Annotated in this window: 40 protein-coding genes and 2 riboswitches; of the genes, 26 read left to right on the top strand and 14 right to left on the bottom strand. The window is 66.8% G+C overall.

Going from position 1 to position 44652, the window contains the following annotated elements; all coding sequences use genetic code 11:
• From ACT3S6_RS13440 to ACT3S6_RS13400, 9 genes are all read left to right on the top strand, one after another.
• Positions 1 to 162, top strand: a 162-nt coding sequence (locus ACT3S6_RS13440; protein WP_444555371.1) for a lipase family protein, incomplete at its 5' end; no start/stop codon positions are given.
• Between the two features lie 93 nt (positions 163 to 255).
• Positions 256 to 1278 (top strand): class II fructose-bisphosphate aldolase, encoded by a 1023-nt coding sequence (gene fbaA / locus ACT3S6_RS13435; protein WP_444555369.1) that lies wholly within the window; start codon positions 256 to 258, stop codon positions 1276 to 1278.
• 1 nt (position 1279) lies between these two features.
• Positions 1280 to 1705 (top strand): DUF3151 domain-containing protein, encoded by a 426-nt coding sequence (locus ACT3S6_RS13430; protein ID WP_444555368.1) that lies wholly within the window; start codon positions 1280 to 1282, stop codon positions 1703 to 1705.
• Positions 1706 to 1792: 87 nt separating this feature from the next.
• A complete protein-coding gene (locus ACT3S6_RS13425) occupies positions 1793 to 2182 on the top strand; it encodes a DUF6507 family protein (RefSeq protein ID WP_443381935.1) in 390 nt (129 codons plus the stop codon).
• A complete protein-coding gene (locus ACT3S6_RS13420; RefSeq protein WP_443381937.1) occupies positions 2182 to 3594 on the top strand; it encodes a hypothetical protein in 1413 nt (470 codons plus the stop codon). The genes ACT3S6_RS13425 and ACT3S6_RS13420 overlap by 1 nt, the downstream gene beginning before the upstream one ends.
• Positions 3595 to 3619: 25 nt before the next feature.
• Complete coding sequence (locus tag ACT3S6_RS13415; protein ID WP_443381939.1) at positions 3620 to 4039, top strand: hypothetical protein; 420 nt, start codon at positions 3620 to 3622, stop codon at positions 4037 to 4039.
• Positions 4036 to 5418, top strand: coding sequence for a hypothetical protein (locus ACT3S6_RS13410; protein ID WP_444555367.1), 1383 nt, complete (start codon positions 4036 to 4038; stop codon positions 5416 to 5418). The genes ACT3S6_RS13415 and ACT3S6_RS13410 overlap by 4 nt, the downstream gene beginning before the upstream one ends.
• Before the next feature lie 63 nt (positions 5419 to 5481).
• The gene (locus ACT3S6_RS13405) at positions 5482 to 6108 is read left to right on the top strand and encodes a thymidine kinase (RefSeq protein WP_444555366.1); all 627 of its coding nucleotides are present in this window, start codon (positions 5482 to 5484) and stop codon (positions 6106 to 6108) included.
• An 84-nt stretch (positions 6109 to 6192) separates the two neighbouring features.
• Complete coding sequence (locus ACT3S6_RS13400) at positions 6193 to 6639, top strand: SRPBCC family protein (RefSeq protein ID WP_444555365.1); 447 nt, start codon at positions 6193 to 6195, stop codon at positions 6637 to 6639.
• Positions 6640 to 6671: 32 nt separating this feature from the next.
• Here ACT3S6_RS13400 and ACT3S6_RS13395 read toward each other — a convergent pair whose 3' ends face one another.
• The 3 genes from ACT3S6_RS13395 to ACT3S6_RS13385 form a co-directional block, all read right to left on the bottom strand.
• The gene (locus ACT3S6_RS13395) at positions 6672 to 7553 is read right to left on the bottom strand and encodes a hypothetical protein (protein ID WP_443381947.1); all 882 of its coding nucleotides are present in this window, start codon (positions 7551 to 7553) and stop codon (positions 6672 to 6674) included.
• Between the two features lie 144 nt (positions 7554 to 7697).
• Entirely contained in the window at positions 7698 to 8564 is an 867-nt protein-coding gene (locus ACT3S6_RS13390) for a hypothetical protein (RefSeq protein WP_444555364.1), read from the bottom strand.
• Positions 8565 to 8666: 102 nt separating this feature from the next.
• Positions 8667 to 9269 carry a TetR family transcriptional regulator gene (locus tag ACT3S6_RS13385; protein ID WP_444555363.1) on the bottom strand — a complete coding sequence of 201 codons (603 nt, stop codon included), beginning with the start codon at positions 9267 to 9269 and terminating at the stop codon, positions 8667 to 8669.
• 118 nt (positions 9270 to 9387) lie between these two features.
• On the opposite strand from ACT3S6_RS13385, the gene bioB reads away from it, so the two are divergent.
• The 6 genes from bioB (at position 9388) to ACT3S6_RS13355 (ending at position 16353) form a co-directional block, all read left to right on the top strand.
• A complete protein-coding gene (bioB, locus tag ACT3S6_RS13380; protein WP_443382116.1) occupies positions 9388 to 10506 on the top strand; it encodes a biotin synthase BioB in 1119 nt (372 codons plus the stop codon).
• Positions 10503 to 11879, top strand: coding sequence for an adenosylmethionine--8-amino-7-oxononanoate transaminase (gene bioA, locus ACT3S6_RS13375; RefSeq protein WP_444555362.1), 1377 nt, complete (start codon positions 10503 to 10505; stop codon positions 11877 to 11879). Before bioB ends, bioA begins: the two co-directional genes overlap by 4 nt.
• Entirely contained in the window at positions 11876 to 13072 is a 1197-nt protein-coding gene (locus ACT3S6_RS13370; RefSeq protein WP_444555361.1) for an aminotransferase class I/II-fold pyridoxal phosphate-dependent enzyme, read from the top strand. The genes bioA and ACT3S6_RS13370 overlap by 4 nt, the downstream gene beginning before the upstream one ends.
• Positions 13069 to 14163 carry a cytochrome P450 gene (locus ACT3S6_RS13365; protein ID WP_443381957.1) on the top strand — a complete coding sequence of 365 codons (1095 nt, stop codon included), beginning with the start codon at positions 13069 to 13071 and terminating at the stop codon, positions 14161 to 14163. The genes ACT3S6_RS13370 and ACT3S6_RS13365 overlap by 4 nt, the downstream gene beginning before the upstream one ends.
• Positions 14160 to 14867: a dethiobiotin synthase gene (bioD, locus tag ACT3S6_RS13360; protein ID WP_444555360.1), complete on the top strand. Its 708-nt coding sequence runs from the start codon at positions 14160 to 14162 to the stop codon at positions 14865 to 14867. The genes ACT3S6_RS13365 and bioD overlap by 4 nt, the downstream gene beginning before the upstream one ends.
• Before the next feature lie 190 nt (positions 14868 to 15057).
• On the top strand, positions 15058 to 16353 hold the full coding sequence (locus ACT3S6_RS13355) for an adenylosuccinate synthase (RefSeq protein ID WP_443381961.1): 1296 nt from the start codon (positions 15058 to 15060) through the stop codon (positions 16351 to 16353).
• On the opposite strand, the gene ACT3S6_RS13350 is transcribed toward ACT3S6_RS13355, so the two are convergent.
• Entirely contained in the window at positions 16350 to 17933 is a 1584-nt protein-coding gene (locus ACT3S6_RS13350) for an FAD-dependent monooxygenase (RefSeq protein ID WP_444555359.1), read from the bottom strand. The two genes, ACT3S6_RS13355 and ACT3S6_RS13350, sit on opposite strands and share 4 nt — an antisense overlap.
• A 9-nt stretch (positions 17934 to 17942) precedes the next feature.
• Entirely contained in the window at positions 17943 to 19553 is a 1611-nt protein-coding gene (locus ACT3S6_RS13345; protein WP_443381965.1) for a DHA2 family efflux MFS transporter permease subunit, read from the bottom strand.
• A gap of 93 nt (positions 19554 to 19646) precedes the next feature.
• On the opposite strand from ACT3S6_RS13345, the gene ACT3S6_RS13340 reads away from it, so the two are divergent.
• Entirely contained in the window at positions 19647 to 20444 is a 798-nt protein-coding gene (locus ACT3S6_RS13340; protein WP_443381967.1) for a carbon-nitrogen hydrolase family protein, read from the top strand.
• 55 nt (positions 20445 to 20499) lie between these two features.
• Here ACT3S6_RS13340 and ACT3S6_RS13335 read toward each other — a convergent pair whose 3' ends face one another.
• Together ACT3S6_RS13335 and ACT3S6_RS13330 are read right to left on the bottom strand one after the other, a co-directional pair.
• A complete protein-coding gene (locus tag ACT3S6_RS13335; RefSeq protein ID WP_443381969.1) occupies positions 20500 to 21000 on the bottom strand; it encodes a CoA-binding protein in 501 nt (166 codons plus the stop codon).
• Complete coding sequence (locus tag ACT3S6_RS13330; protein WP_443381971.1) at positions 20997 to 22352, bottom strand: O-acetylhomoserine aminocarboxypropyltransferase/cysteine synthase family protein; 1356 nt, start codon at positions 22350 to 22352, stop codon at positions 20997 to 20999. The genes ACT3S6_RS13335 and ACT3S6_RS13330 overlap by 4 nt, the downstream gene beginning before the upstream one ends.
• A 155-nt stretch (positions 22353 to 22507) precedes the next feature.
• On the opposite strand from ACT3S6_RS13330, the gene ACT3S6_RS13325 reads away from it, so the two are divergent.
• Both ACT3S6_RS13325 and ACT3S6_RS13320 read left to right on the top strand, forming a co-directional pair.
• Complete coding sequence (locus tag ACT3S6_RS13325; protein ID WP_443381974.1) at positions 22508 to 23074, top strand: histidine phosphatase family protein; 567 nt, start codon at positions 22508 to 22510, stop codon at positions 23072 to 23074.
• A 39-nt stretch (positions 23075 to 23113) separates the two neighbouring features.
• Positions 23114 to 24616: an alanine/glycine:cation symporter family protein gene (locus ACT3S6_RS13320; protein WP_444555358.1), complete on the top strand. Its 1503-nt coding sequence runs from the start codon at positions 23114 to 23116 to the stop codon at positions 24614 to 24616.
• Here ACT3S6_RS13320 and acs read toward each other — a convergent pair whose 3' ends face one another.
• The 3 genes from acs to ACT3S6_RS13305 form a co-directional block, all read right to left on the bottom strand.
• Entirely contained in the window at positions 24617 to 26617 is a 2001-nt protein-coding gene (acs, locus tag ACT3S6_RS13315; protein ID WP_444555357.1) for an acetate--CoA ligase, read from the bottom strand. It abuts the gene before it with no gap.
• 91 nt (positions 26618 to 26708) lie between these two features.
• On the bottom strand, positions 26709 to 28403 hold the full coding sequence (locus tag ACT3S6_RS13310) for a sodium:solute symporter family protein (protein WP_444555356.1): 1695 nt from the start codon (positions 28401 to 28403) through the stop codon (positions 26709 to 26711).
• Entirely contained in the window at positions 28340 to 28945 is a 606-nt protein-coding gene (locus ACT3S6_RS13305; protein ID WP_444555355.1) for an OsmC family protein, read from the bottom strand. Before ACT3S6_RS13305 ends, ACT3S6_RS13310 begins: the two co-directional genes overlap by 64 nt.
• Before the next feature lie 380 nt (positions 28946 to 29325).
• A riboswitch (SAM riboswitch) is annotated at positions 29326 to 29424 on the top strand.
• 8 nt (positions 29425 to 29432) lie between these two features.
• On the opposite strand from ACT3S6_RS13305, the gene ACT3S6_RS13300 reads away from it, so the two are divergent.
• From ACT3S6_RS13300 to ACT3S6_RS13275, 6 genes are all read left to right on the top strand, one after another.
• Positions 29433 to 30698, top strand: coding sequence for an acyl-CoA dehydrogenase family protein (locus tag ACT3S6_RS13300; RefSeq protein ID WP_444555354.1), 1266 nt, complete (start codon positions 29433 to 29435; stop codon positions 30696 to 30698).
• Positions 30695 to 32104, top strand: coding sequence for an LLM class flavin-dependent oxidoreductase (locus ACT3S6_RS13295; protein ID WP_444555353.1), 1410 nt, complete (start codon positions 30695 to 30697; stop codon positions 32102 to 32104). Before ACT3S6_RS13300 ends, ACT3S6_RS13295 begins: the two co-directional genes overlap by 4 nt.
• A gap of 15 nt (positions 32105 to 32119) precedes the next feature.
• Positions 32120 to 32209, top strand: a riboswitch (SAM riboswitch).
• 9 nt (positions 32210 to 32218) lie between these two features.
• The gene (locus tag ACT3S6_RS13290; protein WP_444555352.1) at positions 32219 to 33568 is read left to right on the top strand and encodes an MFS transporter; all 1350 of its coding nucleotides are present in this window, start codon (positions 32219 to 32221) and stop codon (positions 33566 to 33568) included.
• Between the two features lie 8 nt (positions 33569 to 33576).
• Entirely contained in the window at positions 33577 to 34842 is a 1266-nt protein-coding gene (locus ACT3S6_RS13285; protein ID WP_444555351.1) for an acyl-CoA dehydrogenase family protein, read from the top strand.
• Entirely contained in the window at positions 34839 to 36251 is a 1413-nt protein-coding gene (locus ACT3S6_RS13280; protein WP_444555350.1) for an LLM class flavin-dependent oxidoreductase, read from the top strand. Before ACT3S6_RS13285 ends, ACT3S6_RS13280 begins: the two co-directional genes overlap by 4 nt.
• A 395-nt stretch (positions 36252 to 36646) precedes the next feature.
• Positions 36647 to 37072, top strand: coding sequence for a CoA-binding protein (locus tag ACT3S6_RS13275; protein ID WP_444555370.1), 426 nt, complete (start codon positions 36647 to 36649; stop codon positions 37070 to 37072).
• Here ACT3S6_RS13275 and ACT3S6_RS13270 read toward each other — a convergent pair.
• Positions 37069 to 37887 (bottom strand): DUF1206 domain-containing protein, encoded by an 819-nt coding sequence (locus ACT3S6_RS13270; protein ID WP_444555349.1) that lies wholly within the window; start codon positions 37885 to 37887, stop codon positions 37069 to 37071. The two genes, ACT3S6_RS13275 and ACT3S6_RS13270, sit on opposite strands and share 4 nt — an antisense overlap.
• 9 nt (positions 37888 to 37896) lie before the next feature.
• Positions 37897 to 39129 carry an MFS transporter gene (locus ACT3S6_RS13265; RefSeq protein WP_444555348.1) on the bottom strand — a complete coding sequence of 411 codons (1233 nt, stop codon included), beginning with the start codon at positions 39127 to 39129 and terminating at the stop codon, positions 37897 to 37899.
• Between the two features lie 113 nt (positions 39130 to 39242).
• Here ACT3S6_RS13265 and ACT3S6_RS13260 point away from each other — a divergent pair, with 113 nt between their 5' ends.
• Complete coding sequence (locus ACT3S6_RS13260; RefSeq protein ID WP_444555347.1) at positions 39243 to 40727, top strand: mannitol dehydrogenase family protein; 1485 nt, start codon at positions 39243 to 39245, stop codon at positions 40725 to 40727.
• A gap of 35 nt (positions 40728 to 40762) precedes the next feature.
• Here the strand turns inward: ACT3S6_RS13260 and ACT3S6_RS13255 are convergent, their stop codons facing one another.
• Positions 40763 to 42166, bottom strand: a complete 1404-nt coding sequence (locus tag ACT3S6_RS13255) for an FGGY family carbohydrate kinase (RefSeq protein ID WP_444555346.1) — start codon at positions 42164 to 42166, stop codon at positions 40763 to 40765.
• Positions 42163 to 43125: a sugar-binding transcriptional regulator gene (locus tag ACT3S6_RS13250; protein WP_444555345.1), complete on the bottom strand. Its 963-nt coding sequence runs from the start codon at positions 43123 to 43125 to the stop codon at positions 42163 to 42165. The genes ACT3S6_RS13255 and ACT3S6_RS13250 overlap by 4 nt, the downstream gene beginning before the upstream one ends.
• Positions 43126 to 43283: 158 nt before the next feature.
• On the opposite strand from ACT3S6_RS13250, the gene ACT3S6_RS13245 reads away from it, so the two are divergent.
• Positions 43284 to 44651 carry an ABC transporter substrate-binding protein gene (locus tag ACT3S6_RS13245; RefSeq protein WP_444555344.1) on the top strand — a complete coding sequence of 456 codons (1368 nt, stop codon included), beginning with the start codon at positions 43284 to 43286 and terminating at the stop codon, positions 44649 to 44651.
• Position 44652: the final 1 nt, after the last annotated feature.

Below are 44652 nucleotides of genomic sequence, written 5' to 3'. Positions count from 1 at the left end.
CTAGCGAAGCGTTGGTGCGCCCAGGGGGTCAACGTCTCCTGGGATGCGACGGCCGGCCCGGCACATATCGGTGGCTATATTGCCGCCGTGCCGCGTGCCCTGCACTTCCTGAAGAGCCGATTCGACGGAAAGCGCCAGCTGTCCAGCTGCTGGCGTCTCTGAGCCCGTCACACGCTGGTGTGGCTTTGATCGCATGTCGGTAGGATGGACCTAGCCAACGATGTCTACTCCCAGCCCAACTCATAAGGAGTCAGCATGCCCCTTGCAACCCCGGACAAATACAACGCCATGATCGACGCGGCGAAAGCCGGTTCCTACGCTTTCCCCGCCGTCAACGTGACGTCCTCGCAGACGCTGAATGCCGCCATCCGCGGATTCGCTGAAGCCGAGTCCGACGGGATCATCCAGGTCTCGACCGGTGGCGCCGCCTACTGGTCGGGATCCTCGATCAAGGACATGGTGGTGGGCTCCCTGGGCTTCGCCGCCTTCGCCAAGGAAGTGGCCAAAAGCTACGGCGTGAACATCGCCCTGCACACGGACCACTGCCCGGCAGACAAGCTCGACGGATTCGTGCTGCCGCTGCTGGCCGCTTCCGAGGCGGAGGTCAAGGCCGGCCGTGACCCGATCTTCAACTCGCATATGTGGGACGGCTCGGCCGAAACACTGGAGGAGAACCTCCGCATCGCCAAGGAACTACTGCCGCGCTCCGCCGCTGCCAAGCAGATCCTCGAGGTCGAGATCGGCACCGTCGGTGGTGAAGAGGACGGCGTGGAGAACGCGATCAACGAAAAGCTCTACACCACGGTCGAGGACGCGCTGGCCACCGTCGAGGCGCTGGGTACCGGCGAACACGGCCGTTACATCACCGCGCTGACCTTCGGCAACGTCCACGGGGTCTACAAGCCCGGTGGAGTGAAGCTGCGTCCGGAGATCCTCAAGGACATCCAGGCCGAGATCGGCACCAAGCTCGGCCAGGGCAAGCCCTTCGACCTGGTCTTCCACGGTGGTTCGGGATCCTCCGAGCAGGAGATCTCCGACGCGGTCTCCTATGGCGTCATCAAGATGAACATCGACACCGATACCCAGTACGCCTTCACCCGCCCGGTCGCCGGGCACATGCTCTCCAACTACGACGGCGTCCTGAAGATCGACGGCGAAGTCGGAAACAAGAAGGTCTACGACCCCCGCGTGTGGGGTGCGGCCGCGGAGACCTCCATGGCCGAACGCATCGTTGAGGCGGCCCGCCAGCTCGGTTCCGCCGGAAAGAGCCTGAAATAATATGAGCGAAGCACTCGGACGCAACCTCCTGGCCATCCCGGAGACCCGCCTGGCCCCGGACGAGGACGTCAACGCGCGTCTCGAAGCCGGCGACGAAGCCGTGGACCTGGCGGCCAGGTTCCCCGCGTCATCATTGCCATGGGCGATGCTCGCCGACGAGGCCTACGACGACGGCCGCACCGTCGAGTCCTATGCCTACGCGCGGGTGGGCTACCACCGAGGACTCGACGCGCTGCGCCAGGCCGGTTGGCGTGGTCAGGGTCCCGTGCCGTACTCGCACGAACCCAACCGCGGCTTCCTGCGCTCGCTGTATGCCCTCCAGCGGGCCGCGGCAGCGATCGGCGAAGCCGAGGAAGTCGACCGGATCGGAACGTTCCTCAACGACTCCGACCCGACCGCGGCAGAGCGTATCTCCGCCGGTAAGTAACACCTGGTGGCGCTCGGCGCGCCCGCAGAGTAAAGCCGCGATGGGGAGTTCTCCCCATCGCGGCTTCATTCTGCCTGTCATAGGCTGATGGACAGTGGAAATGACTACATGAACGGGGAGGCCGAGTCAGTGGCAGGAGATGGGTGGAAAGTCAGCGTCGTGACGGCGAACTCCATTGTGGACAAGGCCCAGGGAGAGGTGGACGACTTCGAAGGCCAGGAAACGAAGCTGAACACGGCATTCAACGAAGCGGCGACGGCCTGTGACCACTTGGAAATCGGGGAGGCACTCGATGGGCTCCTCGGAGAATTTCTAGGCAAGCTGCTGGAATCCGGCAAGAACGCGGGATATTCCATCTGCGGAAACACCAAGGCATCGATCGGGGCCTACGCCGATGCCCACTGGGAGATGGCTGCGGACGCGGAGGCCGAGATCTACTCGATCCCGGCTCCCCCGAAGACCAAGGCCAGTGCCTGATGAGCGTTGTCATTTCCCCGCTTCCTGACAGGCTTCCCGATACCGCTGCGATCGATTCCAAGGCCAAGGCCGTGCGCAAGGTCGGAACGGACTGCGGGGATATCCGTGACGATGTCCAAAGCCACTGGTCTGGTTTGGGAGCGGTCTTCGAATCCCCGCATCAAGACAAGGTCTACGCGGCGGTGACAACGGTGTTGTCCCCACCAATCGATGCCGTGGGCACCGTCACCGACGACACCGCCAAGGCGCTGGAGGACTTCTCGTCCAGGATCGCTGGTCTCAAAGCACGATATGACGCAGTCGTATCGCGTGCGGCGAGTCACAACGAGATGAGGGAAGAGGCCCGCCCTGACGATTATTTCGACACCACTGGTGATATTCAGCTGGAAGTCAATGCCGTTGCCGAGCTATATGACGATGCGGTCTCGACCTGCGCTTCCAAGATCGCCGAGCTCAACCCGCTATTCGGGGATGGCCTCAAGAATGCGAACAAGGCAGCCGGATACGGAGGGGATGCTGTAACCGCGCTCACAGTGCTCGGCCTCACTGCTTCGTCCTTCGAGTACAGGGACGGAAAGCTGTTCTTTGTCTACAACTCAGACAGGAATGAGCATAAGAAGGGGTTCCAGCCGAAGCGGTACGGCATTACGGAGAAGAGGCTGCAGAAACTCGGAGTTCCGAAGTCTTACGCGGAGCGCATCGCCGACGGAGGCGGTAGGAAAAACCCGAGCTACGTCCCCAAGCATGCCCGTCTCGCCGGGAATCACTACATCCCGAAACATGCAGCCAACCCGATGGCCCTCGCCGTCGGCGGAGGGCCACTGGCTGCGAAGTACCCATGGAACGTGAAGCCCATCAGGGACGGGGCGCATGTGCGGGTGACCAAGCAATTGACTCGAGGCCCCGGACGCCATGAACGTAACCCCAACACGCGCACCGGGCCCGTCAAGCTGCCCAAGGCGCTGGAAAAGGTCAATAAGTTCACCCAGGGCCCCGGAGGGAAGCTACTTACCGTAGCCGGCGCCGGAATGACCTTTGTCGGGGCCTACGGCGAAGGCTATAACGATAGTGTGCTTCGCAACCCGGAGATGACCCACGCTGAGCATCAAAAGGAAGCTCGAAAAGATGCTGCGGTCGTCACTGCCGCAGAAGAAACCGGGGCAATCGTTGGTACTGCGGTCGGACGTGGCGTCGGGGCGGCAGTGGGCCAGGCGCTCATCCCCATTCCAGGGGTGGGTGCAGCCGTCGGAGGTTTCGTCGGTGGACTGGCCGGTGGCTGGGTCGGCGGCCAAGTAGGCAATGCCATAGGATCGACGATCAACGACCTCCGCCACGGTGACATTGGATCCATCGGCGAAGCAGCGAAGGAAACCGGGAAAAAGATCCTCAAATCACTCAACCCATTCGGCTAGCTTAGGGAGCGATACGGTTCACAGCATGGAAGATTTTCTACTTTCCGTTTTGATTTTCGGCCTTCCCGGGCTGGCATTGCTCACGGCCTGGGGGTTGGCTTGGAGCGGACGGTGGCGGACCTGGGCGGTTAAGCAGCCCGGTCCCTTCATCTTTACGCAGAGAAACTACGATCCGATGTATCTGGGCGTGGGCGGGGTGGCGGTGCTGTGCATCTGGCCGGCGGTCTTCGCCAGTTTGGCTCGTGCGGAGTACGCCGAAACCTTGTGGACGGTGCTCCTGGTGATTTTCGTCCCCATCGTGTTCGGGATGCGCTGGTGGTGGCCGGCCGCCGTGACGCCGCGTTGGCATAAGGAGTGGGTCGCTCGCGGCGGCACGGAAGAAACGCCTCTCTGGGGGCCGGGAGAGCAGGTGCCCGCGAGGGCAGCAAGAAAAGGATGGGCATGACGCAGGCACACACCACGGATCGGTATGAGGGATACCAAGGCATCCTGGCCTTCGAGCTCCCGGCCCCATGGACCGGCCAGCAGCTACGTCCCGAAGTAGAGCTCTTCGGCAGCATGCCGGCGGTGCAGGGCGAATTCACGCCCAACGTCGTCGTGACAGTGAACCCGTACTCGGGCACGGTGCAGGACTTCGGACGGCTGGCCGTCTCCGGGATCGTCGCCGATCTGACGGAGGGTCGGATCGTGGATGTCTCCGAATGGGACTTCCGCCCGGGGGCTTCCACCGAAGAGGCGCTGGGTCATTCCGGCCGGATCATCGAATACACGCATCGTGCACCGGTGGGGCGCACGGTCAGCGGTGTCGACTACCTCGTCATCCAACAGGGATGGGCCATCCAGATCAGCACCACCACAGCCCTGCAGACTCGGCACCTTTTCGCGGAGGAATTCGAGGCGATCGCCCGGTCGGTATCGGTGCTGCAGCCAGCAGCCGACACCGAAGAAAAACCGGCCGGGGAGGAATCATCGAGTGGATCCCCGGAAGCATCCGTGGATGAAGTCGCCAGTCGTGCCCGGGGTGAGGTGCTGGAAGACTATTCGTTCTACCAGGCAGCCGGGTCGTGGATCGGCGAAGGCACCTGGCTGACCGGTGCCGCCATCGCGCGCATGGGGGAGTTGGAGGACTCGGTGCTGGGACGCTTGGGCCTAGGAGCCAAGGATCCGGTACTGGCCGAATTGCAGGAACTCGGAGTCCTGGAAGGCGGCCGACTCAGCGAGATCGGCGACGTGATGGCCGCGATGCTGAACGGGGCGACGACCCGGATGCGGCTGACCGGCAGGTTCCTGGACGGGGAAACGATGCTGCAGGCCTTCGTCGTGGGGGATCTGGCCCTGGTGGCCGCCGAGCAGGGGTACGGCCCCCGGGTACTGAACCAGTCCTGGCACCCCGACGACGAGACGATGTTCAACGTCCAGCTCATCCCGTTGAGCGAACTGTCCTCCTGCGCGTCGCGCTGGGTCGGGGCAGGACCTGCATGGAATGTCCACGTCGAGCCCTTGTTGTTGCAGAACGGGCAGCTGGACGAACGTTTCGCCGGCGAAACGCCGCTGCCCAGCGGGGCGAACGAGGCCATGGAACAGGTCTGGAACCACCCGTGGTTCATCTGGGAAATCCAAGCGGAAGGCGATACGACATCCATCGATCCGATCACCTACGTCAATGTGGGTCCCCGAGGGAACTACCGCATCGGCCTGTTCGAGCACCCGGAGACCGGAAGGGATCATCCGGGGTTGTGGGCGACGGACAGCTCCTACATCCTCTGGCAGTTGGAGGATGTGTTGCAGGCCGTGGTCTTCGGTCGCGACGTCCAACTGGGCTGATGCCTCCCCGGTGGCCACACAACGCATAGACTCGGTGCGCACGCCGCAACGAAAAGGAACCCATTGGCCAAGCTTTATTTCCGCTACGGAGCCATGAACTCCGGCAAGTCCACGGGGTTGCTGCAGGTGGCCTTCAACTACGAGGAGCGTGGACAACGCGTTCTGTTGGCCAAGCCGGATGTCGACACCAAAGGCGATGACCAGATCGTCTCCCGGCTCGGCGTCAGCCGTACCGTCGACTTCCTCATCCCGCCCGGGGAATCCGCCGTCGACCTGTTCAACGCCCACGCCTCGGGAGACGATCCGGATGCCCTGCTGGAGCACGTGGACCAGCAGCCGGTGGCCTGCCTGCTCATCGATGAGGCCCAGTTCCTCTCCGCCGATCAGGTCGACGACCTCTTCCGCATCGCCGTGCGGCAGAACGTCCCGGTCCTGGCCTTCGGCATCCGCACCGACTTCAAGACCCGGATGTTCCCCGGATCGCTGCGGCTCATGGAACTGGCGCACACCCTCGAAGAGCTCAAAACGATCTGCCGGTGCGGGCGGAAGGCCATCTTCAACACCCGGAGGATCGGTGACACGGTGGTCTTCGACGGCGACCAGGTCGCCATCGACGGGCAGGACGTCTGGTACGAATCGCTGTGCGGGGCCTGCTACCTCGAGGCCTCGGAAGGCCGGTTGGGGAGCTGATCCGGTCCGCACTTCGGACATCAGGGCGATGACCGCGTGCAGCGAAGTCTTCACTTCCGCCGCCACGCAGGGCATGCTGCAGTCATGGGCACCGCAGCGAAGGATGACGAGACCACCGCCTACCAGGCCAGCGAACACATCAGCCTGCCCGTCCAACGCGTCTGGGCCCTGCTGACCGACTTCACCGCGGCACCCCTGTGGCTCACCGGGGTGACGGAGATGCATGCGGATGCCCCGCTGGGCCCCGGCGTGGAGCTGGAGGTCCGGATGGGGGACAACGCGCGCACCTATGTCCTGACCGATTTCTCCCCGGAGCGGGAGCTGGTGATCTCCACCGGTGACGGTGATGTGCACACCATCTACGGTTATCAGTTGTCCCCGGACGCCGGTGGCACGCTGCTGACACTCACGGTGCAGGTGGTGATCAGCCCCCGGGTGCCCGGAGACGGTTGGGATATCCGCCGGGCCGTGGCGGATGCCGAATCAAGCCAGCTCCCTGCCTTCAAGGGGTATGCCGAACTCGCCCCCTGAGGTTCGTGGTCCCCGGGGCGGGATCGGCGGGGCTACTGGCCGGTGTTGTCCTTGAAGTTCTTCTCGTAGATCTCGTCCATCTGTGGAGCCCAGTCGGATTCGGTCTCGGATAGGTGGGTGGCCATCTCGACGGCGAGATCCGGTTCGGTGAGGACCGTGGGATCCGTGAAGCGGTCCTCTTCGCCCTCCGCGGCATGGATGAGGACGGCGGAGGTCGTCGCACCGTCCGCGGAGCAGTGCCAGGCGGCCTGCAGGTCAACGGCCGCGATGCTAGGACCGGGAATCTTGCTTTCCTTCACGCCGTGCTTATTGACCGTGGAGACGCCGTTCTCGTCCGTCTCGACGGTGTCGGCGCACTGGCCGTGCTTCAGATACCCGGACTCGTTCAGGGTCTTGAACTCCTCGTCGTTGGCGAGGTAATACCTGCGGATCTGGACCTCCGCGGCGGCCTGGAGCAGGTCCTCATCGTCGGGGTCGGTGGCGGTGAAGCCGCAACCCACATGCGTGTACAGACCACTCATGGATAGCCCGCCGATTTCCGGAATTGCAGTGGCCACGGCGTCGAGGGTCTTCTGGTCCAACAGACCATCCACGCAGGGAGCGGGGTCCACCGAGTTGCGCTTCGCCGCTTGCTTCGAAGCTGCCTTCCGGGCCTGTTCCTTCCAGGCCTCGTCGGCGGCTCCTTCGGTGATCATCCCGGTGTCCTGGCTCTCCGATGCCTGGGCTTGGGCACTTTCGGAGGTACCACCGGGGCTCGAGGACGCGCTGGGATCCCCGGCGCCGTCGGCATTGCTGCAGGCCGTCAGGGACAGGAATCCCACGGCCGTGACGGCCATCAGCCGCGGAAGGACGGTGGTGCGTTTCCGTCCCGGTACTACTGCGGTGGGGCGGCTGCACTCCGATGTGCTGAACATGCTGTTCCTTTCGACTGCTGGGACCGAACCCGAAAAAACAAGTTGATTCATCGAAACTACGGAATTCGGAACGACGGGCCAATGGGTCCTGCGCCTTCGTTATGTGTTCAACGCTTCGGGATCAAGCCGCCGAAGGAGGGCGGGCTACTGGCCCATGTTGTCCTTGAAGTGCTTCTCGTAGGTCTCGTCCATCCGTGGAGCCCAGTCGGAGTCCGATAGATGGGTGGCCATCTCGAGGGCCAGCTCCGGTTCGGTGAGGACCGTGGGATCCGAGAAGCCGTCCTGTTCGTCGTCCGCGGCATGGATGAGGACGGCGGAGCTCGTCGCCCCGTCCTCGGAACACTGCCAGGCGGCCTGCAGCTCCACGGCGGCGGAGGCCCCGGGGATGTTGCTTTCCTTCACGCCGTGCTTATTGACGGTGGCGACACCGTTTTCGTCCGTTTCGACGTCGTCCGCGCACTGGCCGTGCTTGAGGAAACCGGACTCGTCCAGCGTCTTGTACTCCTCGTCGTTGCCGGGGTAGTACCTGCGGACCTGGACCATGGCCGACGCCTGGTGGGCGTCCGCGTCCAGATTGGTGGCGGTGAAAGTGCAGCCGGCGTGGGTGTAGAGGCCGCTGAGGTACATCCCCCCGACTTCCGGCAGGGCGGTGGCCACGGCATCCAGGGCCTTCTGATCCAGCAGCTCGTCGACACAGCGGGTGGCGTCGATCTCGCTGCCTTCCGCGCCCGCCGAGCGGGCCTGTTCCTTCCAGGCTTCGTCGGCGGCTCCTTCGGTGATCACCCCCGGGTCCTGGATTGCTGAGGCCGGTGCCTCGGAACTGTCCGAAGCACCGCCGGGGCTCGACGAGGCGCTGGCCTCCCCGGCGCCGTTGGCATTGCTGCAGGCCGTCAGGGACAGGAGTCCGACGGCGGCAACGGCCAGCAAACGGGGGCCGGCCGAGGTGCGCGACGGGCCGGAAGCCACTGCGGCGCCGGAGCGGTGACGGCTGGTCTGCGAAATATTGAACATGCTGTTCCCCTTCGGAAGTACTGAGACCGAACCCGGAAGACCGGGTTCCTCCATCGAAGGTACGGAACCGGCAGTGGGCCCACAATGCACCCGGCGGCTTCGTTATGCGTTCGACGCTTCGCGGACCGGGAGGGCTCCGTCGAGGATGACGCCCAAACCCCAGGCGAAGGCGTCGGCCCCCAATTGCGGGCCGCCGGGGACCGAGGGGTCGGTGGCCGCGAGGGCCGCGAGTTTGGCGTGTTCCTGACCGGCCGCGACGGAACCCAGGATGTGGTTGAGGATCAGATGCTGCGCCCAGGCCGAATGGGCCGGATCGATGCCGGAGGTCTCGAGCAGATCACGCAGCCCGGTCAGCGGTAGCAGGGCCGCCGGCTGCATGGATTGCGCCAGTTGCACCACTTCGGCGCTGTCGGGCACCGGCAGCAGGGCGGAGCGGATGGCCGTGGCCACCTCGATGATCGCCGCGCGGGACGCGGCCGGTCCGCCGGGGGAGGAGGTGGCGGCCAGGGGCGGGAGCGTGATTCCGCCCAGCAGGCGGGCTGCGACGTCGACGAGCAGGTCCTGTTTATTCTTCACGTGCCAGTACAAGGCGCCGACCTGGACCTCGAGCTCGCGGGCGAGGCGACGCATCGACAGATCGGCCAGACCAAACTCGGTGAGGATGCCGACGGCGGAGCCCACCACCTGATCCCGAGTCAACGCCATGCCCGTAGTCTACGGTGCCCGGGGAGTGGCTGAACGCCGTTCAATTTATTGTACGCTGGATCGACGACACCGCTGAACGGTGTTCAATCATGATTCATGAGGGAGACGCAACGTGGCAATGCCAGCAGGAACACCAGAGGCCAGGGTCGCGGAGTCGACCGATGAGCAGACCGTAGCCAATACAACTCCGAGCAGTTGGCGTGGGGTCGTCGAGAAGGTGGCCGCCGGTCACGGACTCGACGCCGAGGGTGCAGCGGCCATCCTGGCCACCCCCGATGAGGAGACCCTCGCCCTCGTCGGCGCCGCAGGGGAGCTGCGACGTCGTCATTTTTCGAACACGGTGAAGGTCAACTACCTGGTGAACCTGAAATCGGGTCTCTGCCCCGAAGACTGCACCTACTGTTCCCAACGGCTGGGTTCGGCCGCCCAGATCCTGAAGTACACCTGGATCGACGCCGATGAAGCGGTCAGGCAGGCCGAGCTGGGCATCCAAGGCGGCGCCAGCCGCGTCTGCATGGTGGCCAGTGGCAAGGGGCCGGCCAACCGCGACGTCGACCGGGTCGCAGGGATGGTCGGCCAGCTCCGGGAACGCAACCCCGAGGTGGAGGTTTGCGCCTGCCTGGGGATCCTGAAATCCGGTCAGGCCGAAAAACTGCGCGAGGCCGGGGTCGACGCCTACAACCACAACCTGAACACCGCCGAATCCAAATACGAGGACATCTGCACCACCCACGAGTTCTCCGACCGGGTCGCCACGGTCCAGGCCGCCAAGACGGCGGGTTTGTCCCCCTGCTCGGGACTCATCGTCGGGATGGGCGAAACCGACGAGCAGCTCGTCGAGGCCGTCTTCGCCTTGCGGGATCTGGACGCCGACTCCATCCCGGTGAACTTCCTCATGCCCTTCGACGGCACGCCATTGGAAGGGACGTGGGAACTGACCCCGCTCAAATGCCTGCGCATCCTGGCCCTGGTCCGACTCGCGGCCCCGGCCTCCGAAGTCCGGATGGCCGCGGGACGCGAAATGCATCTGCGCTCCCTGCAGCCGTTCGCGCTGCAGGTCGCCAACTCGCTCTTCCTGGGCGACTACCTCACCAGTGAAGGCCAGGAGGCCGAGGCGGATCTGGCCATGATCTCCGATGCGGGCTTCGAGGTCCTGGGCGCCAGTAGGGAAAACGTCGGGGCGAACCCAACCATCCGCCGTCGTGGTGCCGGGACGGAAGTGGCCCCCAACGCATGAGTGCGCCCCACACCAGCACTGCCACACCCAGGTTGCTCGACCGGGACGCGGGCCTGCTCTGGCACCCCTATGCGAGCCTGGACGCCGGGGCGCTGTACTCCGTCACCTCCGCCGCCGGCAGCCAGCTGGAACTCGCCGGCCCCGGCGGCAGCCACCGGGTCATCGACGGGATGTCCTCCTGGTGGTCGGCGGTCCACGGCTATAACCATCCGACCCTGAACGCCGCGGCCCACGCCCAGATCGAGGTCTACAGCCATGTCATGTTCGGTGGGCTCACCCATGCCCCGGCGGTGGAGTTGGCCGAACGCCTGCGGGCTGCCGCCCCACCCGGGCTCGAGCACGTCTTCCTGGCCGATTCCGGATCGGTCAGCATCGAGGTGGCGTTGAAGACCGCCGTGCAATACCAGGGGGCCCGGCACCACACCGGCCGCCACCGGTTCCTGGCCCTGCGGGGCGGCTACCACGGTGACACCCTCGGGGCGATGGGTGTCTGCGATCCGGTGGACGGGATGCATTCGGCCTTCCCCGGTCTGGTGGCGGATCACATCTTCGCCTCCCGTCCACCTCCGGCCCGTTTCGAGCCCGACGCGGGGACCCCGGAGGGCGGGACCTGGACCTATGACACCGAAGCACTCGATGCCTGGGAGGGTCAGGTCCGGCGGCTGGTGGCCGAGTCCTCCGACACCCTGGCGGGGATCGTGGTGGAACCGGTGCTCCAGGGGGCCGGGGGCATGTATGTCTACCCGCCGCAGGTCCTGCGGATCCTGCGGGAGATCGCCGACGCGGAGGATCTGGTGTTCATCCTCGACGAGATCGCCACCGGCTTCGGGCGCACCGGAAGGTACTTCGCCTGCGAATGGGCCGGCGTCGTCCCGGATCTGATGTGCGTGGGCAAGGCCTTGACCGGCGGCTACGTGACCCTGGCGGCACTGCTGGTCGGGCAGAAGGTGGCCCGCGCCATCGCCGCCTCCGATACCGACGCGATCCTGCATGGACCGACCTTCATGGGCAACCCGCTGGCCTGCCGCATCGCCGCCGCCTCGATGGACCTGCTCGCCACCCCGGACGCCGCCGGGGTGCCCGCCTGGAAGACCGCGGTCACTGCCCTGCAAGCCGGCCTGCTCACCGGACTGCAACCGGCGATGGAACTTGCTTGCGTCAGCGACGTCAGGGTGCTGGGAGGCATCGGCGTCATCGCACTGGATCGGCCCGTCGACATCACCGCGCTCACCCATGCCGCCGTCCGGGCCGGCGCCTGGGTCCGCCCCTTCAGGAACCTCGTCTACCTCATGCCGCCCTACGTAGCCGAGGCGGAGGAGATCTCCCGGCTCTGCTCAGCGGTGACCGGGGCGATCGCCGAGGTCCACGCATGAGCGCCTGGCAGCACTGGCTCCTAGAACGTGCCCGGGTCCGAGAGGTGCGTGGACTGGCCCGCGCCACCGACGAAGCCACCGGACTCTACGATCTGGCCTCCAACGACTACCTGGGCCTGGCCCGCGACCCCCGGTTGGCCGAGGCGGCGCACCGGGCGACCCTGCGCCACGGGACCGGTTCCTCCGCCAGCCGGGTGGTCACCGGGACACATCCGGTGCATCGGGAACTCGAAGACGGGCTCTGCCGGCTGACCGGCAGGGACGAGGCACTGGTCTTCTCCAGCGGCTACCTGGCCAATCTGGGGATCCTCGGCGCGCTCGGCGGGCCTGGAACACTGCTGGTGCTCGATGAGCAGGCCCATGCCAGTCTCATCGACGGGGCCCGGCTGGCCCGCAGCCCGCTGGCCTGGACCTCCCATCATTCCGTGAAGGAAACCATCGACCTGCTGGCCAGCCGCAGCCAACCGCGGGCCGTGGTCGTCGTGGAATCCGTATATTCGGTCTCCGGGGACGCCGCCCCGCTGGACGAACTCGCTGCCGCCTGCCGCCGGTACGACGCCCTGCTGCTGGTCGACGAGGCCCATTCACTCGGGGTGGGCACCGCCGGTGGGGCGGTGCGGGCCGCTTCGCTGGCCGCGGACCCCTCGGTGGTGGTCACCGCGACGCTGTCCAAGGCGCTCGGCGCCCAAGGTGGGGCCGTGCTGTTCGGCGGGGAACCGGCAGGAATGCTGCGCACCCACCTGGCCAGTACCGCCAGGAGCTTCATCTTCGATACCGCCCTGGCGCCCGGCAGCGCGGCGGCGGCCGGCGAAGCCGTGCGGATCCTGGAGGAAGACCCCGCTCTGGCCGGGCTGGTGCCGGAGCGCGTGGCGCTGATGACCGGCACGCTGGGCCGGTTGTTCCCTGCCGGTTCGAGTCCGGGGCAGAGGAACCAGGCCGAGGTCGAGGTCATCGAATCCGGGGCCGGGGCCGTGGTCTCCCTCCGGGTGGGATCGGCCGAAACGGCCACCATGATCGCCGCTGAACTGCGTGGGGCCGGGATCGCCGTCGGATGCTTCAGACCGCCCAGCGTCCCGGACGGCATCTCCCGCATCCGGTTGACGGCCCGGGCCACCCAGCACCCCGAGGAGCTGGTGGAGGTTTTGGCCACGGTGGCCAGAACGGTGTCACGCCATGCCCGGGTGACGGCATGAAAGCCGCCGACTACTTCACCGTCAGCGACCCGCAGCAGGTACGCGAGGTCCTTCAGCGCACCACGGAATTCCTCCCTACCAACGCCCTGACCGCCGTCGAACCCTTGGGCCCGGAGGCGCTGCGTGTCCTGGCCCGGGTCGGCTTCGCCCTGCCGCCGGTACTGGCCTCGGCCGTGGGGGAGGAACACCTGCGCGTCAGGAGACTGGTCGCCCGCTTCTTCAGCCCGGCCAAGGTCGCAGCCGTCGCCGACCGGGTCAGCTCGCTGGCCCGCGAACAGGCAGCAGGAGCCCGGCCCGCACTGGAACAGGGATCCACGCTGGACCTGGGCGAACGCGTGGGCGGGATCCCCGCGCAGATCATGTGGGAACTGATCGGGGTGCCCGGACCGGAGCAGGAGACCTTGCAACGGTGGAGCCGTGACTCGCTGGAACTGTTCTGGGGGTGGCCCGGGCCGGACCGCCAGGTCGAACTCGCCCACGGGGCCGCCGACTTCCATGCCTGGCTCAGGGAATCGGTCACCGCCAGCAGGGGCAGTACGAACCTGTTCGGGGTCCTGCACGAGGCAGGGCTGGGAGTACGGCAGATCTGTTCGCTGGGCTACTTCCTGGTCATCGCCGGACAGGAGACGACGGCGTTGCTGATCAACACCGTCCTCCACCGCACCCTGGCCGATCCCGTGGCCTGGGCCGAATGCGGCGGACCCGACGGGCTGACGGCCAGCAAGCGGCGGGTCCGTCAGGTGCTGGCCACCGAGTCCTCGGTCCCCACCTGGCGACGTACAACGGTGCCGGGGGCCACGCTGTCCGGCCGCCAACTGCCCGCAGGGGCCGAAATCCTGTTGGAACTGACCGGTCACCACGCCCCGGACGCGGTGGCCGAGGACGGGGCCGGCTATGGGCTGGCCTTCGGCCACGGATTGCACCGCTGCCTGGGCGCCCGCCTGACGGAACTCGAAGCAGGACTGGTGCTCCACGAGGTGGCCCGCACCCTACCGGACGCGGTGCCTTCCGGCCCGGAACCCGAGTGGCTGCGGCTGCTCTCCTTTCAGGCGCCCCGGGCGGTCCGGGCGCAGATCGATGGAGGAACATGAAGATCGTGATGGTCACCGGAACCGATACCGGTGTGGGCAAGACGGTGGCCACTGCGGCGCTGGCCGCCCGCTGGCAGCACGAAGGGCTGCGCGTCGGTGTGTATAAGGCGGTGCAGACCGGCATCCCCGCCACGGGAAGCGGACCGGAACCGGCGGATGTCTCCGAGGTGAACCGGCTGGCCGGGGAGGACGTCGTCGTGAAGGAAGGGATCCGGCTGCCGCTGCCCCTGGCTCCGGTGCCCGCGGCCCGGGACGCCGGGGTCGCGCTGCCACCGCTGAGCGAACATGTGGCCACCATCCGGGCCCTGGCCTCGAACGTGGACCTCGTCCTGGTCGAGGGCTCCGGGGGTCTGTTGGTCGAACTCACCGCCGCCGGACAGACCCTGGCCGAACTGTGCACCGCCGTGGACGGAGGCCTGGTGCTGGTGGCCCGCCCCGACCTGGGCACCCTGAACCACGCCCTGCTCACCCTCGAAGCCGCCCGGGCCCGCGGCCTGCAACTGACTGGGCTGTTGTTGGGAAGCTGGCCCGAAGACCCCGAAATCCTCCATGCCACCAACGAGGAGTATCTGCGCCACCGGTGCGCCACCACCTCGACCCCCTGGCTCGGGCGCATCCCCGAGCAGGCCGGGTCGTGGTCGGGGGCACGGTTCCGTGCGGGAGCGCTGCGCTGGCTCTCCCCGGTGGCCGCCGACGCTTCATGACTGGTCCAATGCGTGGAAAAAGTCGCATGTTGGCGGGCACTTGGGTAACCTTGATGCGTAAGAGCCCCTTTCACTCTTACGCTCCAGCCCGGTTTCGGGGCGGGGTGCGGAGGTCAGGGGCGTTCTTGTGTCCGGCACCGCCGGAACCCGGCGCAAGCCGGCCGCTGACCCACGCAAGGGGGAGGATCCCATGCCAGCAATCGTGATCGTCGGAGCCCAATGGGGTGACGAGGGAAAAGGCAAGGCCACTGACCTGCTCGGAGGCCGTGTCGACTACGTGGTCAAGCCCAACGGCGGCAACAACGCCGGGCACACCGTCGTCGTCGGTGGCGAGAAGTACGAGCTGAAGCTCCTTCCCGCGGGCATCCTGTCCCAGAACGCGACCCCCATCATCGGCAACGGCTGCGTGGTGAACCTCGAAGCGCTGTTCGAGGAGATCGACGGCCTCGAAGCCCGCGGCGCCGACACCTCGAAGCTGCGCATCTCGGCCAACGCCCACCTGGTGGCCCCCTACCACCAGACCATGGACAAGGTCACCGAACGCTTCCTGGGCAAGCGGGCCATCGGCACCACCGGCCGGGGCATCGGCCCGGCCTACATGGACAAGGTCGGCCGGCTGGGCATCCGCGTCCAGGACGTCTTCGACGAATCCATCCTGCGCCAAAAGGTCGAGGGGGCGCTGCGGCAGAAGAACGAACTGCTCGTGAAGGTCTACAACCGCCGCTCCGCGGAGGTCGACGAGATCGTCGAGTACTTCCTGGGCTTCGTGGAGCGGCTGCGCCCGCTGGTCGTGGATTCCACCTTCGTGCTCAACGAGGCGCTCGACGCCGGCAAGGTGGTGCTCATGGAAGGCGGGCAGGCCACGTTCCTGGACGTGGACCACGGCACCTACCCGTTCGTGACCTCCTCGAACCCGACGGCCGGCGGCGCCTCCGTCGGCTCGGGCATCGGGCCGACCCGGATCACCCGCTCGGTCGGGATCATCAAGGCCTACACCACCCGTGTCGGGGCCGGCCCGTTCCCCACCGAGCTCTTCGACGAGATGGGCGAGTACCTGCAAAAGACTGGCGGTGAGTTCGGTGTGAACACCGGACGGGCCCGCCGTTGCGGCTGGTACGACGCCGTTCTGGCCCGCCACGCCTCGCGGGTCAATGGCTTCACCGACTACTTCGTGACCAAACTCGACGTGCTCTCGAACATCGAGAGGATCCCGGTGTGCGTGGCCTACGACGTCGACGGCGTCCGCCACGATGAGATGCCGATGACGCAGACCGACTTCCACCACGCGAAGCCGATCTTCGAATACTTCGACGGCTGGACCGAGGACATCACCAAGGCCAGGACCATGGAGGATCTGCCGGAGAACGCGCGGAACTACATCCTGTCGCTGGAGAAGATCTCGGGAACCCGGATCTCGGCCATCGGGGTCGGCCCGGACCGCGAGCAGACGATCGTGCGTCACGACCTGATCGACGACTCGCTCTAGGCCTCGCGGCGGTGCGCCCCGACCCGATGCCGCACGGCCACGAACCCGTCGGGGCGCACCACCACCACGGTCCCGTCGGGTAGCCCACGCCGCGGCGATGCCCCGAAGAGGTGCAACTCGACGCCATGCTGTTGGGCCGTGATGGCTCCCCGGCCTGCGGCCCGCGCCCCGTAGGCGTGGACCTGCCACCGGGCCGAGGCCAGCGGGGCGTGGTTGTCCTCGCCCGGGTTCGTCGCCCCGATCCAGGGCAGCCGGCGGCCCACCACCGGATCCCGGCGCCGGATCCTCGCCACACCGTGGCGCGCCTCGGCCCGGGTCCGCTCCTGCTCGGTCATCCAATAGTGGATGCGCAGCTGGGAGACGTAGCCGAAGATCCGGGTGCCGAGCGGGCCCCGGGGGGCCACACGCACCAGGACCGGCCACAGCAACGGCATCACCCGGCTGCGGATGAACCGTGCCCGGGCCGTGGAGGAAGTGACCCGTGAGAAGAGTCGGTCGGTGGTGGCGACCAGCCTGCGGGCGACCGGACGGCGTTCGGCCTCGTAGCGTTCAAGATAGGACTCGGGCATGCGACCGGAGAGGACATCGGCGAGCTTGCACGCAAGATTATGGGCATCCTGCAGTCCGGTGTTCATGCCCTGGGCCCCGACGGGGGAGTGCACATGACCGGCATCCCCGGCCAGGAAGACCCGCCCGGCACGGAAGGCATCGGCCACCCGGTGGTGGACCCGGTAGGTGGCGAACCAGCCCGCCTGGGAATAGCTCACCCCGAAGTCCTGCTCCAGCGCGCCCCGGGCGCGCTGCTCATCGACGCCGACCTGATCGCCACTGGCAGCGTGGGCTGTGCTGCTCCGGGCCCCGGCGGCCTCACGCAGGATGCCCAGCAGCCTGACCCTGCGGGCGTCCGGGGAGGGGTCGGACATCGGGAAGGTCAGCAGGAAGTCATCGCCGGCGAGCCGGACGTTGATGCCCGATCCGGTGCCGTGGACGTCGTGGGCGTCGATGACGTAGAAGACCTTTTCGTTGGTTTCGCCCTCGAAGCCGATCCCCAACTGCCCGCGGGTCGGGGAGGAGGCGCCGTCGGCGGCCACCACGTACCTGGCACGGATCGTCTGCCGGGGCCCATCGGCGGACTCGACGTCCAGGTCGACCCCGTCGCCGTCCTGTCGGAGACCGAGCAGCTTCGTGTTCCAGGCCACCGCCCGCCCGCGGGATGCGAGCCGGGAGGCCAGGATCTCTTCGTTGGCGTGCTGTTCCAGGATGGTGATCCCCGGGTAGGGGGTCAGCCCTTGGCCGATCCGATCCAGCGGCACCGGATGCCACGAGCTGCGACCGACTCCCGGGCGCATCTCGTTGGCCGGGACCGCTTGGGCCAGGACCTGGTCCACCACGCCGAGCTGTGCGTAGATCTCCATGGTCCGGGCCTGGACGCCCAAGGCCCGTGATTCACGGGTGGGCCCCGCCTTGCCGTCGATGATGACCGCCTCGACCCCGAGTCGTTCCAGCCAGTTCGCCGCCATCAGTCCGGTGGGCCCGGCGCCGACGACGCAGACGTCCACGGTGCGCTGGTCGGTTTCCATGCGCTCAGGTTACTCCTGGCTGAGCCCCGCGTCGGCGCCCGTGGCGCCCTTGCCGGTCAACCGGGCCGCGGAGGCGACCCGGAACGAGGCGATCAGCCCGAGAATGAGGAATGCTGCAGCGCCGAAGAGCGACCACTGCACGCCCGTGGCGAACCCTGCGGTCAGGGCATCATGCAACGGGTTGGCGGGATTCACGCTGGAGATCAGGCCGCCTGCGGAGTCACTGAGCCCCGAGGCCATTTTGGTGGCGGTGGCCTCGTCGGCGCCGGCATCGCGTAGCAGGCCCATGGCGCTGGCCGCCGTGGCGACGGCCAGGATGGTTCCGGCGATGGCCGAGCCGAGCCCGGAGCCGATCTGGCGCACGGTGGACTGGGTGGCCGAGGCCTCGCCCGAGGCTTCGGTGGGGATGTCCCGCAGGACGGTCCCGGTCAGCTGTGCCGAGGCCAGGCCCAGCCCCAGACCGTAGACGACCAGCACAGGAACCAACAGGGCGATGGGCAGGCTGTTGCTGGTGAAGATCGCCAGCACCAGTACCCCGACGACCTCCAGCGCCAGACCGAGGATCACCACCCGGGCCGCGCCCATCAGATCGGCCAGATGCCGTGCCGCTGCCCCCGAGCCGAAGGCACCCAACGCCATGGCTGCCAGGATCAGCCCGGCTCCGAGGGTGCCGGTCTCCAGCACGTTCACCAGGAAGAGGGGCAAGACCAGCAGCAGGCCGAATTCGCCGACGGCGACCGCAGCTGCGGCGGTGTTTCCCCAGGAGAAGGTGCTGATCCTGAAGAGCGTCAAATCCAGCAGGGCGGCCTTGCCCACGGTGGCGCGGTGCCCCTGCCAGCCCAGGAACGCCGCGAGGAGCACGACGCCGGTGACCGCCAGCGGGATGACCGGAGAACTGCCTGCGGGCCAGGATACGGGGCCGATGGTCAAGGGCTGCTGGGGGGTCCACCAACCCAGTGTGGGGCCCTCGATCAGCGCGAAGACCAACAGGCCGAACGCGGAGGCGCTGAGCAGTAGCCCGACGACGTCGAATCCCGGAGACGCATGCGTGTCACTGGTTTCGGGAACGAAAAGCACGGTGCCCACGAGGATCAGGAGACCGAAGGGCAGATTGACCAGGAAGATCCACCGCCAGTCGACGCTGGAGGAGAGCCAGCCGCCCAGCAGCGGGCCGACGGCTGCCATCCCGGACATCACGGCGCCCCAGACACCGAAGGCGGCAGCACGGTCGCGCCCCTGGAAGTTGGCGTTGACGCTGGCCAGGGTGGACGGCAGGACGGCGGCACCGCCGACGCCCTGGATGGCCCGGCCCAGGATGAGGGAGGAAGAGGAGTCGGCCATCGCGGAGAACAGGCTGCCGGCCATGAACAGCACGACGCCGGCGACGAAGAGTTTGCGTCGTCCGACCCGGTCGCCCAATCGGCCGGCACTGAGCAGCAGGGCGGCCAGCACCACCGAGTAGAGGCTGTTGACCCACTGGGCGTCGCCGAGGTCGAGTCCCAGGTCGGTGATGATCGTCGGCAGGGAGACGCCGACGATGGTGCCGTCGAGCACGATCATGGATAGGCCGGCGGCCAGAACGGCCAGGGCGGCCCACTTATTGGGTTGAGGCTTCTTCACGTCCTCAACGTTACGGTCTGCACCGTCTGGATCCATCCACCTTTTGATCGATCATGGGTAGGCTGGAGGCACGCACAGCGGAAGGCGGAAACCATGAAGATCAGTGTTGGACAGCTCTCACCCAGCGGCGAAATGGCAGAGAACCTGCAGGTGGTTCGCCGCCTGGTCGCCCGCGCCAAGGATTCCGGTGCGGAACTGGTGCTTTTCCCCGAGGAAACGATGTTCACGGTCCGCAAGGTCGAGGGGGATCTGAGCACCGCCGTGGAGCGGGATTGGAGCACCTTCGTCCAGCAGCTCTCGCTCCTGGCCGCCGAATTCGGGGTCGCGATCGTCGCCGGGGGATACGAGCCCAGTGCAGACCCCCAGCCTTACAACACGCTGGTGACCATCGATTCCAGCGGTGCCATCCTGGGGACGTACCGCAAGATCCACCTCTACGACGCCTTCTCCTACCAGGAGTCCAGCCGGATCAAATCCGGCGACGTCGAGGCGGTCCCCGTCTTCGAGATCGGCGGACTGAACGTGGGGATCATGACCTGCTACGACATCCGTTTCCCCGAGGTGGCCCGCCGTCTGGCGGTCGCCGGCGCGGACGTGGTCCTCGTGGCCGCCGCCTGGTTCAAGGGCGACCACAAGATCGACCACTGGGAGACCCTGCTCAAGGCCCGCGCCGTGGAGAACACGGTCTGGGTGGCTGCCGCCGGGACGAGCTCGACGAACACCGTGGGCCACTCGGCGATCCTGGATCCGCTGGGCATCCCGGTGGCCTTCCTGGGCGAGGAAACCGAGGCGCTGGCGACCGTCGACGTCACCCGTCGCCGGGTGGAGGAAGTCCGCCAGTTCCTGCCGGTGCTGGCCAACCGGCGGATCGGCACCGACATCAATGCTTGAGGGGGGCCGACCTCGGCGGCCATCCCGGGCTTCGGGAGGGCCGCCGTCGTAGTTTCTAGGCCAGGACCTGCCGTTTGGAGGAGATGACGCCGGTGTTGAAACCGGCCAGATGCAGGCCGCCGTGGAACCGGGCGTGTTCGATCTTCACGCAGCGGTCCATCACCACGTTCATTCCCGCGGCTTCGGCCTTCGTCGCGACGTCTTCGTGCCAGGCGCCGAGCTGTAGCCACAGTGTTTTCGCCCCGACCGCGAGGGCCTCGTCCAGGACGCCGGGCAGGTCGTCGTTCTTGCGGAACACCTCGACCAGATCGGGGACCTCGGGCAGCTCGGCCAACGAGGCGTAGACCGGCCGGCCCAGGATCTCGTCCAGCACCGGGTTCACGAAGTAGACCGTGTAGCTGGTGGAGGAGAGCAGGTAGGTCGCCACGAAATAGGAGGCCCGGGAGGGTTTATTCGAAGCCCCCACGATCGCGATCGAACGGGTGTTGCGCAGGATGTTCAACCGTTCGGGGGCCGAGGGGCCGATCCATCCGCGCTCGGTGGTTTCGGTGCTCACGAGAAGACTCCGATCTCTTCGGCGCTATCTGCTGGGGTCGCATCGGCTCCGGCGGCGTCGGCGGAGGTGGCCTGGGCGGCGGTGAGTGCCTGATCCAGATCCCAGATGATGTCTTCGACGTCTTCGAGCCCCACCGAAAGCCGGATCAGGTCCTCCGGCACGCCCGCGGCGGCCAGCTGTTCGGGGTTCAACTGCTGATGCGTCGTCGATCCCGGATGCAGGACCAGGGTGCGGGCGTCACCGATATTGGCCAGATGGCTGGCCAGCTGCAGCGCCTCGATGAACCGGCCTCCGGCCTCGCGCCCGCCGGAGATCCCGAAACTGAAGACCGAGCCGACCCCATCGGGCAGCAGGTCCTGCGCCCGTTCGTGCTGGGGGTGGGAAGGTAGTCCGGCGAAGTTCACGTAGCTGACGCGGGGGTCGGCCTCGAGCCAGGCGGCGATCGTCGAGGTGTTGGCCAGATGGGCGTCCATGCGTTGCGGGAGCGTCTCGACCCCCTGCAGCAGTTGGAAGGCCGACTGGGCGGACAGGGCAGGACCGATATCGCGGAGCTGTTCGGAGCGCAGCTTCGTCAGGAACCCGTATTCGCCGAAGTTCCCCCACCAGGACACGTTGCCGTAGGAGGGCACCGGTTCGGTCAGGGTCGGGAAGTTCCCGTTGCCCCAGTTGAAGCGGCCGGATTCGACGACGACCCCGCCCATCGTCGTGCCGTGGCCGCCCAGGAACTTGGTGGCCGAATGGATGACGATATCCGCACCGTGTTCGATGGGGCGCAGGATGTACGGCGGGGTGAGGGTGGAGTCGACGACGAGCGGGATGCCCGCCTGGCGGGCGACGGCCGCCAGGCCCTTGAGGTCGGCGATGTCCCCCGACGGATTGGCGACGACCTCCGTGTAGAGGGCCTTGGTTTCCGGGCGGAGGGCGGCGGCGAAGTCGGCCGCCTCGTTGCTGTCCACGAAGGTGGTGTCCACGCCGAAGCGGCGCAGCGTCACGTCCAGCTGGGTGATGGTGCCCCCGTAGAGCTTCGAGGAGGCGACGATATGGTCTCCGGCGCCGGTCAGTGCGGCGAAGGTGATGAACTCCGCGGCCATGCCCGAGGCGGTGGCCACCGCCCCGATGCCCCCTTCCAGGGAGGCAACGCGTTCCTCGAAGGCCGCGACGGTGGGGTTGCCGATCCGGGAGTAGATGTTCCCGTACTTCTGCAGGGCGAACAGGTTGGCCGCGTCGTCGGTGTCCTTGAACACGAACGAGGTGGACTGGTAGATCGGGACCGCACGGGCCCCGTGCTCGGCATCGGGGGTGCCTCCGGCGTGCAGGGCGCGGGTACGGAATCCAAACCGGTGATCGGACATCTACGTGGTGGCTCCTTCGGGGTGGGGTCGGGAGGTTCCCGATCCCCCATCGTGACAAATCTCCGGGTTCCATCAAAGAATGTTTCGCCACGTGGCGCTTTTTCGTGGCCGGTCCGAACAAACTGCACGCTGCGGGCCCCGGATAGGATGGGTGCATGGGAACACGCATTGCGCTGGTGCGCCACGGGGAAACCGCATGGAACGCCGAGGGCCGTCTTCAGGGGCAGACCGACATCCCCCTGAACGAGGCCGGCCGGGCCCAGGCCCGCGCCGCCGGGGAGCGATTGGCCGAGCATGACGGCGACTGGGGCACCCTGGTCTCCTCGCCGTTGGGCCGGGCCGTGGAGACCGCCACGCTGATCGGTACCGCGCTGGGTCTCGAGGCGGTGGAACCCGTTGTGGGGCTCCAGGAACGCCACTACGGCGAGGGCGAAGGCCGGGCGGTGCTCGGGATGCCTCGCCCCCGGATCGACGAACTACTGCTCAGTGCCGAACCCGAAGCCGAGGTCGTCGACCGGGGGCTGGCCGCGTTGGTCGGCCTGGTCCGGGAGCATCCGGACGCTGATCTGGTGGTCGTCGCCCACGGGACCCTCATCCGGCTGGTCATGAGCGCCCTGCAGGACGCCGTCCACCCGCGGTTGGAGAACGGGGAGATCGTGCTCACCGACACCTGCCAGCTCGAGAACACGATGGTGCGACGGAATTCGACACCCGTCCACTAGGCCGGTGATGTATGCCACAGGTTCTGATACGGTTTTTCAATGACTCTCGCGAACCTGAATGACTGGCTCGGTACCTCTGAAGGCTGGTTGTGGACCTTCATCGGCATGCCCGTCGTCGTCGTCCTGGCGCTCTATTTCACCCTTCGAACCAAAGCCGTCCAGTTCCGCATGCTGCCGGCCATGTTCAAATCCATCACGGAAAAAGCGCAACGCGACGAGGACAGCAACACGAAGTCCCTGTCGGCGTTCCAGGCGTTCATCGTCTCCGCGGCAGCCCGCGTCGGGACCGGCAACGTCTCGGGCGTTGCGGGTGCCTTGTTCATCGGCGGGCCCGGTGCGGTGATGTGGATGTGGATCATGGCCCTGTTCACCAGCGCCGCGAGCTTCATCGAATCCACGCTGGCCCAGCTCTACAAGACCCGGGGCGAAGACACCTATAAGGGCGGTCCGGCCTTCTACATCCACCGCGGCCTGGGCAGCCGGGGCTTCGGCGTCTTCTTCGCCACCCTGTTCATCTTCTGCTTCGCGCTGGCCTTCACCTCGCTGCAGTCCAACACCATCGTCGACGCCGTCACCGGCGCGGTCGGCACCTTCACCGATCCGGAATCCGTGACCTGGCTACCCTGGGCCCTGGGGCTGCTGCTGGCCGGCATGACCGCCGCCATCGTCCTGGGCGGGATGCGCCGCGTCGCCTTCGTGGCGCAGAACCTGGTGCCGTTGATGGCACTGATCTACGTCAGCTTCGGCCTCGTGATCGTGCTCATGAACTTCGAAGAGCTCCCACGCGTCATCGGCCAGATCGTCGACGGGGCCTTCAACGTCAAGGCAGCCGTCGGCGGCGGCATCGGCGTCGCCATCGTCCAGGGCGTCCAGCGCGGCATGCTCTCCAACGAAGCCGGCATGGGCTCGGTCCCCAACGTCGCCGCCACCGCCTCGGTCAGCCACCCGGTCAAGCAGGGACTGACCCAGACGCTGGGCGTCTACTTCGATACGCTGCTGATCTGCTCGATCACCGCGTTCATCGTCCTCATCGCCTTCCCGGACCTCGGACAAGGCGGCGAAGGCCTGGTGATGGTGCAGGAATCCCTGGTCGGCAACCTGGGGGCGTGGGCGGCGATCGCCCTGGCGGTGATCATGTTCCTGCTGGCCTTCACCTCGGTGCTGGGCAACTTCTCCTACGGGGAAGCCAACGTCAACTTCATCACCCGGAACAAGCGGGTGCGGACCCTCTTCGCGCTCGCCGTCACCGCCGTCGTCTTCCTCGGGTCCGTGATCTCCGTTGACCTGGCCTGGTCGCTGGCCGGGGTCACGATGGTCTTCATTGCCATGATCAACCTGGTGGTGATCACCATCCTGGCACCCACCGCACTCAAGCTCCTGCGCCACTACAACGCCCAACGGGCCCAGGGCCTGGACCCGGTCTTCCTGGCCACCGACATGCCGGAAATCAAGAACATCGATTGCTGGACCGAAGAGGACGTCAGTGACCACCTGACCCAGCGCGGCTACCAGCGGAAGGTGTCGGTGTCGGACACCGAATGATCAGCCAGCGGTACAAATTCGCTGCAGGGCGGGCAGGCACTCTTCATTCTGCAGGCTCGTCGTATCGCCCAACGCGGATCCTTCGAACAGTTGGGTCAATAGCCGGCGCATGATCTTCCCGGACCGTGTCTTGGGGACATCGGGGACGAAAACGATGTCGCGCGGTTTGGCGATCGGGCCGATCTGGGTTGCCACGTGAGCGCGCAGATCGGCGGCGGCGGCCAGTTGCGAGGGCGTCGACCCGGAACTGGTGCCGCCCCCGAGGAGCGCCTTGTCGCGGGGCACGACGAACGCCGTTGCCGCATGGCCGGTCGTGGCATCGACGGAGGGGCAGACCCCCGCCTCGACGACCCCCGCATGGGAGACCAGAGCTGATTCGATCTCGATGGTCGAGAGCAGATGACCCGAGATGTTCACCGCATCATCGGTGCGCCCCAGGATCCAGATGTCGCCGTCGTCGTCGTACTTCGCGCCGTCTCCGGCAAGGAACCAGCCCTGCGCGGCGTACTTCTGCCAATAGCTGGTGAAGTAGCGTTCCGGATCGCCCCACACGGTACGCGCCATGGCCGGGCCGGTGGCGGTGAGCACGATGTTCCCTTGCACGTTCGCCGGGACCCGGGCGCCGTCCTCGTCCACGATGTCCGTGGCCACCCCGGGAAGTGCGCGGGTGCCGCAGCCGGGCTTGAAGCTTATGTCGGTGGGGCGGGGGGAGAGGACCGTGGCGCCGGTTTCGGATTGCCACCAGGTGTCGACCATCGGGATGCCTGCATTGGGCTCACCGGGAACCACGGAATCGCGGCCGACTTGGGTGCGCAGCCAACGCCAGGCCTCGGGGTTCACGGCCTCCCCGACGGTGCCGGCCATCCGGATGGAGGAGAGGTCGTGATCGGCGGGGATACCGTCCGGGAACCAGCCCATGAGCGAGCGCACCAGGGTCGGGGCCGTGTAGTAGCTGGTCACCGAATAACGTTCGATGATCTCGAAGTGCCGTCCCGGATGCGGGGCGTTGGGGACGCCTTCGTAGAGGACCTGGGTGACACCGTTGGACAGTGGTCCGTAGATCTCGTAGGTGTGGGCGGTGACCCAGGCCAGGTCGGCGGTGCACCAGTGCACGTCCAGGTCCCGCTGGCCGGGGTCCGGATGGCTGAAGAGGAACTCGTGGCTCCAGGAGGCTTGGGTGAGGTAGCCGCCGGTGGTGTGCACCAGACCCTTGGGCTTCCCGGTGGTCCCCGAGGTGTACATGATGAACAGCGGGGTTTCGGCGTCGAAGGCCTCGGCGGCGTGGGTGCGCGGCTGCTTCTCGACCACCTCGTGCCACCACAGGTCCCGGCCTTCGGTCCACGCGATCCCGCTGCCGGTGCGACGGATGACCAATACGTGTTCGATGGCGTTGTCCCCGGCCACCGCGGCGTCGGCGTGGGCCTTGACCGGCACCGCGGTTCCGCGGCGGAACTGGCCGTCGGTGGTGACCAGGAGCTTCGCCCCGGTGTCCTCGACCCGGAATCGCAGGGCCTCGGCCGAGAAGCCGCCGAAGACCAGCGAATGCACCGCACCAATCCGGGCGCAGGCCAGGGTGATGACAATGGTCTCCACCAGCACCGGCAGGTAGATGACCACGCGGTCCCCGACGCCGATGCCCAGGGAGGTCAAGGCGTGGGCCGCCTGGCTGACCATGCCGGTCAGCTCGGCGTAGGTGACACTGCGCCGGTCCCCGGGTTCGCCCTCGAAATGCAGGGCGACCTTCTCCCCCTGGCCGGAGGCGACATGCCGGTCGGCACAGTTCACCGCCGCATTGAGTTTCCCGCCCTCGAACCAGCGTAGTTCGGGGCCCCGGCGGGCCACCGGGTCCACGGCGGTAGTGCTGTGGATCGTATGCCAGGGTTCGGTCCAGTCCAGGCGTGCCGCGGCCTCGGCCCAGAAGTCCAGGCGTGCGGCTTCGGCGTTCAGGACATCGAGCTGGGCGTCGGCAGTGGGGGAGTCCATTGTCGGTACGTTGGTCATGGGTGCTCCAATCGGGTGGGCAGTATGACGCGGGGCCATGTAAGGCTTCCCCGCGGTGGGTAGCGGCCCCCGGGAGATGACCGGTGGGGTCCTAGGCGGAAACCGGGATGGTTTCTTCCGTGGTGGGCAGGTGCTGCCGGCGGGTGGTTCCTACGGTGAGATTGAAGATCGCCAGTGAGTAGAGGGTCACGGCGGTGAAGAGTCCCAGCCCCAGAAGCCCGAAATGTCCCAGCCATTCTCCGAACGTCAGCAGTGCTGCAGCGACCAACGTTCCACCCGCGGTGTAGCGGATGCCGGCCGTTCGTCGTTTTCGATCCGGGGTGGATTCCCAGGGCACGGTCACCAGCGTGACCACGACCATGACTGCAAGGTTGATGCCCATTCCAGCCCACACGGGATGGATTCCTGCGAAGAACGTTGTGGCGGACCAGCCCGAGAGCTGGTTCCAGGCAATGCCGGCAAGGAACCCGGAAAGCATGGCTGCATGTACTGCCCGACGGCTGGCCAACGGCCAAAGGAAGACCGCGAGAACCGGCGCCAACGTGGCCCCGTTGCGCAAGGTCCAGGCAAGGACGTTCCACCAGGCAGCCTGCTCGGTGCGAAGGATCCCGTAAAGGATCATCAAGGCCGTCAGGGCAACCAAGGAGTACCGGGTGTAGCGAACCAGATCTTGTTCGGTGGCCTTGGGGCGTAATGCGCTGCCGACATCACGGCCCAGGGACGTGGCTCCGGAAAACTGGCATGGCCCCGCCCAGCCCATGGCGCAGGCCCAGACGCCAAGGAAGAAGAGGCCGACCAGCGGCGCCGGCAGGGTCTCGCTGATGTAATAGGGGACAGCCACGAGGCCAAGTTCCTGGTCGGGAACCGCAATGGCTGCGGAGGTCCCCACCAGGGCACCGAGGACGATGAAGGGGATCCCGAAGAGGGCTGCCGCATACAGGCCCTTCTGGCCGTCACGCGGAGAGCGGCAGGACATGGTCATTTGGAAGGCAGCCTGCGCCAGCGGCACATTGACGATGAATGTCCCAAACCAGGCGACGATGAGGGACAGCCCGGCATTTCCGGGGTCGACCATCGCCGGACGGGTGGCTGCCAATTCCTGCCAACCGCCGGGGCCGGGATTCGACAACACTACGAAGCCCGCGATGACGAGCATGACGACGAAGACCAGGCAGTTCAACGTCTGATTGAATGCCACGGACCTCATGCCGCCCGACCAGAGAAAAACCAACAGAAGCAGCGCGGTCGCAGTGACCGTCCATTGCAGCGGCAAATCGGTGAACGCCGTCAAAGCCGAGGCGAAGGCGATCGTTGTGGCCACCGACCACATGGGGAAAGTGACCGCCGTAATGACGCCCGCGATGGCTTTAGCCGCCCGACCGAACCGATCACCGATGATGCCGGTGACCGTCACGACGAGCTTCTCCCGCAGCGGTTTCACCAGCAACAAGGCGATCAGCAGAATTTGCACCGTTTCGGCCACTCCGTACCAGGCAGCGGAAATCCCGGTCCGATAGCTGAGTTCCATGATGGAAATATATGAAGAGCCCGAGAAGATCCCCGTGATGCAGAAGGCGACGGTCCAAGGGCTGAAGGAACGGCCGCCATCGAAGAAGCCCTGTCCGCCGGGACGCCCTGCGCGCACGCGGGACCAGCGGCCGCCAAAGAGCAAAAGAGCCGTATAGCCCACGGCTAAGCCGATGGTCCATGCGCCCGCCGATGTCACTGCTCCACCTTTCGGGACCGCGAGTCGAGACCGCGAGAGAGGGCATCCGCGTTGTTGCATTCCCTTTCAGGAGCGTCGACATCGATCAACTCCGCGAAATGCCAGCGGAGATCCACGACAACGCCGGCGGCGCGGATCAGGGTCAGCGCCGGACAACGTGATTCCACGGACGTCGTCAGCTGGTCCAACCGGCTGGCATCTTGTTCTCCGGTCTGGACGTGGACGGCGATCCGGCAGGAATGAAAAAAGGGCTGGACATCGGCGGTACCGGCGAATCCGCGCGTGTCCTGGGTAGCCAGGCAATAGGTCTCGATGGCTTCGAGACCGATCTGCAGTTCCTCGGCGATCTGTTCGACCACCACGCCCAGGCATGCGTTGACTGCGCCGACCATGTATTCCATGGGAGTGGGGGCGGTATCGGTCCCGCCAACGGGTTCGGGCTCGTCCACTTCGAAGCCGAAGGCCCGGATCCGGATCTTCGTCCGCATGGATCCCTGCCACGTCCCTTGGGAACGAATGCGTTTGTCGTGGGCTTTCGGGGAGACGGAGCCCCCGAGGCGGGTCTGCTGTGCGTCGGTCGTACGGGTCGGGGCAATGCTCATGAACTCAGCTCCATCGTTCCTGGCGGAAGCACCTTCGCCGGTGACGGGTTCCGCGGGGTGGCGGGGCCTTGTTCGGCGTGGTTGCTGCGGCGTCACGGAGCCAGATCTCTCGGCCGCTCGGGATGGGTACCTTTCCACTAAAGGCCACCGGCACCAGAAGAAGCAACTTCACACGACGCGTTGCGAAATATTTCATTGATGTTTCCTGCGAGGTGCCCGGATTGAACTTTCGTGTCCAGAACCCGTGCAAATAACGGAAATATTCGATGTTGCTTGGATTGCCTGGGGCTCGGAACCTGGGCTGAAACACCCCGGAAAAGTGGTTTCCGTTGACTCCAACGGTGGCGCTGAGGGCCCATGATGTGGCCCAATGGAGACAACAACCATCCAGAGCGGCCGAGAGATCTGGCTCGATGACGCCGCAGCAACCCCTTCCCGATCCGTCGGGAGGAAGGTGCTCACGCCGGAACCGATGGAGTGATGTTCTGTGGCTGCCCTGCCGATCGACGAAGCGACCCCGCGACACCTGATCAAACTGACCCCCGGCGTGCCCGCCGACGGACACTACGACGAACTCGCGGCGGTCTTCAGACCCGTGTTCGCCAGCATCGCCGATGGCGCCGCCGACCGAGATGCCCGGCGGATCCTGCCCTTTGAACAGGTCGGCTGGCTCAACCAGGCCCGCTTCGGTGCCCTGCGGGTCCCCCGGGAGGTCGGCGGCTTCGGCGCCTCGCTGGTTGATTCCTTCCGCCTGCTCATCGAGCTGGGGGAGGCCGACTCGCAGATCGCCCAATTGCTGCGGGCCCATATCGGCTTCGTCGAATCGGTGCTGCTGCTCCACGACGAGGCGGTCAAGGCGCGCTGGTTCGCCCGCTTCGTCGCCGGGCAGATCGTCGGCAACGCCTACACCGAGCGCGGCGGCAACGACCTGGGCCACCTGAACACCGCCGTCGAACAGTCCGAGGCCGGCTGGATGCTCACGGGGCAGAAGTACTACTGCACCGGGACGATCTTCGCCGACTGGGTGGCGGTCACCGCCATGGCGCCAGCGGTTGAAGGACGCCACGTCGCGGTGGTGTCCACCCAGCATTCGGGGGTGGTCATCCACGACGATTGGGACGGATTCGGCCAACAGCTCACCGGCACCGGGACCACCGGATTCGCCCGGGTTCCCGTGGATACGCTCCTGGACCCCGAGGTGCTGGACGTCCACCCGGAATCGGCCATCTTCCAGTTGGTACTGCTCGCCGTCCAGGCCGGTATCGCCCGGGCGGTCCTCGCCGACGCCCGCGCCCACACCCAACTGCGTGAACGCGCCTTCACCACCGGAACCGGCGTCCCCTCCCGGCATGAACCCCAGGTCCTGCAGGTCATCGGAGAGATCTCGGCGACCGCCTGTGCCGTGGACGCGATCCTGTTGGCCGCCATCGCCGAACTCGAATCGGTGATCGGCCAACCGGGGCTGAGCCCCGCGGAGCAGTACGCGGTCAGTGAGCTGGCCGCCAACCGGGCCCAGACGAGCATCCAACCACTCGTGCTCGAGGCGACCAGTAAGCTCTTCGACGGCCTCGGCGCCTCGGCGACCTCCACCGCCTGCAATCTGGACCGCCACTGGCGCAACGCGCGCACCATAGCCACCCACAACCCCGCCATGTACAAGTCCCGCATCGTCGGCGACTACGAGGTCAACGCCGCGACGCCGCGCAAACTCGGCGCCGTCGGCGACCTCAAGACCCCTGAAGGAGAAAAATGAGCACCACACCAGCACGCCGCCGGATCCGCCTGAACGCCTTCGACATGAACTGCGTGGTCCACCAATCGCCGGGGCTGTGGCGTCATCCGCAGGACCAGGCGTGGCGCTATAAGGAACTGGGCTACTGGACCGAACTGGCCAAGACGCTGGAGAAGGGGCTGTTCGACGGGATCTTCATCGCGGACGTCTTGGGCACCTACGACGTCTACGGATCCACCAACTCCACCCCGCTCTCCGCCGGCGCCCAGGTCCCGGTCAACGACCCGTTCCTGCTGGTCTCCGCGATGGCTTCCGTCACCGAGAACCTCGGCTTCGGGGTCACCGCCGGAACCGCCTACGAACACCCCTACCCGTTCGCCCGCCGACTGGCGACCCTGGACCACCTGACCAACGGCCGCCTCGGCTGGAACGTGGTGACCGGATACCTGCCCTCGGCAGCCAGGAACATGGGCCAGGAAGACCAGATGGAACACGACGAACGCTACGACCACGCCGATGAGTACCTCGAAGTGGTCTATAAGCTGCTCGAGGGTTCCTGGGAGGACGACGCCGTTCTCCGCGACCGGGAATCGGGGGTCTACACCGACCCGTCGAAGGTCCACGAGATCGGCCACGAGGGCAAGTACTTCAAGGTCCCGGGCATTGCCATCACCGAACCCTCGGTGCAGCGCACCCCGGTCATCTACCAGGCCGGTGCCTCCCCGCGCGGCCTGGAATTCGCGGGGGCGAACGCCGAATCCGTCTTCGTGAATAGTCCGACCAAAGAAATCCTCACCGACACCGTGCGGAGGATCCGGGACAATGTCGAGGCCGCCGGCCGCGACCGCTACGACGTGAAGATCTACACGATGCAGACGATCATCACCGCTGCCACAGACGAGGAGGCGCAGAACAAATACGCCGACTATGCCTCCTACGCCGACATCAACGGGTCGCTGGCCCTGCTCTCGGGCTGGACCGGAATCGACATGTCACAGTACGACCTTGACGACGTGATCGGTGAGGACGTGAAGTCCAATGCCATCCAGTCCTCGGTGGAGACGTTCAAGAAGGCCTCCGGGGATGACGGCAAACCGTGGACCATCCGCCAGTTGGCCGAATGGATCGGCGTCGGCGGTTTCGGCCCGGTCACCGTCGGTGACGGGGCCCAGGTCGCCGCGAAGCTCGTCGAATGGGTCGAGGACACCGACGTGGACGGCTTCAACATCGCCTACGCCATCACCCCGGGCACGTTCGAGGACGTCGTCGAATTCGTCATCCCCGAACTGCAGGCCCTGGGTGCCTACCCCACCGAATACGCGCCGGGGACCCTGCGCCAGAAGCTCTTCGGCGCCGGGGACCGGGTCAAGGACAGCCACCGGGCCGCCGACTACCGGCTCGCGGGAGCACAACTGGCCACCAGCTAGCAGCACCTACGAGAACCACCATCCAGAGCGGACGAGAGACCTGGCTCGTTGACTCCGCAGCAACCACCCGTTTCGGGCAGGTGCTTCCGCCGGGACCGATGGAAAGGAACCACCATGACCACCACCACGCCCACCCCGCCAACCCGCAGGATGCGTTCACGCGTCGCCGTCGCCAGCTTCATCGGCACCACGATCGAGGGCTACGACTTCGTGCTCTACGGGCTCGCCGCGGCGACTGTCTTCGGCCCGCTGTTCTTCGCACCGGCCGACCCGTTGGTCGGGACCATGGCGGCCTTCGCCACCTATGCCGTCGGGTTCATCGCCCGCCCCATTGGTGGGCTTCTTGGAGGGCACTACGGGGATCGGATCGGACGCAAGACCGTGCTGGTTGCCTCCCTGCTGCTGACCGGTATCGCCACCACGGCGATCGGTTTGCTGCCCACCCACGACACTGCCGGATGGATTGCCCCGGCGCTACTGCTGATCCTGCGCGTGGCCCAGGGCATCGGCTACGGTGCCGAATGGGCGGGAGCCGCCCTGATGACCGTCGAACACGCCGCCCCCGGACGCCGCGGACTGACCAGCAGCGCCACCCAAATCGGCCCGAGCGCGGGCATGCTGTTGGCCACGGCGGTGCTGTTGGGACTGGAATCAGCCCTGCCGGATGCCGCCTATCTGGCCTGGGGATGGCGGCTGCCGTTCCTGGCGAGCATCCTGCTGGTCGTCGTCGGTCTGGTGGTGCGGCTGAGGATCGAGGACAGCGCCTCCTTCAAACAGGTGGTTCAAACGCAGCAGGTCTCCCGCCGCCCGGTGCTGGAATCGCTGCGCACCCATCCCCGCCAAGTCGCCCTGACCACCGGGCTGCGCATCGCCCAGAACGCGTTCTACTACGTCTACACGGTCTTCATCCTGACCTACCTGGCCCAGGGCGGAATCAGCCGCGAAACCGGGTTGCAGGCCATTCTCATCGCCTCCGCCCTCGGACTGGTCACCGTCCCGTTCTGGGGCTGGGTATCGGACAGGATCGGGCGCCGGCGCACCTACCTCTTCGGCGGGATATTCAGCATCCTGGTTGCCCTGATCGCCTTCCCGCTGCTCGATACCGGCAGCTTCGTGCTGATCGTGCTGACCGTCGTGCTGGGCATGAACATCGGCCACGACGCGATGTATGGGCCGCAGGCGGCGTTCTTCTCCGAGCTCTTCGACACCCGGGTCCGCTTTTCCGGGGTGTCCATCGGCTATCAGATCGGTTCAGTCCTGGGCGGTGGCCTGGCCCCGCTGGTGGCCACCGCGCTGCTGGCCGCCGGCGGCGGCAGCCCGATCTGGGTCATCGCCTACTTCGTTGCGGTCGGCGCGCTCACCGTCGTCACCACCCTGCTTTCCCCCGAAACCAGTGCGCGGGATCTGGACGCACGCCAAGACGCCTGCCCCGTCTCCGAGCCCGAACATACCCTCGTCAGTTAGGAACGACCATGAGTGAAACCACCACCACCCCACCGGCCTTCGACACCCCCGTGCCGGAGGGCTCCGAAGCCCGCTATCTTGCCCTGGCCGCACGCTTCCGCCCCGTCTTCGACGCCATCGCCGTCGACGCCGTCGCCCGCGAACAGGACCATGTGCTTCCCTTCGAACAAGTCGGGTGCCTCCAGGAGGCCGGTTTCACCACCTTGCGGGTGCCGGCCGAATACGGCGGGAACCCGGTGAACCATGAACACCTGTTCCGGCTGCTGGTGGAATTGGCTGCCGCCGATTCCAACGTGGCCCATCTGCTGCGATCACATTTTTCCTTCGTCGAAACCATCGCCTTGCAGCCGCGGGACTTCCGCAACACCTGGTTCCCGCGGGTGCTGGCCGGGCAGATCTTCGGCAATGCGGCCACCGAACGCGGTGGCAACGCCCTGGGCACCACGGCAACGAAACTGAGCGAGCACGACGGCGGATGGGTCCTCAACGGTGCGAAGTACTACACCACCGGCAGCATCTTCGCCGACTGGGTGGTCGTGATGGCCAGCACCGAAGGTGTCGAAGGCCGGCAGTACGCCGTCGTTCCGGTCGGGGCCGACGGGGTGACCATCCACGATGACTGGGACGGCTTCGGCCAACCGTTGACCGGCACCGGAACCGCGATCTTCGACAACGTGGCCGTCGAGTCTGCAAACATCATTTCCCGCAAGGTCACCAGCACGCTGGAACCGGCGTTCTTCCAACTGGTCCTGCTGGCCGTGCTGGCCGGGATCGGCCGGGCCGCCCTGTGCGACGCCTCCGAACTCGTCGCCGCCCGCACCCGCACGTTCAATACCGGCTCCGGCGGACTCTTCCGCGATGACGCACAGATCCAGGAACACGTCGGCACCCTCGCCGCACGGGTCTATGCCGCCGAAGCAGTGGTTGCTGCAGCGGCCCGCGACCTGGACGCCGCCGTCGATCCGGCTGTGGCCCTGGACACGGAAGCGGCGTTCCTGCGCGCGGAAATCGCCGTGCAGAAAGCCCAGGTGACTGTCCCGCCGCTGGTCCTCGATGCCGCAGGGGCCCTTTTCGACGTGACCGGGGCCTCCGCCACCAGCCGCGGAAAATCCTTGGACCGGCACTGGCGCAACGCCCGCACCGTGGCCACCCACAACCCGGCGGCCTTCAAGGCCCGCTCCGTCGGTGACTTCCATATCAACGCCACCATCCCCATCGGCCTGAACAGCATCGGCGAAGCCACCACGACTCCGAAGGACACCACCCGAGCATGAGCACCAACCAACGCCCGCGCCTGCTGCTGAGCGCCTTTTTGATGAACACCCCCAGCCATATCCTGGGAGGCCAGTGGCGCCACCCCGAGGCGCAACAGCACCGCTATAACGAACTCGGACTCTGGGTGGATCTGGCCCGCCAACTCGAGGACGCAAAATTCGATGCCCTGTTCTTCGCCGACGTGGCGGGCCTCTACGGCAACCATGAGGGCGGGTGGGCCTCCCTGGTGGAGAAGGGTCTCCAGGTTCCCTCCAATGACCCTCTGGTGCTGGCCTCCGCGCTGGCCGCGACGACCTCTCAGATCGGCTTGGCGCTGACCAGCTCGGTGGTGCAGTCCGACCCGTTCCAGATGGCCCGCCAGTTCTCCACCCTGGACCACCTTTCGGGTGGCCGGGTGGCCTGGAACATCGTGACCAGCGTGTTGGAGAACTCCCACCGCAACTTCGGGGCGACGGGCCTGGCCGCCCACGCGGACCGCTATGACTGGGCCGAGGAGTACGTGGCGGCGGTCTATAAGTTGTGGGAAGGCTCCTGGGCGGATGGGGCTGTGCTGGCCGATAAGCAGACCGGTCGCTATGCCGATCCGGCCCGGGTGAATAAGATCCACCACCAGGGCCCGCGCTATTCGATCGAAGGCCCGCATTTGTCCTCGCCGAGCCCGCAGCGCACCCCGTTCCTCTTCCAGGCCGGCAGCTCACCGCGAGGCAAGGCCTTCGCTGCCACCCATGCCGAGGCCACGTTCCTGTTCGCCCCGACCACCGACTACGTGCGCAAACAAGCCACGGCCATCCGGGCGCTGGAGGCCGAAGCGGGCAGGTCACCGGGGGACGCGAAGATCTTCGCAGGACTGTCCTTCGTGGTGGGCAGCACCGAGGCCGAGGTCCGGCGCAAGGAGGCGGAGTACGACGACTACCTGGACCCCCACGCCCTGATCGCCCATATCGGCGGGGGCATCGGCGTGGACCTGGGGGGCCTGGACCTGGACACCCCGCTGGGCGATATCGAAACCGAAGGGGCCCGCGGAATCCTCGAAGCGGTCATCGCCTCGGTGCCCGGCGGAAAGCCGACCGTGGGGGATCTGGCCCGCTCGCGGGCGAAAGCACAACAGATCTCGGGGACCCCCGAACAAATCGTCGACGAACTCGAGCGCTGGCAGGACGCCGGGATCGACGGGATCAACATCGTCAACCAGATACTTCCCGGCTCCTATACCGACTTCATCGAGGGGGTCCTGCCGGAGTTGCGGGCCCGCGGTCTGGCCCAAAGCGAGTACGCGCCCGGCACCCTGCGGGAAAAGGTCTTCGGCCGGGGCGCCACTCTGGAAGACAACCACCCGGCCGCCGTCTACCGGGGAGCTTTCTCCGGTTGCTCGGCAGCGGCCACGCAGCAGGCAACCCCGGTGGGCTGACGGGCGTCGACGGGCCTTGTAGGGTGGTGGCCATGACGGAACCAGCACCGCAGAACCAACCGTCCGATGCCGAGCTGGCAGGGATCCCCGATCTGGAGATCCCCGCAGCCGATATCCCGGAGGCCGATATTGCCGATGTCGACATCCCCGCGGCACCGGTCCGTCCGCCGTCCACCCCCGGGGAATCGGCACCGCCAGGTCTCGACCTTGCGGGGACCGGCCGTCGCGGAGCCGTCGTTGAACCGGAGGTTCCCGAGGTCGAAGGACCACCGTTGGGCACCACCGATCCGCAGCTGCGCACCACTGAGCCGGTCCTGAACGTGTCCGATCCGGTGCTTTCCGAACCGGTGCTGCGCGAGCCGGTACTCGGTGATGGCGGGACCGACGGTCCACAGCTGCGCCAGCACCACATCAACGATCCGGACACCATCCGGCGTCTGCTCACCACCCCGGCCCGTTGGGCCATCGTCGGTCTGTCCAATAATCCGATGCGAGCCGCCGTCGGGGTGGCGCGGATCGTGCGTGATGACCTGGGCATGGACATCGTCCCGGTCTCGCTGAAGGGGGACACCGTCCACGGGGAGCGGGGCTACACCCGGCTCGACGAGATCCCCGGGACCATCGACGTCGTGGACTGCTTCGTGAACTCGCAGCGGGTCGGAGCGGTCGTGGACCAGGCCATCGAGATCGGCGCGAAGGCCGTATGGCTGCAGGTCGGGGTCGTCGATGAGGCCGCTGCGGCCCGCGCCACGGCTGCCGGGCTGGATGTGGTCATGGATGCCTGCCCGGCGATCGAGCGGCGCAACCTGATGCGCTCCTAGAGCCCGGCACCCTGTTTCATCTCGTCATAGCGCGAGCGCATGAACAAGAAGAGGGCGTAGGCCAGCAGGCCGACGGCGATCGCGATGAGGGCGAAGGACCCGAACGGCTGATCGCGCACTGCCTTCAGGGCCCCGTCCAGTCCGGTGGAGTCCTCGGGGTCGTGTTGTGCCGTGGAGACGACGATCAGCAGTCCCAGCGCGGCCAGAGTCAGCCCCTTGGCCACGTAACCCGCGGTGCCCAGGATCATCAGGGTGCGCTGCACCGTGGGGCTGGAGGGCCGGCGCAGGCTCTTGGTGAACTTTCTGGCCACGCCGGAGTAGATGAAGTAGATCCCGACGCCGATGACGACCAGACCGGCGATGATCAGGGCGACGCTTCCGGCGGGTGAGGACATCAGGGTGGCCGAAATGGACGTGCTCTGTTGGGAGGAGTCCTTTCCGGCGCCGAGGGCGTAGCTGCCGAACGTGGTGCCGATGGCCGCGAAGACGACGCCGGTGCCCGCCTGTTTAACGATGAAGCCGGCACCCTTGTGGCTGGGAACGACGGCCTGGGTCAGGCTCCAGATTGCCAGCAGGAGGCAGCCCAGGAAGCAGAGCCAGATCAGGATCCCGCCCCCGGGTTGCGCGGAGAGTGCCCTCATGGCGCCCGACTGGTCGGCGTCCCCGCCACGCGCCAAGGCCACGTTCAACGCCAGGAGGCCCAGCATGCCGTGCAGCACCCCGTTGGCCACGTAGCCGAGTCGGGCCGCGCGTTCGAACCACTCGCTGCGAGCTGCCTTGCGGGCTTCTGCGGCCGCCTTCTCGGTGTTCTTCATCCCCTGAGCCTAGGCCGAAGGAGCCGCCCGTTGGCGCATGAGCGCCAGAGGCAGAGTGGCCAGCGAGATTCCGGCGGCCACCAACAGGGCGATGGGGAAGGACAGCCCTGCGGCCAGGGCTCCCACGAGCACCGATCCCAGACCGGTTCCGGCATCAAAGCCCATGTTCCAGACGGCGCTCGCCGTCCCGTACTGGGAGGGCCTCACCGCCGAGAGGGAGAGCAGCAACGTGAGGTTCTGCAGGCCTCCGTAGGTGATGCCGATGATCGTCATGGCCACCAGCAGCAGGGGGACGCGGGTCGCGTCGGGATCCTTCACGGCCCAGGCTGCAAGCACGAGCCCGATGGCGGTGAGCAGGACCAGCGGCCACAGGAAGGCCTTCGTCCCGTGCCGGTCGGCCCAGGCGCCCAGACGCCACCGGCTGAGGGCCGCGGTCGCGGTGAGCAGGGCCAGTCCCCCGGTCGTCGCGGCGGGCGAGGAGCTCATCTGCGGGACGAAGGTGATCAGTGCCCCACCGGCGAGGGTGACGGCCAGCAGCAGGAGCATGGGACGGAGCAGTCCGCCCGGAAGCCGGGGGGCCCGTCGCTTCCCGGTCGTCGTGTTCTCCTCGGCCGGGGTCGCCGGGGCCGGGCGGCGACGGGATTGCTCGGCTTCGCGTTCACGTAGGGCCAGCGCCAGTCGCGGGGCCGCCACGATGCCCAGCAGCGGCAGGGTCCCCAGGGCGAAGACCGTCCAGAAGCCGATCGTGTCGGCCAACCAGGGTCCTGCAGGCAGCAGGAGCAGTTGGGGTACTGCGATCGCCGCGCCGTAGGCGCCGATGGCGGCACCATGCCTCGCCGGTGCCACCAGGTGGGCCACCGCCGCGGAACCGGTGACCGTCAGGATCCCGAACCCCACCCCACGGATCAGTGACAGGGCCAGGATCCAGCCGAGCTGGTCGGAGAGGAGCATGAGCAGGGACGGTCCGCCGAGCAGCAGCAGGCCGGCAGCCAGAACGCGACCAGTGCCCAGACGCTGGAGCAGCCGGGGGACGAACCCCTGGGTCAGGACGGTGGTCAGCAGCAGTGCGCCATTGACCAGGCCGGATCCGGCCTCGTCGGCGCCGCCGCGGACGGCCCACAGCGGGGCCATGGGTAGCAGGGCGGCGAATCCGGCGAATCCGGCGGCCGTCAGGGACAGCAATGCCGGCATTCCGGGGGCGCGCCACACCGAATTACCGCGGGAAGGATCTGAGCTGTTCACGAAGCCCCACCCTAGCAAGTGGGCCACCCTTCACTCGTATGCTCATTTGAGTATGGTGAGATGCTCATATGTTATGCTCTTGATTGTTAGCTACATCACGATCGGAGCACATCATGACTCGTCTGAATGCCGGGGCCCTGCCCGTACTGAAGGACCCGGTCTCCGTGCCCGGGTATCCGTTGGGGCAACGACGGATCGGCATCGTGCATTTCGGCGTCGGAGGATTCCACCGGGCCCACCAGGCGATGTATCTCGACGCGCTGATGAACGCGGGTCAGGACCTGGACTGGGCCATCTGCGGGGTTGGGCTCATGCCCCACGACCAGCGCATGCGCGATGTCATGTCCGACCAGGACGGGCTGTATACCTTGGTGGCCAAGGCCCCCGACGGAACCCGTGATGCCCGGGTCATCGGTTCCATCGCCCGTTACCTTTATGCCCCGGACGAACCCGAGCTGGTCCTGGAGCAGCTCACCGACCCGATGGTGCGGATCGTGTCGCTCACCGTGACCGAGGGCGGCTACAACTACAACCCCTCCACCGGGGAATTTGATGCCACCACCCCAGCCGTCGCCGCGGATCTGGCCGAGGGGGCCGTGCCAACCACCACGTTCGGGTTCGTCACCGAGGCCCTGCGTCGCCGCCGAGCCGCCGGGATCGAACCGTTCACGGTGATGAGTTGTGACAACATCCAAGGCAACGGGCATCTGGCCGCGAAGGTCTTCACCACCTTTGCCCGGTTGAAGGATCCGGAGCTCGGGGCGTGGGTGGCCGAGCAGGTGCCCTTCCCGAACTCCATGGTCGATCGGATCACCCCGGTCACCACCGAGGCCGACCGGGCTGCCATTGCCGCCGAATACGGGGTTCAAGACGCCTGGCCGGTGGTCTGCGAGGACTTCATTCAATGGGTCCTGGAGGACAGTTTCCCCACCGGGCGCCCCGACTGGGGGTCGGTAGGAGTCCAGCTGGTCGACGACGTCGAACCCTATGAGCTGATGAAACTGCGCCTGCTCAACTGCAGCCACCAGGGCATCGCCTACCTCGGTTATCTAGCGGGCTACCGCTTCGCCCACGAGGCCTGCTCCGACCCGCTGCTCGTCGAGTTCCTCCTCGCCTATATGGAACGCGAAGCCACCCCCACCCTCCAGCCCGTGCCGGGGATCGATCTGGACGCGTACCGGCACGAACTCATCGAACGGTTTGCCAACGAACAGGTCCAGGACACCCTGGCCCGTCTGGCCGCCGAATCCTCCGACCGGATCCCCACCTGGCTGGTCCCCGTGATCCGTGCGAACCTGTCCGACGGCGGTGCGGTGCGCCTCAGCGCCGCGATCGTCGCCTCCTGGGCCCGCTACGCCCGCGGCGTGGACGAGGCCGGGCAACCCATCGAGGTCGTGGACCGGCTCCGCGACCGGGTCCTGGCGGCGGCGGCCGCCCAGGATCAGGACCCGTTGGCGTTCCTGCGCGACCGGGAACTCTTTGGCGATCTGGCCGACCAGGAGGAGTTCACCCGGCCCTACCTGGAGGCGCTGGCCATCCTGGACGACGGCGGGGCGCTGGCTTTGTTGCGCACCTTGCGCGCGGATGGCTGGACGTAGGACTCCAACTCCCTGCTACTGCCTCGACGAGGGGCCTACACCCCGTAGAGGCGGGTGCGTTCGGTGGCGTAGAGGTTGCGGGATTGCGCGCCCCAGCCGGCTCCGGAGGGGCTGAGTCGGGTCTCGATCCGGCGTTCGAAGGCAGGAAGTTCGCCCGTCGCTGACCACACCGCCTGGCGGGCGGCCCCGAGTGCCACGTATTCGCCGGCTTCCAGGACGTCCACGTCGATTCCCAGCAGTTCGGGGGCCACCGCCCGCAAGGATGCCGAGCGGGCGCCACCGCCGATCAGTAGGGCCCGTTGGGCCGGTCGGGACACCTCGGAGAGGGCTTCGGCGGCATCGGCCAACGAGTTCATCACGGCCAGGACGGAGGATCGGGCCAGATTCTCCCGGGTCAACGAGGCCCGGCTCATTCCGGTCAGGCTCCCGGTGGCTCCCGGAAGGTTTGGCGTGCGTTCGCCATCGAAATAGGGCATGAGGTTCAGTCCTCCGGCCAACGGGTCCCCACAGGAGGCGAGCTGGTCGAATTCAGCCAGCCCAACGCCGAGCAGTTCGGCGGTGGTGGCCATCACCCGGGCCGAATTGATCACCGCGAGCAAGGGGAGGTAGCCGCCGGTGGCGTCGGCGAATCCGGCCACCGCCCCCGTGGGGTCCGCGGTGGGGCGATCCGGCACGGAGGCGAAAACGGTGCCCGAGGTGCCGATGGACACCGCAATTTCCCTGGATTGCAGCCCCAGGCCCAGGGCGGCTGCGGCATTATCGCCGGCGCCCGCCGAGACGACCGCCCCGTCGGCCCCGAACTCGGGCAGGAGTTGGCCGCCGACGGCGTCCGGGGCGATCACCTCGGGTAGCTCGGGGGTGCGACCGAAATATTCGGTCAGCAGTTCGGGGAGGTATCCGGTAGCAGGGTGGTAATAGGCGGTGCCGCTGGTATCGGAGCGATCCGTGAACCAGCTGCCCGTGAGCACGTGGTTCAGATAATCGTGGGGCAGCACCACGCGGTGCACCCGTGCCGCGGCTTCGGGCTCGTTCCGAGCCAGCCAGGCCAGCTTCGTCAGGGTGAAGGAGGCCACCGGCACCGATCCGACCTCCCGGGCCCAGAAATCGGCCCCGTGGTCGCAGACCATGGCCGCGGCCTGGGGAGCGCTGCGGGTGTCGTTCCACAACAGCGCATCGAAGACCGGTTCCCCGGCCACGTCCAGGGCGACCATGCCGTGTTGTTGGGCGGCCAGCCCGACGCCGATGACCGTACCCGCCCCCGCCGGGTCTGCTTCTTTCCAGGCGCGGTGCAGGGCGGCGGCCCAGATCCGCGGATCGATGCTGGTCCCATCGGGGTGGGCCACCTTGGCCGAGCGCAATTCGGCCCCGGTGGCAGCATCCAGGACCAGCACCTTGCAGGACTGGGTCGAGGAATCAATGCCGACGACGACGTCGCTCATGCTGGATCCTCCGTCGCGGTTGCTTCAATCAGGTCAAGTTCCGTGGCCAGGGCGTGGGCCAGTGATGGGCCGAGGACCAAATGGTTCACGATTCCGGCGGCCACCGCAGCGCGGACCCCCGCGACACCGTCCGGGCTGGGGGCGACCATCACGACTTGCGGGGTGGCTTTCAGCTGGGCCAGCGAGACGGCGATGACACAATCATCGACCCCTGCCGCGGCCGCTGAACCGTCGGCGGCCAGCAGTCGGCCCGAGCATTCGGCGACGGTGCCCGCCGCGGTGGCGGCCTGACGCTGGGTGGGGGAGAGGCGTTCATAGACGGTTGACTTCCCGGGGACCCAATCGCCCAGGGCGACGACGGCGACATCGAGGTCCTCTGCCGCCTTCAGGGCGTCGGAGATCTCCGGCTGGCGGCGCAGACTCGCTGCCGTCTCGGCCGTTTCAAGGATGAGCGGGGCCGGCAGGGGCCAGGTCCGGCCACCGGCTGCTGCCCCGAGCCGATGGATCAGCGCCCCCGAACCGCTGCCGCCGGTGACCGTGATGGAGCCGGCGAGCTGGACGACGTCACAACCGGGCAGTGTTGGCAGGTGGCCGGCCATGGCCTGCAAGGTGCGCGACCAGGAGACCCCCAGTCGGCACCCCTCGGTGACGACCCCGGCGACGACTGCTGCTGCCGCACGGGCCAGTCGGTCGCGTTCGTCGAGGGCTCCCGTCGGGGTCGGAGCGATGGTCACCGACGTGATGCCCAGGGCGCGGGCCAGTTCCGCTTCTTCGACGGGTACGGCTGCAGGGCGACGGATGGTGATCTGCACGATGCCTTCGTGGCGTGCCTCATCAAGATAGCGGGCGACCTGGAAGCGGGAGATCCCGTGGGTTTTGGCGATCTCGACCTTCGAGGTGTTTTCGAGGTAGTACTCGCTGGCGATCTGCGCCAACATTTCCTCGTGCCGTTCGGGCATGGGGTGGATTCCTTCGTTTAGGTCGGCACTCCCTCGGGTCCGACTCATGTGAGTTGAATGTCTTGCTCAAATGATCTTATATGACTAGAGTCACATAACAAATGAGCACTTGATGGTTATCACATGAGCGAAGCGGTCGCTCGAGCGAGGAGCAGATAATGGCGATACGGGATTTTCCCCTCAGCCGCCGGGGATTCATGGGCGCCGGGATCGGTGCCGTGGCCGCTGCGGGGCTCAGCGCCTGCTCGGGACAGGCGACGGCGGGTGGGAAGACCAGCCTGATCGTGGCCATCGTCTCCAACCCGCAGATGAACGACGCGATCTCCTTGATGGATGACTTCCGGTCCAAGCATCCGGGCATCGACGTCCGCTTCGTTTCGCTTCCGGAAAACGAGGCCCGCGCGAAGATCACCGCCTCCGTCGCCACCGAAGGCGGGGAGTTCGACGTCGTGATGATCTCCAACTACGAGACTCCGATGTGGGCCGAGAACGGGTGGATCACCGATCTGGGTCCCTATATGGAACAGACCCAGGGCTACGACGCCCAGGATTTCATTCCGACCATCCGTGAGTCGCTCACCCATCAGGGAAGCCAGTACTCGGTCCCGTTCTACGGGGAGTCCTCGTTCGTGGTCTACCGCGAAGACCTCTTCGAGAAAGCGGGGCTGAGCATGCCCGAACAACCGACCTGGGAACAGATCCGCGGATTCGCGAAGGAACTGCACGCGCCGCAGAAGGGCTTCTCGGGGATCTGCCTGCGCGGGCTGGCCGGATGGGGCGAAGTGATGGCGCCGCTGGACACCGTCATCAACACCTACGGCGGGCGCTGGTTCGACGAGGACTGGAACGCCACCCTGGACAGCCCCGAGGTCCATGAGGCGGTGGCCGGATATGTCGACCTGGTCCGCAGCTACGGCCAACCCGGGGCGGCGACCTCGGGGTACGGCGACTGCATCACCCGGTTCTCCCAGGGCAACGCGGCCATGTGGTACGACGCCACGGCGATGGTCTCCTCCATCGAGGACCCGTCCTCGTCGAAGGTCACCGGAAAGACCAACTATGCCCTGGCGCCGGTGAAGGAGACCGAGTCGGCCGGCTGGCTCTACACCTGGGCGCTGGCCATCCCGCAAACCAGCCGGAAGAAGCAGGCCGCATGGGACTTCATCGCCTGGATGACCAATAAGGACTACCTGAAGCTGGTCGGCAACTCCATCGGCTGGGAACGGTTGCCCCCGGGCAGCCGCAAATCCACCTACGAGATTCCCGAATACGCCTCGATCGCCGAGGACTACGCGACACCGACGCTGAAGGCCATGGGCAATGCCACCCAGGACAAATCCATGATCCATCCGGTGCCCTACACCGGACTGCAGTTCGTGGGGATCCCAGAATTCCAGGACCTCGGCACCCGGGTGGCGCAGCAGATCTCCGCCTCCATCGCCGGCAGCCAAAGCGTCGAGGACGCGCTGCGCCAATCGCAGGACTTCGCGGCCACCGTGGCCCGGACCTACCAGAAGAAGGGCTAGG

The organism is Arthrobacter sp. AOP36-C1-22 (genome assembly GCF_052377515.1).
Classification (GTDB): domain Bacteria; phylum Actinomycetota; class Actinomycetes; order Actinomycetales; family Micrococcaceae; genus Arthrobacter_H.
The sequence above is the reverse complement of the archived record's forward strand: the minus strand, read 5'-3'. Positions and strand labels throughout refer to the sequence as shown.

Coding starts and splice junctions, on each gene's coding strand:
- ACT3S6_RS13395 (WP_443381947.1), bottom strand. CDS start 7,553: ATGTTCAGCACATCGGAGTGCAGCCGCCCCACCGCAGTAGTACCGGGA.
- ACT3S6_RS13390 (WP_444555364.1), bottom strand. CDS start 8,564: ATGTTCAATATTTCGCAGACCAGCCGTCACCGCTCCGGCGCCGCAGTG.
- ACT3S6_RS13350 (WP_444555359.1), bottom strand. CDS start 17,933: ATGGAAACCGACCAGCGCACCGTGGACGTCTGCGTCGTCGGCGCCGGG.
- ACT3S6_RS13310 (WP_444555356.1), bottom strand. CDS start 28,403: ATGCAACAACGCGGATGCCCTCTCTCGCGGTCTCGACTCGCGGTCCCG.
- ACT3S6_RS13245 (WP_444555344.1), top strand. CDS start 43,284: ATGGCGATACGGGATTTTCCCCTCAGCCGCCGGGGATTCATGGGCGCC.
- ACT3S6_RS13270 (WP_444555349.1), bottom strand. CDS start 37,887: ATGAAGAACACCGAGAAGGCGGCCGCAGAAGCCCGCAAGGCAGCTCGC.
- ACT3S6_RS13290 (WP_444555352.1), top strand. CDS start 32,219: ATGACCACCACCACGCCCACCCCGCCAACCCGCAGGATGCGTTCACGC.
- ACT3S6_RS13320 (WP_444555358.1), top strand. CDS start 23,114: ATGACTCTCGCGAACCTGAATGACTGGCTCGGTACCTCTGAAGGCTGG.
- ACT3S6_RS13430 (WP_444555368.1), top strand. CDS start 1,280: ATGAGCGAAGCACTCGGACGCAACCTCCTGGCCATCCCGGAGACCCGC.
- fbaA (WP_444555369.1), top strand. CDS start 256: ATGCCCCTTGCAACCCCGGACAAATACAACGCCATGATCGACGCGGCG.
- ACT3S6_RS13340 (WP_443381967.1), top strand. CDS start 19,647: ATGAAGATCAGTGTTGGACAGCTCTCACCCAGCGGCGAAATGGCAGAG.
- ACT3S6_RS13355 (WP_443381961.1), top strand. CDS start 15,058: ATGCCAGCAATCGTGATCGTCGGAGCCCAATGGGGTGACGAGGGAAAA.
- ACT3S6_RS13420 (WP_443381937.1), top strand. CDS start 2,182: ATGAGCGTTGTCATTTCCCCGCTTCCTGACAGGCTTCCCGATACCGCT.
- ACT3S6_RS13295 (WP_444555353.1), top strand. CDS start 30,695: ATGAGCACCACACCAGCACGCCGCCGGATCCGCCTGAACGCCTTCGAC.
- acs (WP_444555357.1), bottom strand. CDS start 26,617: ATGACCAACGTACCGACAATGGACTCCCCCACTGCCGACGCCCAGCTC.
- ACT3S6_RS13410 (WP_444555367.1), top strand. CDS start 4,036: ATGACGCAGGCACACACCACGGATCGGTATGAGGGATACCAAGGCATC.
- ACT3S6_RS13400 (WP_444555365.1), top strand. CDS start 6,193: ATGGGCACCGCAGCGAAGGATGACGAGACCACCGCCTACCAGGCCAGC.
- ACT3S6_RS13365 (WP_443381957.1), top strand. CDS start 13,069: ATGAAAGCCGCCGACTACTTCACCGTCAGCGACCCGCAGCAGGTACGC.
- ACT3S6_RS13285 (WP_444555351.1), top strand. CDS start 33,577: ATGAGTGAAACCACCACCACCCCACCGGCCTTCGACACCCCCGTGCCG.
- ACT3S6_RS13255 (WP_444555346.1), bottom strand. CDS start 42,166: ATGAGCGACGTCGTCGTCGGCATTGATTCCTCGACCCAGTCCTGCAAG.
- ACT3S6_RS13370 (WP_444555361.1), top strand. CDS start 11,876: ATGAGCGCCTGGCAGCACTGGCTCCTAGAACGTGCCCGGGTCCGAGAG.
- bioD (WP_444555360.1), top strand. CDS start 14,160: ATGAAGATCGTGATGGTCACCGGAACCGATACCGGTGTGGGCAAGACG.
- ACT3S6_RS13385 (WP_444555363.1), bottom strand. CDS start 9,269: ATGGCGTTGACTCGGGATCAGGTGGTGGGCTCCGCCGTCGGCATCCTC.
- bioA (WP_444555362.1), top strand. CDS start 10,503: ATGAGTGCGCCCCACACCAGCACTGCCACACCCAGGTTGCTCGACCGG.
- bioB (WP_443382116.1), top strand. CDS start 9,388: ATGCCAGCAGGAACACCAGAGGCCAGGGTCGCGGAGTCGACCGATGAG.
- ACT3S6_RS13425 (WP_443381935.1), top strand. CDS start 1,793: ATGGACAGTGGAAATGACTACATGAACGGGGAGGCCGAGTCAGTGGCA.
- ACT3S6_RS13330 (WP_443381971.1), bottom strand. CDS start 22,352: ATGTCCGATCACCGGTTTGGATTCCGTACCCGCGCCCTGCACGCCGGA.
- ACT3S6_RS13415 (WP_443381939.1), top strand. CDS start 3,620: ATGGAAGATTTTCTACTTTCCGTTTTGATTTTCGGCCTTCCCGGGCTG.
- ACT3S6_RS13250 (WP_444555345.1), bottom strand. CDS start 43,125: ATGCCCGAACGGCACGAGGAAATGTTGGCGCAGATCGCCAGCGAGTAC.
- ACT3S6_RS13280 (WP_444555350.1), top strand. CDS start 34,839: ATGAGCACCAACCAACGCCCGCGCCTGCTGCTGAGCGCCTTTTTGATG.
- ACT3S6_RS13260 (WP_444555347.1), top strand. CDS start 39,243: ATGACTCGTCTGAATGCCGGGGCCCTGCCCGTACTGAAGGACCCGGTC.
- ACT3S6_RS13305 (WP_444555355.1), bottom strand. CDS start 28,945: ATGAGCATTGCCCCGACCCGTACGACCGACGCACAGCAGACCCGCCTC.
- ACT3S6_RS13325 (WP_443381974.1), top strand. CDS start 22,508: ATGGGAACACGCATTGCGCTGGTGCGCCACGGGGAAACCGCATGGAAC.